General features: G+C 27.1%; 56 protein-coding genes, 1 pseudogene, 1 riboswitch and 1 other annotated feature (1 of these 59 running past the window's edge). Of the genes and pseudogenes, 43 read left to right on the forward strand and 14 right to left on the reverse strand.

From position 1 onward, the window contains the following. From KGF39_RS04630 to KGF39_RS20055, 12 genes and pseudogenes are all read left to right on the forward strand, one after another. A pseudogene (locus tag KGF39_RS04630) lies at positions 1–568 on the forward strand (hypothetical protein); the annotation flags it as partial. A 1346-nt stretch (positions 569–1914) separates the two neighbouring features. Continuing rightward, positions 1915–3273 (forward strand): solute carrier family 23 protein, encoded by a 1359-nt coding sequence (locus KGF39_RS04635; protein WP_227821389.1) that lies wholly within the window; start codon positions 1915–1917, stop codon positions 3271–3273. A 99-nt stretch (positions 3274–3372) separates the two neighbouring features. Next, complete coding sequence (locus KGF39_RS04640; protein WP_227821390.1) at positions 3373–4161, forward strand: FAD binding domain-containing protein; 789 nt, start codon at positions 3373–3375, stop codon at positions 4159–4161. After that, a complete protein-coding gene (locus KGF39_RS04645; RefSeq protein WP_227821391.1) occupies positions 4161–6467 on the forward strand; it encodes a molybdopterin cofactor-binding domain-containing protein in 2307 nt (768 codons plus the stop codon). The genes KGF39_RS04640 and KGF39_RS04645 overlap by 1 nt, the downstream gene beginning before the upstream one ends. Before the next feature lie 138 nt (positions 6468–6605). Continuing rightward, on the forward strand, positions 6606–7883 hold the full coding sequence (locus KGF39_RS04650; RefSeq protein ID WP_227821392.1) for a transposase: 1278 nt from the start codon (positions 6606–6608) through the stop codon (positions 7881–7883). A 182-nt stretch (positions 7884–8065) separates the two neighbouring features. Further along, on the forward strand, positions 8066–8788 hold the full coding sequence (gene yqeC / locus KGF39_RS04655; RefSeq protein ID WP_107595129.1) for a selenium cofactor biosynthesis protein YqeC: 723 nt from the start codon (positions 8066–8068) through the stop codon (positions 8786–8788). A gap of 106 nt (positions 8789–8894) precedes the next feature. After that, the gene (mocA, locus tag KGF39_RS04660) at positions 8895–9464 is read left to right on the forward strand and encodes a molybdenum cofactor cytidylyltransferase (protein ID WP_054274030.1); all 570 of its coding nucleotides are present in this window, start codon (positions 8895–8897) and stop codon (positions 9462–9464) included. Continuing rightward, a complete protein-coding gene (locus tag KGF39_RS04665) occupies positions 9461–10480 on the forward strand; it encodes a molybdopterin-binding protein (protein ID WP_227821393.1) in 1020 nt (339 codons plus the stop codon). Before mocA ends, KGF39_RS04665 begins: the two co-directional genes overlap by 4 nt. Positions 10481–10816: 336 nt before the next feature. Then, positions 10817–12442: an ABC-F family ATP-binding cassette domain-containing protein gene (locus KGF39_RS04670; protein ID WP_054274028.1), complete on the forward strand. Its 1626-nt coding sequence runs from the start codon at positions 10817–10819 to the stop codon at positions 12440–12442. Positions 12443–12762: 320 nt separating this feature from the next. Next, entirely contained in the window at positions 12763–13074 is a 312-nt protein-coding gene (locus KGF39_RS20045; RefSeq protein WP_306800916.1) for a hypothetical protein, read from the forward strand. Continuing rightward, a complete protein-coding gene (locus KGF39_RS20050; protein ID WP_306800917.1) occupies positions 13071–13529 on the forward strand; it encodes a hypothetical protein in 459 nt (152 codons plus the stop codon). The genes KGF39_RS20045 and KGF39_RS20050 overlap by 4 nt, the downstream gene beginning before the upstream one ends. Continuing rightward, entirely contained in the window at positions 13501–13653 is a 153-nt protein-coding gene (locus KGF39_RS20055; RefSeq protein WP_306800918.1) for a hypothetical protein, read from the forward strand. Before KGF39_RS20050 ends, KGF39_RS20055 begins: the two co-directional genes overlap by 29 nt. A 471-nt stretch (positions 13654–14124) precedes the next feature. Here KGF39_RS20055 and KGF39_RS04680 read toward each other — a convergent pair whose 3' ends face one another. Continuing rightward, on the reverse strand, positions 14125–15237 hold the full coding sequence (locus tag KGF39_RS04680) for a tyrosine-type recombinase/integrase (RefSeq protein ID WP_054274024.1): 1113 nt from the start codon (positions 15235–15237) through the stop codon (positions 14125–14127). Positions 15238–15566: 329 nt separating this feature from the next. On the opposite strand from KGF39_RS04680, the gene KGF39_RS04685 reads away from it, so the two are divergent. After that, positions 15567–15944, forward strand: coding sequence for a BlaI/MecI/CopY family transcriptional regulator (locus KGF39_RS04685; protein WP_107594176.1), 378 nt, complete (start codon positions 15567–15569; stop codon positions 15942–15944). Between the two features lie 444 nt (positions 15945–16388). On the opposite strand, the gene KGF39_RS04690 is transcribed toward KGF39_RS04685, so the two are convergent. Then, complete coding sequence (locus tag KGF39_RS04690) at positions 16389–16652, reverse strand: hypothetical protein (protein ID WP_054274022.1); 264 nt, start codon at positions 16650–16652, stop codon at positions 16389–16391. A 317-nt stretch (positions 16653–16969) separates the two neighbouring features. On the opposite strand from KGF39_RS04690, the gene KGF39_RS04695 reads away from it, so the two are divergent. The 4 genes from KGF39_RS04695 to KGF39_RS04710 all read left to right on the forward strand — a co-directional run bounded on the left by KGF39_RS04695 (position 16970) and on the right by KGF39_RS04710 (position 20537). Next, positions 16970–17545, forward strand: a complete 576-nt coding sequence (locus KGF39_RS04695) for a hypothetical protein (RefSeq protein ID WP_054274021.1) — start codon at positions 16970–16972, stop codon at positions 17543–17545. 97 nt (positions 17546–17642) lie between these two features. Then, on the forward strand, positions 17643–18641 hold the full coding sequence (locus KGF39_RS04700) for a DUF4003 domain-containing protein (protein WP_054274020.1): 999 nt from the start codon (positions 17643–17645) through the stop codon (positions 18639–18641). Between the two features lie 331 nt (positions 18642–18972). Then, positions 18973–19611, forward strand: a complete 639-nt coding sequence (locus tag KGF39_RS04705) for a lactate utilization protein (RefSeq protein WP_054274019.1) — start codon at positions 18973–18975, stop codon at positions 19609–19611. A gap of 26 nt (positions 19612–19637) precedes the next feature. After that, positions 19638–20537, forward strand: a complete 900-nt coding sequence (locus KGF39_RS04710) for a YegS/Rv2252/BmrU family lipid kinase (protein WP_107594174.1) — start codon at positions 19638–19640, stop codon at positions 20535–20537. A 106-nt stretch (positions 20538–20643) separates the two neighbouring features. Here the strand turns inward: KGF39_RS04710 and KGF39_RS04715 are convergent, their stop codons facing one another. Then, complete coding sequence (locus KGF39_RS04715; RefSeq protein ID WP_054274017.1) at positions 20644–22308, reverse strand: glutamine--tRNA ligase/YqeY domain fusion protein; 1665 nt, start codon at positions 22306–22308, stop codon at positions 20644–20646. Positions 22309–22600: 292 nt separating this feature from the next. Between KGF39_RS04715 and KGF39_RS04720 the strand changes: the two genes are divergently transcribed. The 7 genes from KGF39_RS04720 (at position 22601) to KGF39_RS04750 (ending at position 30529) form a co-directional block, all read left to right on the forward strand. Then, positions 22601–23314 (forward strand): DUF2140 domain-containing protein, encoded by a 714-nt coding sequence (locus tag KGF39_RS04720; protein ID WP_227821394.1) that lies wholly within the window; start codon positions 22601–22603, stop codon positions 23312–23314. Positions 23315–23474: 160 nt separating this feature from the next. Next, positions 23475–24038, forward strand: coding sequence for a hypothetical protein (locus KGF39_RS04725; protein ID WP_054274015.1), 564 nt, complete (start codon positions 23475–23477; stop codon positions 24036–24038). A 304-nt stretch (positions 24039–24342) separates the two neighbouring features. Then, on the forward strand, positions 24343–26043 hold the full coding sequence (locus KGF39_RS04730; RefSeq protein WP_227821395.1) for a hypothetical protein: 1701 nt from the start codon (positions 24343–24345) through the stop codon (positions 26041–26043). 169 nt (positions 26044–26212) lie between these two features. Next, a complete protein-coding gene (locus tag KGF39_RS04735) occupies positions 26213–26830 on the forward strand; it encodes a hypothetical protein (protein ID WP_054274013.1) in 618 nt (205 codons plus the stop codon). Positions 26831–26933: 103 nt separating this feature from the next. Further along, a riboswitch (Lysine riboswitch) is annotated at positions 26934–27102 on the forward strand. A gap of 81 nt (positions 27103–27183) precedes the next feature. Next, complete coding sequence (locus tag KGF39_RS04740) at positions 27184–28377, forward strand: aspartate kinase (RefSeq protein ID WP_054274011.1); 1194 nt, start codon at positions 27184–27186, stop codon at positions 28375–28377. A 17-nt stretch (positions 28378–28394) separates the two neighbouring features. Further along, positions 28395–29687: a diaminopimelate decarboxylase gene (lysA, locus tag KGF39_RS04745; RefSeq protein WP_227821396.1), complete on the forward strand. Its 1293-nt coding sequence runs from the start codon at positions 28395–28397 to the stop codon at positions 29685–29687. A gap of 209 nt (positions 29688–29896) precedes the next feature. Next, complete coding sequence (locus KGF39_RS04750) at positions 29897–30529, forward strand: tetratricopeptide repeat protein (protein ID WP_227821397.1); 633 nt, start codon at positions 29897–29899, stop codon at positions 30527–30529. A gap of 154 nt (positions 30530–30683) precedes the next feature. Here KGF39_RS04750 and KGF39_RS04755 read toward each other — a convergent pair whose 3' ends face one another. Then, a complete protein-coding gene (locus KGF39_RS04755) occupies positions 30684–31769 on the reverse strand; it encodes an AI-2E family transporter (RefSeq protein WP_227821398.1) in 1086 nt (361 codons plus the stop codon). A gap of 190 nt (positions 31770–31959) precedes the next feature. Here KGF39_RS04755 and KGF39_RS04760 point away from each other — a divergent pair, with 190 nt between their 5' ends. The 5 genes from KGF39_RS04760 to KGF39_RS19835 all read left to right on the forward strand — a co-directional run bounded on the left by KGF39_RS04760 (position 31960) and on the right by KGF39_RS19835 (position 35466). Further along, entirely contained in the window at positions 31960–32676 is a 717-nt protein-coding gene (locus tag KGF39_RS04760) for a pseudouridine synthase (protein WP_227821399.1), read from the forward strand. Between the two features lie 42 nt (positions 32677–32718). Continuing rightward, positions 32719–33300: a tRNA (mnm(5)s(2)U34)-methyltransferase gene (locus KGF39_RS04765; RefSeq protein ID WP_227821400.1), complete on the forward strand. Its 582-nt coding sequence runs from the start codon at positions 32719–32721 to the stop codon at positions 33298–33300. A 400-nt stretch (positions 33301–33700) separates the two neighbouring features. Then, entirely contained in the window at positions 33701–34573 is an 873-nt protein-coding gene (locus KGF39_RS04770) for a MurR/RpiR family transcriptional regulator (RefSeq protein ID WP_054274005.1), read from the forward strand. 211 nt (positions 34574–34784) lie between these two features. After that, positions 34785–35069: a hypothetical protein gene (locus tag KGF39_RS04775; protein ID WP_227821401.1), complete on the forward strand. Its 285-nt coding sequence runs from the start codon at positions 34785–34787 to the stop codon at positions 35067–35069. 265 nt (positions 35070–35334) lie between these two features. Continuing rightward, the gene (locus tag KGF39_RS19835) at positions 35335–35466 is read left to right on the forward strand and encodes a hypothetical protein (protein WP_255643243.1); all 132 of its coding nucleotides are present in this window, start codon (positions 35335–35337) and stop codon (positions 35464–35466) included. 48 nt (positions 35467–35514) lie between these two features. Here the strand turns inward: KGF39_RS19835 and KGF39_RS04780 are convergent, their stop codons facing one another. The 3 genes from KGF39_RS04780 to KGF39_RS04790 all read right to left on the reverse strand — a co-directional run bounded on the left by KGF39_RS04780 (position 35515) and on the right by KGF39_RS04790 (position 37103). Continuing rightward, positions 35515–35685 carry a helix-turn-helix domain-containing protein gene (locus tag KGF39_RS04780; protein ID WP_227821431.1) on the reverse strand — a complete coding sequence of 57 codons (171 nt, stop codon included), beginning with the start codon at positions 35683–35685 and terminating at the stop codon, positions 35515–35517. Positions 35686–35740: 55 nt separating this feature from the next. After that, entirely contained in the window at positions 35741–36208 is a 468-nt protein-coding gene (locus KGF39_RS04785) for a DUF2975 domain-containing protein (protein ID WP_227821402.1), read from the reverse strand. A gap of 196 nt (positions 36209–36404) precedes the next feature. Continuing rightward, positions 36405–37103, reverse strand: coding sequence for an alpha/beta hydrolase (locus tag KGF39_RS04790; RefSeq protein WP_227821403.1), 699 nt, complete (start codon positions 37101–37103; stop codon positions 36405–36407). Positions 37104–37362: 259 nt separating this feature from the next. Here KGF39_RS04790 and KGF39_RS04795 point away from each other — a divergent pair, with 259 nt between their 5' ends. Next, entirely contained in the window at positions 37363–37920 is a 558-nt protein-coding gene (locus KGF39_RS04795) for a TetR/AcrR family transcriptional regulator (protein WP_227821404.1), read from the forward strand. Between the two features lie 385 nt (positions 37921–38305). On the opposite strand, the gene KGF39_RS04800 is transcribed toward KGF39_RS04795, so the two are convergent. Further along, positions 38306–38782, reverse strand: coding sequence for a GNAT family N-acetyltransferase (locus tag KGF39_RS04800; protein WP_413927067.1), 477 nt, complete (start codon positions 38780–38782; stop codon positions 38306–38308). A 293-nt stretch (positions 38783–39075) separates the two neighbouring features. Here KGF39_RS04800 and KGF39_RS04805 point away from each other — a divergent pair, with 293 nt between their 5' ends. From KGF39_RS04805 to KGF39_RS04850, 10 genes are all read left to right on the forward strand, one after another. Beyond that, on the forward strand, positions 39076–39840 hold the full coding sequence (locus KGF39_RS04805; RefSeq protein WP_227821405.1) for a YoaP domain-containing protein: 765 nt from the start codon (positions 39076–39078) through the stop codon (positions 39838–39840). A 451-nt stretch (positions 39841–40291) separates the two neighbouring features. Further along, positions 40292–40381: an ArsR family transcriptional regulator gene (locus KGF39_RS20180; RefSeq protein WP_413927069.1), complete on the forward strand. Its 90-nt coding sequence runs from the start codon at positions 40292–40294 to the stop codon at positions 40379–40381. Positions 40382–40595: 214 nt separating this feature from the next. Beyond that, positions 40596–41501, forward strand: coding sequence for a permease (locus KGF39_RS04815; protein ID WP_227821406.1), 906 nt, complete (start codon positions 40596–40598; stop codon positions 41499–41501). Between the two features lie 312 nt (positions 41502–41813). Beyond that, positions 41814–42077, forward strand: a complete 264-nt coding sequence (locus KGF39_RS04820) for a GNAT family N-acetyltransferase (protein ID WP_227821433.1) — start codon at positions 41814–41816, stop codon at positions 42075–42077. A gap of 80 nt (positions 42078–42157) precedes the next feature. Continuing rightward, positions 42158–42371 (forward strand) — a binding site (T-box leader). Between the two features lie 256 nt (positions 42372–42627). Further along, positions 42628–43659, forward strand: coding sequence for an N-acetyl-gamma-glutamyl-phosphate reductase (gene argC / locus KGF39_RS04825; protein ID WP_227821407.1), 1032 nt, complete (start codon positions 42628–42630; stop codon positions 43657–43659). Between the two features lie 41 nt (positions 43660–43700). Beyond that, positions 43701–44918: a bifunctional glutamate N-acetyltransferase/amino-acid acetyltransferase ArgJ gene (gene argJ / locus KGF39_RS04830; RefSeq protein ID WP_227821408.1), complete on the forward strand. Its 1218-nt coding sequence runs from the start codon at positions 43701–43703 to the stop codon at positions 44916–44918. Between the two features lie 14 nt (positions 44919–44932). Next, entirely contained in the window at positions 44933–45784 is an 852-nt protein-coding gene (gene argB, locus KGF39_RS04835; protein WP_054273992.1) for an acetylglutamate kinase, read from the forward strand. Positions 45785–45839: 55 nt separating this feature from the next. Further along, on the forward strand, positions 45840–47027 hold the full coding sequence (locus KGF39_RS04840; protein WP_054273991.1) for an aspartate aminotransferase family protein: 1188 nt from the start codon (positions 45840–45842) through the stop codon (positions 47025–47027). Positions 47028–47133: 106 nt separating this feature from the next. After that, positions 47134–48156: an ornithine carbamoyltransferase gene (gene argF, locus KGF39_RS04845; RefSeq protein ID WP_054273990.1), complete on the forward strand. Its 1023-nt coding sequence runs from the start codon at positions 47134–47136 to the stop codon at positions 48154–48156. Positions 48157–48292: 136 nt separating this feature from the next. After that, positions 48293–48910, forward strand: a complete 618-nt coding sequence (locus KGF39_RS04850) for a DUF4878 domain-containing protein (protein ID WP_227821409.1) — start codon at positions 48293–48295, stop codon at positions 48908–48910. A gap of 218 nt (positions 48911–49128) precedes the next feature. Here KGF39_RS04850 and KGF39_RS04855 read toward each other — a convergent pair whose 3' ends face one another. The 6 genes from KGF39_RS04855 to KGF39_RS04880 all read right to left on the reverse strand — a co-directional run bounded on the left by KGF39_RS04855 (position 49129) and on the right by KGF39_RS04880 (position 53894). Next, a complete protein-coding gene (locus tag KGF39_RS04855) occupies positions 49129–49827 on the reverse strand; it encodes an amino acid racemase (RefSeq protein WP_227821410.1) in 699 nt (232 codons plus the stop codon). A gap of 137 nt (positions 49828–49964) precedes the next feature. Next, a complete protein-coding gene (locus KGF39_RS04860; protein ID WP_107594863.1) occupies positions 49965–51182 on the reverse strand; it encodes a M20 family metallo-hydrolase in 1218 nt (405 codons plus the stop codon). 191 nt (positions 51183–51373) lie between these two features. Beyond that, positions 51374–51787 (reverse strand): GNAT family N-acetyltransferase, encoded by a 414-nt coding sequence (locus tag KGF39_RS04865; RefSeq protein ID WP_054273986.1) that lies wholly within the window; start codon positions 51785–51787, stop codon positions 51374–51376. Positions 51788–52021: 234 nt separating this feature from the next. Beyond that, on the reverse strand, positions 52022–52660 hold the full coding sequence (locus KGF39_RS04870; protein WP_227821411.1) for an ABC-2 transporter permease: 639 nt from the start codon (positions 52658–52660) through the stop codon (positions 52022–52024). Next, on the reverse strand, positions 52660–53523 hold the full coding sequence (locus KGF39_RS04875; RefSeq protein ID WP_413927068.1) for an ABC transporter ATP-binding protein: 864 nt from the start codon (positions 53521–53523) through the stop codon (positions 52660–52662). The genes KGF39_RS04870 and KGF39_RS04875 overlap by 1 nt, the downstream gene beginning before the upstream one ends. Then, on the reverse strand, positions 53520–53894 hold the full coding sequence (locus tag KGF39_RS04880; RefSeq protein WP_227821413.1) for a GntR family transcriptional regulator: 375 nt from the start codon (positions 53892–53894) through the stop codon (positions 53520–53522). Before KGF39_RS04880 ends, KGF39_RS04875 begins: the two co-directional genes overlap by 4 nt. A 407-nt stretch (positions 53895–54301) precedes the next feature. Here KGF39_RS04880 and KGF39_RS04885 point away from each other — a divergent pair, with 407 nt between their 5' ends. The 3 genes in view from KGF39_RS04885 to clpB are tightly spaced (at most 36 nt apart) and all read left to right on the forward strand, a layout consistent with a single transcriptional unit that may run on beyond the window. Beyond that, positions 54302–54646, forward strand: a complete 345-nt coding sequence (locus KGF39_RS04885) for a replication/maintenance protein RepL (RefSeq protein WP_227821414.1) — start codon at positions 54302–54304, stop codon at positions 54644–54646. 16 nt (positions 54647–54662) lie between these two features. After that, positions 54663–55259 (forward strand): hypothetical protein, encoded by a 597-nt coding sequence (locus KGF39_RS04890; RefSeq protein WP_227821415.1) that lies wholly within the window; start codon positions 54663–54665, stop codon positions 55257–55259. A gap of 36 nt (positions 55260–55295) precedes the next feature. Next, positions 55296–57671 carry the 5' portion of an ATP-dependent chaperone ClpB gene (gene clpB / locus KGF39_RS04895; protein ID WP_227821416.1) on the forward strand. The gene runs 219 nt beyond the window's last position, so only the first 2376 of its 2595 coding nucleotides appear in the window; its start codon is at positions 55296–55298; its stop codon lies off the right edge, out of view.

The following is a 57671-nucleotide window of genomic DNA, read 5'->3' on the forward strand; positions in this document are numbered from 1 at the left end:
TGCAATGAAGGAAGATATGTCTGAAATGAAAGAGGAGATAAACACAGTTAAGGAAGATATATCTGAAGTAAAACAAGAAGTAAATACGATGAAAAAAGAAATGAATGGGGTAAAACATGAGATAGGTGTAGTAAAAGAAGATATATCTGAAGTAATGCAAGAAATAACTATAATGAAAGACAATGTTTCTGAAGTGAAATTAGAAATAAACTTTATGCAAAATAAAATAAATAATATTAGTGAAGATATTAGTGGAATTAAAGAAGAGGTAACTATAGCAAACGAAAAATTGTATGGAATTGAAGTTAAAATTGATAGTCTAGAAAGTGAAGAGAAATCAATGAAAGAGAAACAGGTAGAACAGAATAATATTTTAGGAAGTTTATTACATAATTCTGAAATAAATAAAGCCACTCATGATAATATGGAACATAATATAGCATATATAAAAGGTGATACAAACTCTATAAAAGAGGATATAGCTGAAATAAGAAGAGATTTAAATTTAGTAGAGTTAGCTACTAGTAAAAATTGGAGTGATATTGTCAAACTAAAATCAGTCAGATAACATTTTAATAATTTATCATCCACAAAATAAAAATCTTATATAAAAGAACTTATAGTCTTATTACTATTTATTATAAATTTTAGAAATGAAAATAAAAAATTGAGAAAAGACCGTTAAAAAAATATTTTTTGGTCTTTTTTTTGTGTAATTATAATGAGTTTATAAAAAGAAAACTTAAAAATTTAAATGATAAAATGTGATAGAACGCTTGAAATAAGTAAAATTTTATCAATGAAAGCATAAAAATTTTATACTATGCAAATGTATGCAAATATTGGCACTAAAATTGCTCTATAAAAATTATAAATGGTAATATGAATAAAATTTTTACTATACAAATAATATTACTATTTGACTTATAGATATTAATATATATCTATAATATAGATAGAAACTTGTATATTTTATGTTGCAGATACAAATATAGTAAAGGAGAGTACATTGGTACAACTGAGATACATAGCTTATTAAGTTTTTCTGTCTTATGAGAATTATATTATAAAATATTCATAAATATTTTGAGTTTAAATTAAAAAATTATTTTATGCTTAGATTAATTATTATTTAATTAATTTAATAACAAAAACAGTGAAAGAGTAAATAATATTATTTACAGGGGGTAAAGCAAAGTATATTAAATAAATTGTACTTTTAGCCCCGTACATAGAGAAATCTATGTAGGACACAACTTTAAAACCAGTAAATCCTAAAGCCTTGCAACTACAATAAAAGATAGAAAGAAACTTTTATGAATGTGGCGAAAACCAGAAACAATAGCAAGGATGGTATATGGTGAGAGCCTAAGTACTTAAGAATGGACATTTGGTCGCCAAGCCTAGAAATAGGAAGGTCAAACGACTATCTCGAGAGAGAGTACACTATAAGCTATTGATAGTGGAAACGGGTTGCTCTTAGCAGGTAATGCTGAAGATGAAGAAATAGTCTACGCTCATATGAAAGTATGAGGTCACTGTACTTAAAGTGACATCTATAAAGTAGCGTTTATAGGTAAATGTTTAAAACTTAAAAATATAAATACTTATGAAAACTTATAACTTATAATGATTAAGATTGAAAGATTTAAACTGAATTAAATTTATTATAAAAAATTAAAAATTCATAGCTATAATATTCTTATGTTTGTAAAGCACTGTATATAACATATACAAAATGATAGAATAGGTTTATTTGTTAATAATTAAATTTATTGTACATATTATTTAAGTTTAAAAACTTAAATGTATATTGTAGTATAATCAAGATTTATAAACTTCATTTAATTTAATATATTAGATTTTTAAGTATTTATATAATTCAATAAGTTTTATGTAACGGGAGTTTTTATTATGAAAGCAAAAAGTACATCAAAATTTGAATTAGACGGAATACCACCACTAAAGGAGTCAATACCTTTAGGGTTACAACACTTAATGGCGATGGTAATAGGAAGTTGTTTGCCAGCAATATTGGTTGCAAATGCAGCTGGACTTAATCATAAGATGTCAACATTATTGATTCAAGCTGCATTAATTTTTGCAGGATTATCAACTTTATTACAATTATATCCAATACCTCTATTTAAAGGATTTAAATTAGGAGGAGGAATACCAGTTATAATGGGAGCTACAGCTATGTTTATAGGAGCTGGAGTATCTGTTGCAGGTAAATATGGATTACCAGTATTATTTGGTTCTCAAATAATAGCTGGTGTAGTAATAATTATAATTGGCTTTGGACTAAAAAAAATACGATTTATATTTACTCCAGTCGTATCTGGGACAATAGTTGCATGTATGGGTCTTGGACTTTTTCCAATAGCTATAAAAAATTTAGCTGGAGGTATGGGAAATGAAACTTTTGGGCATCCAATTAATTTTGTAGTCGGAATATCTGTATCTCTTATGATATTAGGATTAAACAAGTATGGAAAAGGATTGTTTAAAGATGCATCAATATTAGTCAGCATAATTTTTGGATACATTCTATCATTAATTTTAGGGATAGTAAATTTTTCTTCAATTCAAGAGTTTACTTTGGTTGCACTTCCAAAACCACTTGCTTTTGGGTTAGATATAAAAATTGAAGTTGTAGTAATGTTTTCAATAATATATTTGGTTGAGATAGCTGATATTATGGGTGCTTGTACACTTTCTGCGGTAGGAGGACTTAATAGACAAGTTACAGATGAGGAACTTTCTTCTGCTGTTTTAGGAAATGGAGTCCTTTCTACAATAGGTGCTTTATTTTCTGCAACTCCAATGGGGATGTTTGGTCAAAATTCTGCAATCGTTTCTAATACAAAGGTTATAAGTAAATTTGTACTAGCTATTGGAGGAATTGGACTATTTTTGGCAGGAATATCGCCTTTGCTAGCTAATTTAATTAGAACAATCCCTCCTTGTGTAGTTGGAGGAGCAACACTTGTAATATTTTCAACTCTTACAACATCTGGGTTAAGACTTGTTAGTATGGATGGATTTAATCAAGAAAATAGTATGATACTAGGACTTTCTATGGCATCTGGTATAGGATTCATGGTAGTTCCTCAAGTTCTTGAAAAATTTCCAAAGTTTATAGAAACCTTACTTGCAGATTCAAGTGTAGTTTCAGGAGCGATGGTTGCTATAATAGTTCAGGCTTTGTATATGATTAAATTTTCAAGAAATAAGGATAATAAAATTAAGGATAAAGAGGAATATTTGTAACATACAGAGTGAATATATGTGAATTAAGTTTATAGGTATAAATTAAAAGATATATTTAAAACTTTTAGATTTTAATAAGCTTAACGTTAGGGGGATAAGATGGTTACTATAAAAGAATATTCAGTTCCACAAAGTTTAGAAGAAGCATATAAAATTTTAACTTCTAAAAAAAATAATGTTATTTTAGGTGGATGCGGATTTATAAAATTAAGCAATAAAAATATAGGAACAGCTATAGATTTAAAGGACATAAATCTAAATTATATAAAAGATGATGAAAAAAATATTTTGATAGGTGCAGATACTTCTCTTAGAAGTTTAGAAATCGATAAAACTATTAAAAATTACTGTAGTGGAATACTTTCAAAAGCTATTTCTCATATAGTTGGAGTTCAATTTAGACAAGGTGCTAGAATTGGTGCAAGTGTATTTTCAAAATATGGTTTTTCTGACTTAATCCCAGCACTTTTGGTTGTTGGGGCGAAGGTAAGATTATACAATAAAGGAATATTAGAACTAAATGAGTTTTTAGATAGTGAATCAAGTAAAGATATACTGGTTGAAGTGATACTACCAAAAAAAGATGCAATAGCTGTTTTTGATTCAATAAGAAAGTGTACAGGAGATTTTTCTGTATTAAATTCAGCTATGTTAAAAGAAAATGATACTTACAAAATAGCAATTGGAGCAAGACCTCAAAAAGCTAGATTAGCACTTAAAGCAAGTAGCATATTAAGTAAAGAAAAAGATATAGATAAAGCATCTATTATTGCAAGCAAGGAATTGACTTATGGAAGTAATATGAGAGCTAGTAAGGAGTATAGAATTGATATGGCAAGTGCGCTAGTGAAAAGGATGTATGATGCTATTGAGGGAGGGAATAGATAATGATTAATAAGGGGATAAGAAAGATAGATAGTACAGCAATTGTTACAGGAAAACCTCTATATACTGAAGACCTTATTATGCATAAAGATGTTTTGACGTTAAAATTGCTTAGAAGTTCACATGCACATGCTAAAATAAAGAATATAGATACATCAAAAGCCGAAAAAATTCCAGGAGTTGTGGCTATTTATACGTATAAAGATGTAGCACAAGTAAGATATTGTGTTCCAGGTCAGACAGAGCCAGAAGCATCTCCTTATGATAGAGTTCTGCTTGAAGATACAGTTAGATTTGTTGGGGATGAAGTAGCTTTAGTCGCAGCTGAAGATGAAAAAACAGCACTTAAAGCCTTAAAAATGATAAAGGTAGACTATGAGGTTTTAAAACCTGTATTTAATGCAAGAGAAGCAGAAGGAAATGAAGTTGTTATACATCCAGAAAAAGATATAGTAGAGCCATATCCTTTTGGATTAGATGCGAAAAATAATATAGTATCAAAAGAATTTTTTGAATTTGGTGATGTTGAAGCTAAACTTAAAGAAAGTGATTTTGTTGTTGAATCTTCATATAAAACTCAAAGTCAATCGCATTGTATGATGGAAACTCATAGGTCATACTCATACAAAGATATAAATGATAGAATTGTTGTAGTTTCATCATTACAATCACCACACAATGTAAAGAGAATACTTAGAAAAGTGTTGGGAATTCCATCTTCAAAGATAAGAGTGATAAAGCCTAGAATAGGTGGTGGATTTGGAGGAAAGAATATAGCAGCGACAGATATATTCACTGCATTTGTCACTATGAAAACTGGTAGACCAGCAAAATTTGTATTTACAAGAAACGAAACTTTTGTTGGTTCTAATAGTAGGCATGAAATGTTTTTTGATGTTAGAGTGGGTGCAGATAAAGAAGGAAATTTAAAAGCAATAGAGTTAAAATCATTAAATAATACAGGTGCTTATGGTGGTAATGGAGTTTCTGTTTCTTCAGAATCTGGGCATAATACATTGCCAATATATAATGATATTGATGCTGTTAGATTTGATGCCAGAACTGTATATACTAATAGACTACCAGCAGGAGCACTTAGAGGATATGGTGCCACACAGGGAATATTTGCAATAGATAGTGCTATTGACGAATTAGCAAATAAGATTGGAATGGACCCACTTGAATTTAGGGTTAAAAACATAATAGATAGACATACTAATGGAAAAGCAGCTGAAGAAGAAATATTAAGCTGTGAGTTGAAACAATGTATAGAAAAGGGTAAGAAATTAATTAACTGGGATGATAAATATCCATGTAAAGATATAGGAAATAACAAGGTAAGAGCAGTAGGTATGGCAGTGGCAAATCATGGTTCTGGCATACCACGTGTAGATATGGCAACAGTGACTATACGAATGGATGAAGATGGAACATATAAGTTATTATCTGGTCTTGCTGATTTAGGTCAAGGAGCTGATACAATTCAAGCACAAATTGCTGCTGAAACTTTAAATACCACTGTAGATAGAATATCTATTTATACAGGTGATTCAGATTTATGTCCATATGATACAGGAGCATTTGCTTCTTGTACTACAACGGTTACAGGAAATGCAACAATAAAGACAGCAAATAAATTAAAAGAAATATTACTTTCAGTAGCAGAATCAAAGCTAGGATTTAAAAAAGAAGATTTAGAGTTAGGAAAAGACAGAGTTTTTGTTAAAAACGATAACAGTAAGTTTGTGCTATTAGAGGAATTAGGTAGAGAATCAGTTGGAGGCATAGGATTTGCTAGTGATGATGTGCCAGTAGTTTTGGAAGCAACAGAATCTTTTGGTATGTTAAAAAGAATAAAACCATTTATAGCAGGTTTTGCAGAGATAGAACTAGATAAAAATACAGGTGAATATAAGGTAATAAACTTTGCATGTGTACCTGACTGTGGAACAGTTATAAATCCAACTCTGGCTAGAATACAAGTAGAAGGTGGAGTAATGATGGGTATAGGGTTTGCAATGTATGAAGACCCTAGATTTGATAAAGATGGAAGATTATTGACAGATAGTTTCTTACAGTATAAAGTTCCTACAAAAAAAGAAGTGGGAAATATATTGGTAGATTTTGCTGATAATTTCGACCCAGGAGGTCCTTATGGTGCTAAATCCTTAGGAGAAATAGTTATACACACACCAGCACCAGCTATAGCAAATGCAATATTTAATGCTACGGGAGTTCGTATAAGGGAGCTTCCTATGACTTTTGAAAAGGTTTATATGGGTATGAAAAATAATAACAAACAATTATAACAAGTGATATACTATATAAAAGCATATAAATTTAAATTATTTTGTAAAATAAAGTAATTAAATGGACATTATATATGGTGTTTTGTAAAAATACCGTATATAATGTCTAGTAGAGTATATTCTAAAGGAGGTGAGTTTATGACAAGTAGAATAAAAAATATACACTATGGTACTCAGAGACAACAATTAAAAAACTTAACTAAAAAAGAATATCAAGCTCTACGAGAGATGTGTTTCTTGGCAAAGAATTTATATAATGTTGGTACATATAATGTAAGACAGCATTATTTTAATAAAGGAGAACATCTTAATTATGAAGCAAATTATCATGTCTGTAAAGAAAATGAGAATTATAAACTTCTCAATAGTAATATAGCACAACAAATATTAAAAGAAGTTGATAGTTCATTTAGGTCATTTTTTGGTCTAATTAAACTAGCAAAAGAAGGTAAGTATGATTTTAGAGGGATAAAGTCACCTAAATATTTGGACAAGGAAGGCTTTTTTAGCATAATAATAGGTCAAATAAGAATTAAGGAAGATGGTATTCTAAATGTACCTATGTCTCCAGCCTTTAAAAAATTATATGGTAAAGTAAGCATAAAAGTTCCACAAAATATACTAGACAAAAAAATTAAAGAAATAAGAATAATACCTAAACATAAGGCTAGGTTCTTTGAAATTCAGTATTGTTATGAAATACCGAAATCAGAGGAAGTTTCAAATCAAAAAAATGCACTAGCAATAGACTTAGGTTTAGAAAACTTATGTACATGTGTTACCAATTTAGGTGATAGTTTTATCATAGATGGAAAAAGGCTCAAATCTGTGAATCAGTGGGCAAATAAACAGAATGATAAAATAGAGACCTTAAAATTAAAAAAGAATATAACCGCAATCACAAGAAAACAATTTAAGGTCTGGAATAAGAGGAACAATCAAGTTAAAGACTACGTAAACAAAACTTGTTTTTACATAATTGATTACTGTGTAAAAAATAATATTGGTAATTTAATTGTAGGATATAATGCTAAGTTAGAAAAAAGTGATAATATGGAGAGGAAAATATATAGAAATTTTATAAGAATTCCCTTTGGAGAGATAAAAGGGAAGTTAGAATATCTATGTAAAATAAAAAATATCAATTTTATTAGACAAGAAGAAAGTTATACTAGTAAATCTGATTTTTTTGCTGATGATTTCCTACCTAATATAAATGTGGATAATGTGAAAAAATATGACTTTAAAGGTGAAAGAATAACACGTGGTCAGTACAAATCTAGTGTTGGAGTAGTTATAAACGCAGATGTAAATGCGAGTCTTAATATATTAAAAAAATCACAAATAGTTGATTTATCTAGTTTGCAGAATAATCCTCAAATATTAAAGCAACCACAAAGAATAAGAATATCTTAATTATATTTAAAAGATAAACTGATAGCGTAAGCTTACAGCTTAGCGGCGAATTGGATCCGCCTTGTTGTTTACAACAGAATCTATTTACTTTCGAGTTTATGGAATTTCAAAAATCACTTTTACTAAAAAGGTTCAGCTATAAAAATTAAGAGATTAAAAAACTAGTTATAAGAGGTGAAAGTGTGAAATTATCAGATATAATAGAAGAGAACGAAATAATAACTGTAGTTGGAGCAGGAGGAAAAACTTCATTTATAAACTATTTTGCAGATTTTTATAGAGATAAATTAAAAGTTCTCCTTACAACAACAACTAAAATATATGTACCAAGTGATTATGACAATATAATCTTGACAATAGATGGAACTGCTATTCCATCTATTTGTCATGGAGTAACAGTATGTGGAAGCTATATAAATAATGAAAATAAAGTAGTAGGTATTAATTCATCTATTTTGGATGAGATTGTAGACAAATTTGATTTAGTTTTAATAGAGGGAGATGGTTCAAAACGAAAAAGACTTAAAGGTTGGAATGATGGAGAACCAGTAGTATACCATAAAAGTACGAAAACTATAGGTATATTGGATATAACTTCGTTCGGAATGAATATTAATGAAGAGAATATACACAGATTAGATATATTTAAAAAAATAGCAAGTGTAGATACATATAATATTAGTAGTAATTCTACAGTAAGCCTTGAAAACTTAAAAAATATAGTATTAAATCCAAATGGATTATTTAAAAATTATTCTGGAAAAAGAGTGTTATTTATTAATAAAGTTGAAAATGAAAAATATAAAAATTTAGCCATAAAATTAATAAAAAATATTAAGGAATATGAAAGCGAAATAGAAATATTTTATGGAAGTATAAAGCAAAATTTTTGTATAAGATATTGAAGTATTAAAATAGTTTATATGATATTATATATATAGATAATATCAATAACAGTATTATAAAAATCATAGAAGTATCAATACATTATAAATACCAAGGATGATATATATGATAAATGCAGTAATAATGGCATCAGGTTTTGCAAGAAGAATGGGAGCAAATAAACTTTTATTAGATTATAAAGGATGTTCGATAATAGAACATGTATTTAAAGCAGTTAGTAAAATTAGTTTTCATCAAGTTATAGTGGTAAGTCAGTATAAAGAGGTTTTATTATTGTGTAATAAATATGGTTTTAAATATATATATAATAAAAATGCGAATGTAGGTCAAAGTGAATCCATAAAATTGGGGATTTTGAACAGTTCAAAATGTGATGGTTATATGTTCTTTGTAGGAGATCAGCCATTTATTGATAATTTATATATAGATAAAATTATAAATACTTTTAAATTAGATAGAGATTTTATAGTAATTCCAAGATATAAAGATGTATATGGAAATCCAGTTATATTCCCATATAGTAAGAAAGAAGAGTTATTGGCACTTAAAGAAGATGAAAAAGGTAAAACCGTTTTAAAAAATTCATCAAAAATAAAGTATGTAGAAGTTCCTAAGGAAATGCTATTGGACATTGATACAAAAATGGATTATGAAAGAATTGGGGGTAAATTATGAAGTTAATAAAAACTATAGATGCTGTTGGACAAGTTTTATGTCATGACATAACTCAAATAATACCTGGAGAATTTAAAGGAAGAAAGTTTAAAAAAGGTCATGTAATAAAAGAAGAGGATATTCCAGTATTATTGTCTCTTGGTAAAGACAATTTGTATGTATGGGAAAAATTAGAGGGTATGATTCATGAAAATGAAGGTGCATTGTTTTTAAAAGATTTAACTGCTGGAGAAAATTTAGATTTTAGTGAAATAAAGGAAGGAAAGATAGATTTTATAGCAGCATGTGATGGACTTTTAAAAATAGATGTTGATGCACTTTTTGATTTGAATTGTGTTGGCGAGATAATGATGGCTACTCTTCATAATAATTTTATAGTAAATAAAGACTTAAAAGTAGCTGGAACAAGAGTTATACCTTTAGTTATAGATGAGAAAAAATTAGAAGAGGCAAAAAAAGTAGTTGGTAATAGAAAAATAGTAAATGTAATACCTTTTAAACCTAAGAAGGTAGGTATTGTTACTACAGGAAATGAAGTATTCTATAGCAGAATTGTTGATAAATTTGGACCAGTAATAGAAGAAAAAGTAAAGGGATTTGGCTGTGAAGTTATAGGACAGACTATATGTCCAGATGATAAAGAAGTTATAAAAAATGCAATAAAAGAATTTATAAGTCAAGGAGCAGAACTTATCTGTTGTACTGGTGGTATGAGTGTAGACCCAGATGATGTCACACCAACAGCTATAAAAGAAACTGGAGCTGATTTAGTTACATATGGGTCACCAATATTACCAGGAGCTATGTTTTTACTTGCTTATTATGGGGAAGTTCCAATTATGGGGATACCTGGGTGTGCAATGTATCACAAAACTACAGTATTTGATATAGTCTTATCTAGAGTTTTAATTGATGAAAAACTTGATAAGTATGATATAGCTAGATATGGTCATGGTGGTCTTTGTATGAACTGTGATGTATGTACTTACCCTGCATGTAATTTTGCTAAAATATAATACTATTAAAAAGAGTATTTACAAAATAAGTACTCTTTTTAAATATGAAATAAAATAAACAAATGATACTTTAGAGAAAGCATCATTTGTTTAGAAGTTATAATAACTTATTTTCAATGTGTAAAAGAAGGAATAAAGTTGCAATTTGATTTCTTTATAAGTATAATATAATAGATTGTTAATTTTTATGAATTTACAATTTTTAGTATTATTTCAATAAATATTTCACAAATTTAGTATAAAAAATATACTATTTATGTGATAATAGATAATAAAAATGTTATCAAAATTTTATGATAAAATAAATTATGGGCAAAAAGAAAGGAAAATATATTAATGTTACAAGTTACAGGTGTTGGACTTAGATTTGGTGATAAGGAACTATTTAAAGATGTCAACTTAAAATTTACTAAAGGTAATTGCTATGGAATAATAGGAGCTAATGGTGCGGGAAAATCTACTTTTTTAAAAATATTATCAGGAGAGATAGAGCCAAATACAGGTAGTATATCTATAACTGATAAAGAAAGAATGTCGGTTTTGAAACAGGACCACTTTGAATATGAAGAAGAAACTGTTTTAAATGTTGTTATAAGAGGTCATGAGAGACTTTGGAACATAATGAAAGAAAAAGATGCGTTATATATGAAGGAAGACTTTAGTGAAGAAGATGGAATAAAAGCTGCCGAACTTGAAGGAGAATTTGCGGAACTTGATGGATGGGAGGCAGAAACTAACGCTGAGAAAATACTTATGGGTCTTGGTATAACTAAAGATATGCATTACAAGCAAATGAAAGAATTAGTTGGTGGAGAAAAAGTTAAGGTATTGTTAGCACAATCACTTTTTGGTAAGCCAGAGATACTATTAATGGACGAGCCTACAAACCACTTGGATTTTAAATCAATAAACTGGTTAAATAATTTTATAATGGATTTGGAAGAGTCTATAGTTATAATAGTATCACATGATAGACATTTCCTAAATCAAATATGTACTAATATAGTTGATGTAGACTTTGGTAAAATACAAATGTATGTTGGAAACTATGATTTCTGGTATGAATCAAGTCAATTGGCATTACAACTTGCTAAGGACCAAAATAAAAAGACTGAAGAAAAAATAGCTCAATTAAAGGAATTTATAGCTAGATTTAGTTCTAATGCCTCAAAGGCTAAGCAAGCTACATCAAGAAAGAAACAATTGGAAAAATTAGAAGTTGAAGACATACAACCATCAAGAAGAAGATATCCATATGTAGGATTTACGCCTGCTAGAGAAATTGGTAATGAAGTTTTAGAAGTACACAACTTAACTAAAACTATAGATGGAGTTAAAGTTCTTGATAATGTATCCTTTAGATTGGATAGGGATGATAAAGTAGTATTTATGGGTGATGAAATAGCTACTACTGCACTTTTTAACATAGTTATGGGAGAACTTGAACCAGATAGTGGAGAGTATAAATGGGGAGTAACTACTTCTCAAGATTATCTTCCAAAGAATCATAATAAGTTTTTTGATGGAGTAGAATATTCTTTAGTTGACTGGCTTAGACAGTTTTCTGAAGAAAAAAGTGAGAGTTTTATAAGAGGGTTTTTAGGTAGAATGTTATTCTCTGGTGAAGAAGCTTTAAAAGAAGCTCAAGTTATATCTGGAGGAGAAAAGGTTAGATGTATGCTTAGTAAGCTAATGCTTTCAAATGCTAACGTACTTGTATTGGATGACCCTACCAACCATCTAGACCTAGAAAGTATAACTTCTGTAAATAAAGGACTTGAAAAGTTCCCAGGAGTGCTTTTATTTACTTCTCATGACCATGAGTTTATATCTACCATAGCAAATAGAATTATAGAGATAACTCCAAATGGACTAATGGATAGAAAAATGGACTTTGATGAGTATTTAGAAAGTAAAGAGATACAAGACCAATTAGCTAAAATGTATGGAAAAGATAAATAATTATTAGTATAAATTTAATATAGAATTCGTTTGAAAGAGGTTGTCTCAAAATAGAGATAGGCCTCTTTTTCATTGTTGAAATAATTAAAATATGTGATAGGGAAATTTTTATTAGAACTAAATATAAAAGTAGCAAGTTGAACTATATGGTTGGCTAAATAAATTGGACTAAGGAAGTATTATAATAGAAGTATTATATGTGATGATATAGACAATAATAAAAACAGTGTAGAATTATTCTTCTAAAAAGCATTTTAGAAGAGGTAATTATATTAAAGTAACTAACTCGACCGTTAACAAGAAAAGGAGAACATAGCAGTATGTCAATTAAGAAACAAGTTCCGTATGATGAAGGATTGGATAACACTCTAAATTTATTACATGAAAGGTATTTATTTATTAAAAACAGAGTTAATCAGTATCAATATGATATATTTGAGACTCACCTACTTGGACAAAAAGTAATTTGTATGACTGGAGAAGAGGCTGCAAAAATTTTTTATGATTCAGAACTTTTTATAGAAATGGTGCAACACCTAAAAGAGTACAAAAAACATTATTTGGAGTTGGAGCTATTCAATCTATGGATGGAGACGCTCACATTCATAGAAAACGTTTATTCATCTCGTTGATGACTCCATCACATCAAAATCAACTTGCTAAACTTACAATGAAGAAGCTTGAAGATTCTATTAAAATTTGGGAAAATAAAAAGCAGATTATTCTTTTTGATGAACTAAATGAAATATTATGCAGAGCAGCTTGTCAATGGGCTGGAGTTCCACTAAAAGAATCTGAAGCAAAAAAATTAGCAAAAGAATTTAGTTTAATGATTGATGCATTTGGTGCTGTTGGTATTAGGCATTGGAAAGGAAGAAGATTTAGAGCTAAATCAGAAGAATGGATAAAAGGTATCATAGAAGAGGTCCGTTCAGGCAAGATTAAAGCAGAAGAAGAAACAGCACTTCATGCTATGGCTTTTTATAGAGATTTGAATGGTAATCAGTTGGATAGTCATATGGCTGGGGTAGAACTTATTAATGTATTACGTCCTATTGTTGCTATTTCCACCTTTAGCATTACATGAGTATCCAGAATGTAAAGAAAAACTCTTAACTAGAGATAGTAATGAACTTAAAATGTTTGTACAGGAAGTTCGACGCTACTATCCATTTACACCTCTTAATATAATGTACCAAATCAGAAGTTAAGTTATAGTCTAAGTAGGATACTCACGCTTCCTGAAAGTAAATTTATAATAAATAATATTAGAAGAAAGATTTGAAATTGTAGCTAAATAATATTAATAAGTACAATTTATACTAGTGTAGACATATATAGTTCATAAAATTAGGAATAGATTTAAGATGTAATAGTATTTAGAGAATAAAAAATTATAGAAAATGAGTGTCTCCAAATCAAAATTGGTTGTCTACGTTGGGTTAACTTACAATGAGGTCTGGAGACAAAGTATTCAAAAAATATATAATATAATTATATAAATCTATCTCAGTGAACTTGTCCATTTTCATGCCAAGATGCAACTGCTATAACCATAATGTCATAAATTATTGTGTACTAGCATAATAGGATTTTATCTTCTGTGGGAAGAATGATATATTTTTAGTATTTATTTTGGATTGCAATTATAATAGTGAAAAAATATAAATTTAAATATAATATTAATTAGCGTTAAATAAACTTTCAGAAATTTTGTCAGAAGCTTCTTTATCCATTTCCTTAAGTACATGAGAATAAACGCTTAAGGTAGTATTTATATTTGAGTGTCCAACTCTTTCAGATATAACCTTTATAGGTACTTTAGAATTTATAAGTAAAGTAACATGTGAATGTCTTAAATCATGGAATCTAATATGAGGTAAGTTATTCTTTTCTAAAAATCTTTTAAATCTTTTACTCATAACATCCTCAGCAATAGGTTCACATTTTTTATTAAAAAACAATAAATTACTATTATTTCTAATAGAAGATTTTAATAAATTTTTATTCTGTTTTACTTTATATTCCTTTAATAAAGACATTAACTCTTTTGGAGCAGATATTTTTCTGATAGAGCTTTCTGTCTTTGGTTCCTTAAGAATTACAGAACCATTAATTCTGGAGGTTATCTTATTTACTGTTATTGTATTTTCTTCAAAATCAATATTATCCCAAGTTAGACCTAAAACTTCTGAAATTCTAAGTCCTAATCCAATGGCCAAATTAATAGGTAACTCCATATTTGTATTTTTTACTAAATCTAATAATTTTATCATTTGCTCTCTATCATAAATTTCATTTTTAAATTTTTTATATCTTGGCGTTTCTATATCATCCATGACATTTTCTTTTATTAATTTGAGTCTATAAGCTCTTTTTACTGCAAGTTTCAATATATTTATATGAATCTTAATTGACTGAGGATTTAGTTTATAAGATAGTTCATCTATGTAATTTTGTATGTGAATAGGATGTAAGTCTTGTATTTTATATTTTCCAATAGATGGATTAATGTAATTCTTACAAATACTAACATAATTATTGTATGTAGCTAATGATATATTTTCACTATATTTATTTAGAAAATCTAATAGAAATTCTGAAACTGTAATTTCATTTGGGACTAAGAAACCGTCCTTATATAAGCTTTCTTTTACCTCATTTAATCTTTTACTTGCTTCTCTTTTTTTGTCAAAAGTACCCATATTTTTTTGTTTTCTTTTGCCTGTATCTTCATCTGTAAATTCAAGGTAAACAACATAGTTTTTATTTCTTTTTCTAATAAATGCATTCATATATAACCCACCAATCAAAATTTTATACACTTATTATAACATATATACGAACTCAAAAATAGTTTTTGAAATAAAGTTGCATCTATTTTAATACATCATATATATTTATTATTTCAAATATTAGAATTTTGATTTAACAATCTGTTATACTTATAAATAAAAGATATTTACTTTTTATATTAATAGATTATATATTTCATTTATATTAAAAATTTAAGTTTTTTATATTAATAAAATTGGATTAGACATTTTAAATAAAACCTTTGACTCTAAAAGTCTATTAATATAGTATTTAATTATATAGAAGTTTGAGAGGAGTGTAAAATCATATGACTATTACTAAGATACCACCAGCAGAATTAAAAGTCATGAAATTTATTTGGGGTTCAGATTTTACAGTAACATCAAAAGATGTCATTGAAGCTATGGAAAAACTATATGATTGGAAGCAAACTACAACACTAACACTTTTATCAAGATTAGTAAATAAGCAATTCTTAAGTGCAAGAAAGATTGATAGGCATACACATTATACAGTTCTTATTGAAGAAGGGGAGTACTTACATTTTGAAACAAAAACTTTTTTAGATAATATGCATGGAAGTTCTATTGAGAGCTTTATGAAATCTTTGTTCAAAAAGGGGGTAAATGAGGAAGAATTGAACTCTGTTGAAAAATGGGTTAAAGACATTAAGAAAGATGAATAATTTAGTGTAGTTAATTATCATAAAATAAATAGTTTTTACAATAATTAGTCAAATGAATCCAATATAAAGTCTTATGTAAAATTTATAATTTTTTATAAGTATTTTTATCTTTTTATCATAATATTAATACAATAAATTTGATATAAAATCAAATCAATTAGAATTTAATTTATATTAGATTTGTGGTTAATATTAGTCTAACTTGATACTGAGTATTAATCTAAAAGTAAAAATTTTTGTCTATTAATCATGTAAATTAATTGTTTTAGATACATAAAAGGTATAATTTTATTTTTGTTTTGATTATTTCTAGAGCTTAAGGTCAGTATATAATAGGTTGTATTAAACATGTTTATATTTATAAACTTAAGATAAATGTTGAAATGTATATTAATAATTGTTAAAATAAAAAGGTTCCTAGTTTTTAGGAACTTTTTTATTTGCTTAATATAAAGTGTGAGTTTTTGCTTCAGCAATAGCTCTTGCTGCACTTTTAGGGCTTTCAGTATTTTCTTTTTTGTAAAATTTAATCACTTCTTCCAAGTCTTTATTTTCAATGTCATCTTTCTTATTTTCAAGAATATAATTTACAATTGACTCATTTATCAAATCTGTCAAAATTTTATCTTCATCATTAGTTATCTTAGATATTTCTTGCAATAAAATTTCATTAACTTCTACTGTAATTTGTTTTGTATTTTTTATCATATTAATCACCTCTTGAAAAAATTATATCATCTCAAAAAAATAAATTCAATATATTTTAAAATTATAGAATTTTAATTCTTAAATTCTAAAAAATAGAAAAATTAAATAAAAGTGTTTCTAGGTCTTAAAAGATTAACAAAATATATTTAATTATAAAAGCTTTATTCTATATGATTCTAAGATAGAGGATTTATAAGGGTTTAAGGTGAATTAAATATAAGACAACTTCTTAAAGCAAATGGGTATGGTATTTAAATCTAAATGTAGACATATAATATTAAATATGCTAATATATCAAAATAATAAGGGGGGAATTTATGAAGCTTAAAGAAGCATTGATTACATGTGTTGTATGTAGTGTATGTTTAACTCCATTATTGGTAAATGGAGAAACAAAAATAGATGCAGATCATTGTAAAGAATCTATAGTAAATATAGATACTATAGTACAGTCAGGTAAAAGCTTTAATTCCAAATATAATCAAGGTATGGAAGAATATAAAAATAGTGATGAGTATAAGTTAAAAGTACAAAAGGAAAAACTACAAAATCAGTTGGGGATTAAAATAAAGAAGTTAGTACCCATAACTTTTGAAGTGAGTTATTACACAAGTCTTAATCAAGAAAATGGATATGGAGCTATAACTGCTACAGGAGATGATTTAGAAGATGGTTTTGTAGCAAACAATCACTTGAGTTTTGGAACTAAGATTATTGTAGATGGAAAATTAAAAACTGTTATGGATAGGGGGTCTAGTAAGTATTTTAGCAATTCTAATGCAATAGATGTATTTGTGCCAAAATGGAATAATGAAAGTGAATCAGATTACTATGATAGAGTTAATAATATGGGAAGGCATTATAAAAAAGGCTACATTATTGTTGAAGAATAATGCTTCTTAAAGTAATATGTATTGATTGTCGTATTTAATATATATATAATGAATATAAAACTATTAATACAATTAGATATATTACTGGGAGGGCAATATGGAACAATCTTTTATAAATGGAAAAGTAAACTTATTAGTTGAAAATTATAAAGCGTTAAATGAAGTTAAAGGTTCTTGGCAAATGGGATTAATCCAACATAGTTGTGCACTTGCATTTACCCTTAAGAACAAGAGAATAAGCCCTAGAGTGGTAGAAGAACGAATAGAGCTTATTAAAAAAAATACTGGAATATTCTCTAATTTTAGAGGATATAATCTATTTTATATGGCAACACTACTTTCATTTGAATCAAATCCAGAAGGTAGTTTTAAGGTGATTTTAGATATATATAAAGAGCTTAAAAATGAAAAGTTTTGGGGCGATACATATTTACCACTTACAGCATCAATAGTTTATGAAAATAGAGAGAAAATGGATTACCTTACATGCATATCAAAAATGAAAATAATATATGAATATATGAGGAAAAAACATCCATTTTTAACTTCTAGTGATGACTATTGTAATATAGCACTTATTGCAATTCATTCAAAAAATTTAGAAGAAGATTTAGAATACATAGAAAAATGCTATGAGTTTCTAAATAAAAATGGTTTTTATAAAGGAAATGATTTACAAGCATTATCTCAAATTCTTTTATTTAGTGATGATAGAACTATGACTAAATGTAAAAAGACTATTGAACTTAAAAAAGTATTTAAAGAAAATGATTGTAAAATGAATTATTATGGATATCCAATAATAGGAGCAATTTCATTGTTAGATTATAGAGAAGATGAAATAATAGAAAAAATAAAAAATGTTTCAAATAAACTTAAAGAAGAAAAAGGCTTTGGAAATTGGTCTTTAGGAAAAAGTAATAGAGTAATGATTAGTTCTGCTATTGTGGCTTCAATTTATGCAGAGTCGATACAAAATGAGAATAATATAGGCTCTATAACTAATAATATATTTTTAAATATTGTTGTTGCTATTCAAATTGCATGTGTAATGGCAGCTACAAGTGCAGCTATAGCATCTTCTTCATCAAATTAATAAATATTGAAGTTGCATATATTAAAATAAATAATACAATTTATATGTTAAAAAGATATAATATTACATTTAAATTAGTTGTGATATTTGATAATATAAAACATATAATTAATATATAGATTTTAGAAAATATATAATACTACATACAATATAGGGAAAGTAGAAAAATACATCTGCTTTCCTTTTTTGATTAAATAGTATTGTGGAAAAATTTATGGAAAACTATTTAAGTTTTATATTGTATTTTTTTTTAGATGTACTAAAATAAACTTATAAAGAAAATAAAGCTTATAGATAATTAATACATATTAAAAATAAGGGGGAAGTTAAAATGGACCAAAATCTAAATTGGCTTAATGAAAAAAGAATAGAAAAAACGATAAAGTCGCTAGAAAATAATAATATGAAGGGGTATTTAGTAAATAATAAAGAAGAACTTTTCAAAAAAATTGAAGAAATAGTGAAAGTAGGTTCTCTAGTAGGATGTGGAGGTTCTATGACTTTATTTGAAACAGGAGTAATTGATTTTATAAGAGAAAAATACGATTTTCTTGATAGATATGCAAAAGATATCAAACCAGAAGAAATGAAAGAAATATATAGAAAATCATTTTCTGCAGATGCTTATTTTACAAGTACTAATGCAATAACAGAAAATGGAGAACTTTACAATCTAGATGGAAATGGGAATAGAGTAGCTGCTATGATATATGGACCTGATAAAGTAATAGTTATAGCAGGAGTAAACAAAATAGTTAAAGATGTAGACGAGGCTATAAAAAGAACAAAAACAATAGCAGCTCCAGCCAATTGTAAAAGATTAAATACAAATACTGGATGTAAGACTACTGGTATATGTATAGACTGTTCAAGTCCAGGAAGAATATGCTGTAGTTATACACTTATAAAAAGACAATTAACACCAGAAAGAATACATATAATTTTCTTAAACGAAGATTTTGGATACTAAAAGAATAAAATGAGTAAGGAGAAATAATGAAAAAAGTAAAACTTATATACAATCCTAATTCAGGTGAAAAAAAGATATTATCAAATTTAGACACTATTATAGAATTATATCAGGAACAAAATTATTTATTGATACCCTATAGATTGACTATTAAAGAACCTGTAAAAAATGCTTTTAAGGAAGTGGATAGCTCTTATGAGCATATACTGATAGCTGGTGGTGATGGTACTGTAGATTTAGTAGTAAATGCGATGAAAGAGTTAGACATAAGAATTCCAATTGGAATTTTGCCTACAGGAACTGCAAATGATTTTTCAAATGCTCTTCAAATTTCATTTGATATAAAAGAAGCCATAAATAAAATCATAAATTCAAAATCTAAGAAAATAGACATAGGGAAAGTCAATGATAAGTACTTTATAAATGTTGCAAGTGCAGGTATGTTTACAGATGTATCACAAAGGATAAATACAGACTTAAAAAATTCATTTGGAAGAATTTCTTATTATATAAAGGGAATAGAAGAAGCATTGTATATGAGAAAATTTAAGATAAAAGTATCTTCTGAAGAAATGTATTATGATGGAGATATGTATCTTATGCTGATTTTTAATGGCAAAACAGCAGGAAATATAAATCTAGCATATAAGGCTGAAATAGATGATGGATATTTGGATGTAATTATTTTTAAAGGAATGCCAATCCCAAAATCAATACCAGTTTTGATAAGTGTGCTTAGAGGGGATTATTTAGATCAATATAATGGAAATGAAATACTATACTTTAAAACTAAAAAGGTATATATAGAATGTGAAGATTCCCTTATAACGGATATTGATGGAGAAAAAGGGCCAGATTTTCCTCTTAGCATAGAATGTATAAAAGATGGAATAGAAGTTATGGGAGTCTATAGTGAAAAAAATTAATAATTTAAAGTAAATTATGAAGACTCAAATAAAAAATTACTTCTAACTAAAGTTATTTATAGCAGAAGTAATTTATATTTTAAGTCTTCATTTTTTTATTGTAAGATTATTTAGTTGGTTTAAAAGAGCTTTTTAGAGGAACTATTCTATTAAATACAAGTTTTTCATCAGTTGTATATTTATTATCTATACTAAAGAATCCATTTCTAACAAATTGAAATTTATCAAAAGGTTTAGCATCTTTTATCTGTGTAGGTTCAACAAAACCTTGTAATATTTCCAATGAATTAGGATTTATTTGTTCTAAGAAATGTTTGCCCTCATTTTCAGGGATATCATCAAGGATTAATGGTTCAAATAATCTGAATTCACATGGGATAGCTGATTTAGCATCAACCCAGTGTATTGTAGATTTTACTTTACGACCTGTAAAGCCAGAGCCACTCTTAGTTTCAGGGTCATAAGTACCATGTATTTCAACTACATTTCCATTTTCATCCTTAATTACATCAGTACATTTTACGAAATAAGCACCTTTTAAACGAACTTCATTTCCTGGGAAAAATCTGAAATATTTCTTAACAGGTTCTTCCATAAAATCATCCTGTTCTATATATAATTCTCTAGAGAACGGAACTAATCTCTTTCCTTGAGATTCATCCTTAGCATTATTTTCTATTTCTAGCATTTCAGTTTTATCTTCTGGGTAATTAGTTATAATCAGTTTTAAAGGTCTTAAAACTCCCATGGTAAGAGGAGCCTTTGGTTGTAAGTTTTCTCTTAGGAAATAATCAAGCATTTGGCTATCTACTGTAGAGTTAACTTTTGATACTCCTATTTCGCTACAGAAATTGCGTAATGCTTCTGCAGTATATCCCTTACGCCTGATTCCGGATATTGTAGGAACACGAGGGTCATCCCAACCATCAACAATACCTTCATCTACAAGTTGTTTTAATTTTCTTTTACTCATAACAGTATTGTTTATATTAAGCCTAGCAAATTCTATTTGTCTAGGTACATTTTCCATTTCACACTCTTTAACAAACCAATCGTAAAGAGGTCTTTGGTCTTCAAACTCTAAAGTACATATAGAGTGAGTTATTCCTTCAATTGCATCTTCAATTGGATGAGCAAAGGCATACATAGGATATATACACCATTTATCTCCTGTATTGTGGTGTGTTGAATGAGATATTCTATATATAATTGGGTCTCTAAGGTTTATATTTGGAGAAGACATATCTATTTTAGCTCTTAATGTTTTTTCACCATCTTTAAATTCACCATTTTTCATTCTTTCAAATAAATCAAGGTTTTCTTCAATAGTTCTATTTCTATGAGGACTTTCTTTTCCCGGTTCAGTTAGAGTACCACGATATTCTCTCATTTCCTCTTGTGTCAAGTCACATACATAAGCTTTACCTTTTTTTATTAGTATTAAAGCTCTTTTGTACATTTCATCAAAGTAGTTAGATGCAAAATTTAATTCGTTCCAATCAAATCCTAACCACTTGACATCTTCTTTTATAGATTCTACATATTCAACATCCTCTTTTAATGGATTTGTATCATCAAATCTTAAATTAGCCTTTCCATTAAACTCCTTAGCTAATCCAAAATTAAGACATATACTTTTTGCATGACCAATATGTAAATATCCGTTTGGTTCAGGTGGAAAACGAGTTATTATACTGTCATGTTTTCCTGTTTCTAGGTCATTTATAATAATGTTTTTTATAAAATTAGATGAGTTCGTTTCATTTGACATATTTTATACCTCCTATTTAATTTGATTATAATACAGAACACTACATTAGTATTGCATAATATTAATTTTAATCCAAGATTAGAAAAAAATAAAGGTGTAATTAAGAGTATTATGCAAAATATTAACTTTTATACCAAAAACATGTTTTTACAGTTTATTTACAAAAGATGAGATTGGTTGAATTAATCTTTAAAAGACTGTATTATAATATGTATATTGTTAAGAATATTATGTGAAGTTAGTTATCTAAATTTATTTTAAATCTGTTGACAGATTTGTAAAGGAGACGATTATGGGAAAGATTGTAAAGATTTTATTAAGTTTAATTGTTATTGTTTTAGTACTTGCAGGTATTGTTGTATATATCTTAACACCAAAAGAGAGATATGATGTTAGTTCACAAAATAATAAAATCATAGATGAAGAATATTTATCAAAAGGTTCATATATAAATTCTATGGAAATAGTAAAAAATCCGCTTAGAATGGTTGGAAAAGTATCTGTTTCAGAGGAAGAGTTTAAAAACTTAATATATACATTAATGCAAAAGCATGGCATTAAAGAACTTGAAAATAATTTTGTTGAAATGAAGGATGGTAAAATAAAGATAGCAGGACCATATAAGGTATTTGGTCTGATAAATAGTCAGTATGAACTTGAATTGAAACCTACTTTAAAGGATGAAAATTTAGTTGTGAGTCTTGAAAATGTGAAACTTGGAAAATTCAAGATAAGTGATAAAATATTAGAAAAAATACTAAGTAACTATAATAAAAAAGTTCCATTTGAGGTTAATGGAAATAAGATTACTTTAGAAAAAACATATCTTTATCCAGTGACACTTAAAAAGATATCTATAAAAAAAGGAAATGTTGACTTGGATATGGAAGTAGAAATAGATTTAAAATCACAAATAAATGGGGCATTAGGATACTTAAAGGACTCTGGAAAGGTTCAAGATATACTAAATCATATGATTAATTTAAAGAAAACATCTGTTGGTTAAAAATATAGAAAATTTATATTTATATTTTTATTATATTTTATATAATATTAAAGCACTTTAAAATCAAAATTTGTAAAACAACATTTATTATGTTAGAATATTTTATGATATTAAATTGTAAGTGTATAATATTATTTAGTTACTAGATTGGGGGGAAATGATGAATAAAGTCTATATTGTAACAACATATACAGGAACTGTATTATCTTACTTAATAAGGAATATAAGCAAAAAACTGTATACACATGTGTCAATATCACTAAATGAAAATCTAAAACCAATGTATTCTTTTGGAAGACTAAATCCAAGAAATCCATTTATTGGAGGTTTTGTTGAAGAAAATATAAATCAAGGATTATATGCTATAAGAAAAAACACTGTGTGTAGAGTATATTCATTAGAAGTAGATAATTTACAATATGAAAATCTATCTAAAAATATAAAATTGATTAGTGATTATAGAGAAGATTACTATTACGATATAATGGCATTAATATATTTGGCAATAAATATTCATAGACAGTCTGAATATAAATATGTATGCTCAAATTTTGTTGCTGATATGTTAGAAAAAAGTGAGATAGACATTTTAAATAAACCAGCATTTGAAGTAACACCAAATGATTTTTATAATTTATCTGGTTTAACCTTGGAATATGAAGGCTTATTATCAGAATATAATTCTAGACAACATTCTTATGTATCAAAAATCGCAAATATCTAAAAACTTACTTTAGAGTTTTTCATATAAAAAATATTGCTAGATAATTAGGCTGAAGATAGTAGTTTAACTTCGAGAGGATTAAGAATTTGTAAATCTTAGTTAGAATACTTTCTTCAGTTTTTAAATTTCTGTTATTATTTATATTTTTATGGTATTTTTGGATATATATATTAGATATAATTAAATAAACAGAACTATAAATATATAAAGATATCTTAACGCATAATAAATATGATAAATATTTATTTTTTGTAAATATATGGATATAATAGTAATAATAACATTTTTTAGAGAGGAGTATTAAATGAAACGATATCTTAAAACATATGGAGTTGCATTAATAGTTGTAATAATTTATGCATTTGTTAAATTACCTGTACTAAGATTAGATTTTACATCTTTATTTTCAGTAGGAATAATTTTCTTTGTTGTAGCAGGAATACTAGATATGATGCTAGATAGAAATGAAAGAACATCTAAAATTGCTAAGTATAATTTTTCAATAGCAATAGCTTTACTTGTGTATATTGTAGTGGTTCCTTTTATAACTTCTACACCTGTATTTCATGCAAAATCATATAAAGAATTATTGGGAAAAGTAACTGAGAGTAAATTTACCAATGACATTAGTCCTGTCAGTGTAAATGACATTCGTCTTGTAGATGAAGATATGGCCATGAAGTTGGGTGACAAAAAACTTGGAGAAGTTCCAGCAATAGGTAGTGTATCAAAATTAGGAAAATTTCATATACAAAATGTGGATGGAGAGTTGTACTGGGTAGCACCTCTTGTTCATAGAGACATAATTAAATGGATAACATCTTTAAGTGGTACAAGTGGTTATGTAAAAGTATCAGCTAGTAATCCTCAAGACGTTCAATTAGTTCAAGAAATAGATGGAAAGCCAATAAAGATAGTTTATCAACCAGAAGCCTACTTACATCAAGATTTACAAAGACATTTATACATACATGGTATTGTAAATGTTGGTATGACAGATTTCACTCTTGAAATAAATGACGAAGGTAAACCTTATTGGGTTGTAAGTCTATATGAACATAAAATTGGTTATGGAGGAGCAAATGCTACAGGAATAGCCACTGTTGATGCAGAAACTGGAAAGATAAATGTTTATGATGTTAAGAACACACCTAAATGGGTGGATAGAATACAGCCACAAGAATTTATAACAGACCAGATTAAAGACTGGGGTGTTTATGTTAATGGATTTTTAAATTCTGTTATATCAGAAAAGGGAGTATTAGTACCAACAGAAGGAACATCACTAGTTTATGGTAATGATAACAGGTCTTATTGGTATACAGGTATAACATCCTCAGGTGGAGATGAATCTACAATTGGATTTATATTAGTCGATTCTAGAACAAAAGAAGCCAAACTATATAAACAGCCAGGAGCTACTGAAACAGCTGCAATGAAATCAGCTGAAGGTAATGTTCAAGAAAAAAATTATGAAGCAACATTCCCTGTAATGTACAATATATTAGGTCAGCCAACATATGTATCTTCATTAAAAGATAAGGCTGGTCTTGTTAAGAGAGTTGCATTTGTATCTGTTGAAGATTATAATGTACTCGGTATAGGTGAAGATAAAAATGAAGCATTAAGAAATTACAAAGATGCATTAGAATCTAAGGGAAATGATTTAAAACTTGATAATGACTTAAAAGATGAAGTTATAGAAGGTACAGTGACAAGAATAAGTCCAGATGTACGAGGAGGAAATACTAATTATTATGTAACTTTAGATTCAAATAAAGAAATAATATTCAAGGCTACTTCAAAAGTATCTAGCGAATTACCATTGACTCAAGTTGGAGATAAAGTTAAAATATCGTATTCAAAAGAAGAATCTGGTGTAATTGAAATGTCAGAGTTTGATAACCTAAATATTGCAAATTTTAAAGATAAAAAAGTAAAAGAAGGAACAGGAACTGATGAAAATACAAATTCTCAAGATTCTGAAAATCAAGGGAATGTATAATTTAAATAAAAAAATTGTTAATAATATTTAGTATGTTAATAGCTAATTTTTATAGAAACTATTTCTATAAAAATTAGCTATTTTATTTTAATTCTTTGTAAATTTAATGTCATAAAATTAATATAATATTAGTACAACTTTGCAAATAATACTTCAAGGAGAATGTACTATGACGAATATGGAAAAAGAGATATTACTTTTAATTAGCAGGGTTAGATGTGTTACAGAAGCTCAATTTAGAAAAATTTATGGAGACCAAAAGAGATATAATAAAAAAAATTTCAAAAAAACTTTGAGAAAAATGTGTAGTGAATATACACTAAAAAAATATCCTTGTGATGTGGATTATTATAATTATAAAGACCTCTCTTATGTATACTATTTGAATGGTAGTAAACTTTTTAAGGGAGATGATTTAATAAAGGCTCTAGTAGGGTCAGAATTAGTTGTTAGAATCAATACTGCAGGTTGTGATGTAAAAAGATTCTACAGAAATGTTAGTGTAGATGATGTGAAATACGATTTATTTATTGAATATACAGACCAATTTGGTAATATAAAGCAAGTTTTAGTAGATGTTGATTTAAATAATGAAATAGATATTTCTAAATATGAAAATCTTTCTAAAAAAATAGATAAATCTACAATTCCCTTTTTTAAAGTGCCAAACGTTTTGGTAGTTACACCAGATAACTTATCTGAATTAAATGATTTAGAGAGATATGATAATGAGTATAGTATAAATTTTATAGATTTAGGATTAAATAAACTATTTAATTGTATATAAGCAAATTTTTAAAAAGAAGAATACTGATTTGCCACATTTTGTAAAATAATTGTTGCAATATTATATAGAATGTGATAAAACTATATTAATAAAAAAATAATGAGCCTAGGGTAGAGGTAGCTATATTCAATAGTATTCAATAGTAGCTGGTAAGTGTTGATAATTGATGAAAGGGTCTATAGCCGAAGAGAGTTTGTTGACGGACAAATTTTCTGGACTTATGCAGAATATGTATAAGGCTGTCACTTTTAAAGTGGTGAGCTACAAGGTTACTTGGTCTATGAAATTTACACGTCCAAAGTATACCTTTGGGCGTTTTTATTTATCAAAATTTAGTTTGAGGGGGAAAAGACATGAGTATAATTGTCCAAAAATATGGTGGAAGTTCAGTAGCAGATACTGACAAAATAAAATCAATTGCAGAAAATATAATAGAAAGAAGAAAAGAAAACCCACAAATGGTAATAGTTGTGTCTGCTATGGGCAAATCCACTGATGAATATATAAATTTAGCAAAAGAATTAAGCCATGAACCCAGTAAGAGAGAATTAGATGCTTTGATGTCTACTGGTGAAATGATTTCAGCGTCTTTATTATCAATAGCATTGAATGGGCTTGGATGTAAAGCTATAAGCTATAATGCTTACCAGTTAAATATAAAGACAAGTGGTCTTCATGGAAAATCTCAAATAGATGATATAAATGTAAATAGAATTAAAAATAGTTTAGATGAAGGAAATGTCGTAATAGTAACTGGATTTCAAGGAATCAATGAAGATGGTGATGTAACTACTCTTGGAAGAGGTGGTTCAGATACATCTGCTGTGGCTCTTGCAGTAAAATTAAATGGAAAATGTGAGATATATACAGATGTTGATGGAATTTATTTTACAGACCCAAGAAAATATTCAAAGGCTAGTAAACTTGATGAGATTGAATATGAAGAAATGCTTGAGTTAGCAAGTTTAGGAGCACAAGTAATGCATTCAAGAAGTATAGAACTTGCACAAAAATATGGTGTTGAAATTTATGTTGGACGTACATGTGGTACAGTAAAAGGAACATATATAAGAGGGGGAAAAGATATGAAATTAGAGGATAAAGTAATAACAGGATTAGCTACTAGTGATGATGATAGTTCTATAACAATAAAAGATTTTAAAGCAGAAAATATATCTAGTTTATTTGAAGATATAGCAACTATGGGAATAAGCGTAGATATGATAAGCCAAACTGCACCTATTTTGGATAAAATAAGTGTATCATTTACAGTTCCAAAAGAAGAATTAGGTGAATGTAAAAAAATAGTATCTAAATATACAGATGAAGAACATGTAGTAATTGATAATAATATTACTAAATTCTCTTTAGTAGGTCTTGGTATGAAAAATACTTCTGGAGTTGCTGCTAAAGTATTTAAGATATTCAATGAAAATGGTATAATGATAAAACTTATAACTACATCAGAAATTCGTATAACTTGTGCTATAAATTCTGATGATAAACAGGTAGCTATAGAGAAAATAGCAGAAGTATTTAATATATAAAATTTAGGGAGGATATTATGAAACTTCATGGAACTATGACCGTAAATGATAATGAATTATATATTGGAGGAGTGAGTTGTTTAGAGCTTAGTAAAAAATATCAAACTCCACTTTATGTATTTGATGAAGCTTTAGTAAGACAAAATTGTAAAGAATATGTAGAATATTTTAAAGCAAAAGATGGAAAAAATAAGGTTGCTTATGCAGGAAAGGCTTTTTTACCTCTTTACATGTGTAAGCTTATAAATGAAGAACAAATGTGCTTAGATGTAGTTTCAGGAGGCGAATTATATACAGCTTATAAATCAAATTTTCCTATGGAAAAAGTTTTCTTCCATGGAAATAATAAGACTAAAGAAGAAATAAACATGGGATTAGATTTAGGTGTGGGTAAATTTGTAGTAGATAATTTTTATGAGTTAGACTTACTTGAAGCGTTATGTGAAGAGAAAGGGAAAACTCAAGATATATATTTTAGAATAACTCCTGGTATAGAAGCTCATACACATGATTATATAAAAACTGGACAGATAGACTCTAAATTTGGATTTGCTTTAGTAAATGGAGATTTATTTAGAGCAATAGAAAAATTAAGTGAATACAAAAACATTAAACTTGTGGGTCTTCATGCTCATATAGGTTCACAAATATTTGATGTGGAACCATACATAGATACAGTAGATATAATGATGAACTTAGTAAAAGAAATAAAAGAAAAATTCAACATACAATTAACAGAGATTGACTTAGGTGGGGGTGTTGGAGTTTATTATAGTGAAGGAGATAAACCTAAAACTATAAAAGAATTCTGTGAAACTATAATCACTAAAGCAGAAAATTCATGTAAAGAGCTTGGAATAGAAGTGCCTACATTAGTAATAGAGCCAGGAAGATCAATAGTTGCAAATGCAGGAAGTACATTGTATACAGTAGGTTCAATAAAGGATATAAAAGATGTTAGAGTTTATGTAAGTGTAGATGGAGGTATGACAGATAATGTAAGACCTTCGTTGTACCAAGCTAGTTATGAATGTAGCATTGTGAATAAAATTAACCATGAAACTATGAATCATGTAACAATAGCTGGAAAATGTTGTGAAAGTGGAGATATATTAATTGGAGATATAAATATAATGGACATTAAAAGTGGAGATATACTTATAACAACATCAACTGGTGCATATGGGTATTCAATGTCTTCAAATTATAATAAAATACCAAGAGCGGCAGTAGTATCAGTATTTGATGGAAATGATAAGATAATTTGTAAGAGACAAAGCTATGAAGATTTATTAGCTTTAGAGGTATAAATAAAGAAGTAATAAAAATTAAATATTAAAATTTATTATGAGCAGATTTGCTAAGATATGTATCTTTAAATTAATTTTTAGTTTGAGATGTAATTTGTAGCATATCTGCTTGTTTTCGTTTACTAACAAATTTCCTGTAATAAATATAAAATATTTTAAAAACTTCCTAATTATGATAAAATTTAAAGTATATGACAAGGAGGGATTTAATGAGAGGAAGAGTAATTTTATTAATATCGATATTATCTATATTTCTTGTAGGATGTTCATTTAATAAAAAATATGAAATAAATTTAACAGAGCAAGGAAAAACATATTTAGAAAAGCATGACTATAAAAAAGCTATGGAATCATTATCCTCTGCATTAGAAGAAGATAATACTAATGAGAATGCAAGAGCTATGTACATGCAAGCTATGAGAATGTCAAATGTGACTGAGTTTGAAGACTTAAAAAATTATGAGGATGCAATTAAGGAACTTAAGCTTATAGAGAAAATAAAAAATGGTTCATCTGTTATTAAAGAAGAGGCAACTAAAAAGAAAGAAGAATTAACTAAATTAGAAAAAGAACAAAATGAAGCAGAAGAACAAAGAAAGAAAAAGGCAAAAGATACAGCAGGAGAAGATAGGTATAGAGTAGAATCAGATGCAAGGAAATCTTCTTATAGTACAAGTAATAAAAGTAATAAATCTAGCTCCAAAAATAGTAGTAAAAAGTCAGATGATAATAATAACAATTCTTCTCAGAATCAAGAAAAACCAAATAATAGTAATCCAACACCATCACCAACTCCACCAGATACTAGTGGTGGAAATTCTCAAAGCTCAAATAATCAATAAATATAAAATGTTTATATGCATTTAATTAACAAAATGTATATTATAAAAATAACTCTTAGCAAGTTTTTCTTGTTAAGAGCTATTTTTTTGAGAAATAATTTAACAAATAAGAGTTAATTTTTAAACTAAGAATTAAAAGTACGATAAATATAAACTATTGCAAGCGATTATCTATATATTTATCAACATAAGTTTTTACGACAGCAGCTATTGGTACTGAAAGAAAAACTCCTATAAAACCAAATAGAGATTGACCTATTAAAATAGCAGAAATTACCCATACAGCTCCTATACCAACTTGATTACCCATAACTTTTGGCTCTATAAAATTTCCATCTAATTGTTGCAATATAAATATAAATACAATGACCCATATAGTTTTTTGTGGACTATATAATATTGTCATGGCTATTGGAGGTATTGCACCAATAAAAGGGCCGAAATAAGGTATTATATTACCTAAGAATATTATTGAAGCTAAAAACAAAGAATTTTCTATACGGATAACAAATTGAAATCCTAAGAATGCAATTATACCAATAATAAGAGAGTCAAATATTCTACCAATTAAATAATCATAGAAAATATCATGAGTAGTCCTAAAAAATTCTATAATATTATCTGCTTTGTTTCTAGCAGTAGAAGAGTATAGAAATCTCTTAAATCCCAATGAAATTTTTTCTTTGTCATATATAATATATATAGATAGTATAAATCCCATTGTCATATTAAATAACATAGAAGATATGCTAAGTGTATAGATTAAGAAGTTTTTAGGAATTCTACTAATAAAATTACTTGCTTCTTTTAATACATTATCTAAACTATGTTGCATATGAGGAATTAAAGCTTTTAGAAAATCGATGTTTGACATATTTTTTTCTATAAAATTGTTTATATAATCAGTATACATAGGCATTTCATTTATCAACCTATTTAATGTATTGGCTATTGAGGGAATTAACAACCTAATGGCAAAAGCTAAAATAAGACCTATAAATATATAAGATAAAAAAATGGCTAAAAGCCTCTGTGTTTTGAATTTTATCTCAAAAATCATTACAAGTGGATTTAAAAGTAAAGCAAGTAAAATAGCTAGCAAAAATGGGCTAAAAAACTTTAAGAATCCTTCAATGCTAGATATGAAATCTGATGGAGTATTAATAAATTTAAAAAATAAAATTCCAATAAATACGACTATTAAATAATATTTTATATTTTCTTTTGAAATAATAATCACTTCCTTAAAATAGTGTTTAGTCAGCTATTACATATTAATAGTATGTGAAAAGAAATTACAATTATTTAGGAAAATTAAATAATTTTTTAGCTTGTTTTTAATTAAGGTCTAGTATAGTATAATAATGTAGCAAAATTAACATTGATAAAATATTAAATAACATATAATTTAGGATAAGGAAGGATTATGTATGAGAATTAATAAGTATATAGCTTCTTGTGGAATTGCATCTAGAAGAAAAGCAGAAGAAATAATTATTGAAGGAAGAATAAAAGTAAATGGAAGTGTAGTAAAAGAGTTATCTTTTAATATTGATGAAGAAAAAGATATAGTAGAATTTGATAATAAAAAAGTAAAACCAAGTGAAAATTATATCTATATAGTATTAAATAAACCAGAGGGATATATAACTACAGTAAAGGACCAGTTTGACAGACCAAGTGTAATAGATATACTTAAAGATGTAAAGGAAAGAGTATATCCAATAGGAAGACTAGATTATGAAACTAGTGGACTTTTGATACTTACTAATGATGGCGATTTGACATACAAACTTACTCATCCAAAACATGAGATTGATAAAACGTATGTGGCAAGTGTGAAGGGAATTGTAAGTAATGATGAAATAAGAAGATTCGAGACAGGATTAAAAATAGAAGATTACACAACAGCACCTGCCAAAATAAGAGTAACTAAAGAAAATAAAGAAAAAAATTATTCTGTATGTGAAATAACCATACATGAGGGCAGAAATAGACAAGTAAGAAAAATGTGTAAAGCTATAAATCATCCAGTTTTAAATTTAAGAAGAATTTCTGTAGGGAAAATAATATTAAAAGATATAAAAATTGGAGAATATAGATACTTAACAGAAGATGAAATAAAATATTTAAAATCAATAAAATAAGATAAAAATGACACAAAGTTAATAGTAGGGAGAAATGATATTATGGCATATGCAAAATATTTAACTAAAATTACGGATATAAATAAATTTTATTTAGAAAATATTATACATGAAGGTGATATAGTAATTGATGCTACTATGGGAAATGGCTATGATACAAGGTATCTAGCTGATAAGGTCGGAGAAAAAGGCTTTGTGTATGCTTTTGATATACAAGAGGAAGCAATAAAGTCTACAAGAAAAAAATTAGAAAAAGAAGGATATATAGACAGAGTAAAATTGATTTTTGATGGGCATGAAAATATGAATAAGTATATAAAAGAAGAAGTTTCATGTGTTTTATTTAATTTAGGGTATCTTCCAAGAGCAAAACATTCAATTATAACCAAACCAGAAACAACTTTAAAAGCCATTAAATTGAGTTTAGGAATGTTAAAAGAAAATGGAATAATAAGTATTGCTATATATACAGGGCATGATGGAGGGCAAGAAGAAAAAGATTGTATATATAACCTTGTCAATAATTTAAATCAAGATGAATTTAATGTTTTAGAATCTAAGTTTTTAAATCAAGTCAATAACCCACCACAATTGATTTTAATTGAAAAGAAAAAATCACAGTAAATACTAAAAAAACTTGACAAGATTCTATTAAGAGTTAATATATATATTGTGACATATTAAAATTACTTTAAATAATAAGCATATGATAGTTTGCTTTCAAAATAAAATATACACTTAAATATGCAAAATAAGATGGATAACTTTTAAATGAGTAAAAATTGAAAAATTTAAAAGAAATATTGGATAAATATTAAAAAATGCAAGGAAAGATGGTATAATAAATTTAATCGAAAATACTATGTGAAGTATAAGGTATAGAAAAGTTAGAATTTTATGAGTTTAAGAAGTTATGATAAAAACTAAGATGAAATTGAGATAAAAAATAAAGTAATAAAATTTTTAGAGAAAAAGACAGTGTTAACAAAAACAAAATAGTTTATATAACTAAAAGGAGAAAAAAATGGAAGAAACAAATGAAATGAAGGACAGCAAACATTTGATATCAAATATACAATCTCAGTACACTAGATTGAGTAAAGGTCAAAAACTTATAGCACAATACATTTTAAATAATTATGATAAAGTTGCATTTATGACTGCATGCAAATTGGGTGAAACTGTAGGAGTAAGTGAGTCTACAGTTGTAAGATTTGCAAATGCCTTAGGTTATAGTGGATATCCTAAATTACAAGCTGCACTTCAAGAACTCATAAAAAATAAACTAACTACAGTACAAAGAGTTGAAATGGCACATGATTATTCCGATGATTTCGCAATACTGAATAAAGTTTTAAAGAGTGACATAGATAATATAAGATCTACTTTAGAAGAAATTGACGAAAGAGCATTTAAAGAAGCTTCTAATAAACTTTTAAAAGCTAGAAAAATATATATACTTGGAATGAGAAGCTCTTTTGTAGTAGCTCAATATTTAGGTTTTTACTTAGATATAATACTTGACAATGTTCATATAATTAGAATGGATATGGGAGATGCTTTTGAGCAGATTGTAAGAATAAATGAAGAAGATGTTATAGTTGCGATTAGTTTCCCTCGTTATTCAAAGAAATCTTATCAAATTGTCAATTATGCTAAGGAAAAAGGAGCACATGTAATATCATTAACAGATAGTTTATTTGCACCAGTAGCAGCACTTGCAGACAACACTCTCTTAGTTAAAAGTAATATGGCTTCGTTTGTAGATTCTCTAGTTCCAGCGCTTAGTATTTCAAATGCTCTTGCTATATCTGTTGGAATGAAGGAAAAAGAAGATATTAAACAACACTTTGATGATTTGGAGCAAATTTGGAAAAGATATTCTGTGTATGAGTAAAGTTTCCATATTAATAAGCATTATTAGTTATTAAAAGGTTCAAATATAGTGATGTTTGGACAAAATATTATAAAAAACTGACTGGCATTTAACTGTCAGTCAGTTTTTTTATTTTTATATAAGGAAATTTGGAATACATGGAAAAATATGTTTAATATATTATTAATCAGGGTATAAAATATTATAAATAGAATGATAAGAGGTGGATGAAATGCTTATACATAATAAAAGTTTCTATCCAAATGATATATTTTCAAGATTAGATTTTTCAAGAATAAAAAGTCAGTTAAAATTGATAGACAATGACTTATCAGACTTTGGAAGCATATGTGTAATCGAAAAAGAACATTATACAATAAGCGTAAATAGTATAGGTGAGATAAATGTGTATTATGATTTAGAGTATGAAAATAATGTAAAAAGAATAGTTGATGAAATTGAAAAGCTATTTAAATCTCAAGTTAGAACGTTTAGTATATCTACATACAGAAATTGATAATTGAAAGATAGAAACTAAAAATAATCACTACTATCTTTTTTTAACTAGAAAATCTAATACTAAAGATGTAGGTAGATTACAAATATTAGATAGAATCAGTAATAATATAATCTATAACATGTATGGATAAACTAATGTAATAATATAAACAGAGGTATAAGCAGATGAAAAGTTAGATATTTTGCTAACAGTGCAAATAAACATTGGGTAGAAAAGAATGTACAAAGATTGGGGTATGTGGTAAAATTATCAATCGAAAAGTATGAATTGCTATGCTAAAGTTCTTATAGGTAGTGGAGAGCAAATATATAAAGGAACAGTTTCTTTTTTAGAAGATAGTTTGTTTATTACTTTAATCAATGTTAATTTTAATGGTGATGTTATAGTAAAATAATAAGAAACATATATTGTAATAAAAAAGAGTGCTTTTAAACACTCTTTTTTAATCATCTTCATCTTCTACATATTCAAGTATGTCGCCTGGTTGGCAGTCTAAAGCTTTACAAATTTCGTTTAGAGTAGTAAATCGAATAGCCTTTGCTTTTCCAGTTTTTAAAATTGATAGGTTTGCATTTGTGATATCTATTTTTTCTGCCAAATCTTTAAGTGATATCTATTTTTTTGCCATCATTACATCTAGGTTAACTACAATTGCCATAACATCACCTCTATATCGTCAAGTCATTATCTTCTTTTATTTTTATAGCTTTATCAAATATTTCAGAAATTACAAAGCACATTAGTGCAAATACAAAAGAAATAACCATAAGTGGTGAAATACCTCCACTATTGTCCCAAAATATCATTATAGGACCAGTATTTGAGCCATAACCAATTATACATTCAATTGTAGTATTTACTAATAAACAACATCCCATTGTTTTGAATCTTTTTACATTTTCAAGTATGAATGGGGAGTATTTAGTACTATTAATTATAAATATCAAGAATAAAATGACTATAAAGTAGTCAGAAAAATATAGTATTCTTGCAATTAAAGTAATTACTTTGTCAGAACTAAAATCATATAAAAACATAGGTATCATACATAAGAATATTATACCAGCAACACCTAAAAGTGATAACAGAAAATATAGAAATACTGATAATATATTACTAAAAAATTTTGTACTCATAAAATATCATCTCTTTAATATAAACTATATTATTGATTATAATATATAATTTATTGTTTTTAAATAATAAATTGTTGGTATAACATATAAAGCCATTATAATATATATTAAAAAGAAGAATATATAATGTAGTGAGTTTATATTAAAAAGATTATGCAAACTAGTGTTAATCAATAGAAGATTGTAGTATTATTTTTTATTTAACTAAAGTATTTAACCATTTGTATAATGTATTTAATTCTTCTGGTGTGTTAAACCAATGTTTACCATTTTCCATAATAGCAAGGTTACAATTAAACTTTTCTACAAATCTCTCTACAACACTGATTTCAGTAAGTTCATCGTACTTACCATATAATATGTTTGTTGGTACATTCCATTGAGTAATAGGATGTTGTTTTACATATTGTAGATATTCCCATGAAAGAGTATGCCCAAATGAAGTTGGGATAATTAGTTCATGTTTAAGTTGTTCTTCTGATACATTTGCCCAAAGCATCATATTTGAAATAAGCTGTTGCATATCAAGAATTGGAGATACAAAAATACACTCCTTTAAGTTCTCTTTTTCAAAGCTTAGCATACTAAACCATGCTCCAATGCTATTTGCATATAACGAAATTTGATTCCAGTGGCATTTTGCATATTCCATAATGGATACTAGCTCTGGAACAACATGCCATGGGTCAAATGAATTCTTTTCTTCTTTACGTTCTCCATGTTCAGGCAAATCAATACTTAAAACTTGCCATCCATGACGAACAGCAATATTAGCAAAAGCTTCAGCCTCCTCTTTATAACCACATTGACCATGTATATAAATATATAATTTACTTGAAGGATTTCCCAAAAGGATTGAAGGAATTCCATTAATTTGAAAATGTTTTTTTTTCATAAAAATCTCCTCTCAGTTTGATATATTAGTTATTGTTATGTTAATCAAACTATAAAATGATGTTGTGTAGTATCTAATTCAATATAATACTAATTAACTTAGCTATAAAACTAATTTAATTAGTATTATATTGAATTAGAATTAAATTGTCAAGATTTTATGATACGATAAAGCATTTTGTAAGTTTCAATTATTGACTAAACTAATTAGATTAGTTAAACTAATAAAGTAATTAATTTTAAATGAAAGAGGGAGAATCATGCGTGTTAGTAGAGAAATGGTTATACAAGTTGCATCAGATATAGCTAATAAAGATGGGCTTAACAAGGTTTCTTTAAAAGTTATTGCAGAAAATCTAGGTATACGTACACCATCTTTATACAATCATATAGAAAGTCTGGATGACTTGTTACTTGAAGTAGCTCATAAAGGTATGAGAGAGATGAATAATCAGATGACAAAGGCGGTTATTGGCAGTTTGGGAGATACAGCTATAAAATATATAAGTATTACATATTTTAATTTTATAATTTCTAATCCTGGTGTTTATGAAACAATTCAGTGGGCTACTTGGCATGGAAATAATGAAACATTAGAAATCTTTAATGAATATAAATCCTTATTAGAAAAACTTATTCTTTCTTGTAATCTAAAAATAAAGAATACAGGTGAAGTATTAAATCTAATAATGAGTGTACTTCATGGTTACTCGACTTTGCAACTTGGGAAATCACTTTTGAATAAAGAAGAAGCTATAAAAGGTTTAACTGATTCTATTGATACTGTATTATTAGGTATCCATAAAAAATATGATTAAGTAGGTAAATCAACTAGTTTAACGTACTTATTGAACACGTCTTCATAAGGCATACAAATTAAAATTCCATGATAAAAATTTCATCATTTGTATCAAATGAAAAACTGTAGGACAGCAGTGTATTGCAAGAATGCTTATTTTCTAATGAACAATCGTGCTTACAAATAGGAGATATAAAGAGAAACAGTATGGGTTAAGCTTAATAATGGAGTTGATTTATATATTGGTCAAAAAAGATAACAAAAAATAAATCAGAGCTCCATATTAGTAAAGTTTTTAAAGTATGTTATTAAAAAAATAAAAAAGATAGTTCTATTTTTAAAGCGTAATTTAAAAGCAAAGCCACTATAAAAGATTTAAGAGACTTTGCTTTTTATTTGGTTTATTATATTAACAATTTCATAGGGGTAAAACGTATACCATCAGAAATTTGTTCAACTGCAGTATCTTTAAATCCTAATTTGTGATAAACTTCAACAGCATAAGGTGATGAATTTACAGTTATTCCAGTTAAATTAGTTTTATTAAAAGTACAATATTCTATACCGGTAGCCATTAATTTTTTTGCAACTCCACGTTTATGATAATTTTTATCTACAAATAGCATACATATATGATTTAAGTCTCTAATAGCTAAGACTCCAATCAATTTTTCACAATCGAAACAACCCCAAAAGAAGAGTGATTTTTCTTTGACTTTTTCAATAATAGAGTTATATTCTATAAATTCATGAAATGACTTAATTCCTTCATCACAATAATCTGGAGATTCAAATTCTTCAAATACGTTCCAGATTAGGTCTAATGCATTTTTAATATCATCTTCATTTAATTCTCTTATTAAATATTCTTTTAACATCATAAACAACACCTCTATTATTAAAATTTTTAATTATAATTATATACCTTAAATATATTTAATTCAATATAATTTATTTTATAAATTTAGAATATTATAATAATATATAATTTATATAGTATAGTTAGACTATAAAAAGTATTTAATCATATACAATTTAATAAATCAAATAAGCTTAAAACAATATTATGTAGAATAAAAATATATATGATACAATAGTGTTATATTCAAAATGTTAAAATAAAAATATATACAATATATTTAAAACTATTATGTAATTAGAAAAGGAGATAAGTATGCAGATTATTGATATAAATATAAATAATATTGACAATGAACATATATGTTGTGCAATTTCTGAAAAAAAAGGAGAAAATTGTGTTTCTTCTAAAAAACTTTGGATGAAAAGCAATTTTGATAAAGGTCTTGTATTTAAACGATTAGATGTAAGGGGGAAAGCTTTTATAGAATATATTCCAGCAGAAAATGCATGGTGTCCTGTAATTGCAGACAATTATATGTTTATTAACTGTTTTTGGTTATCTGGAAAATTTAAGGGGCAAGGATATTCTAATCTATTGTTACAGGAATGTATTGATGATGCAAAATCAAAAGGAAAATATGGATTAGTTGTGCTTTCATCTAGTAAAAAAATTCCCTTTTTATCTGATGCCAAGTATCTAAAATATAAGGGATTTTGTTTAGCAGATACATCAGAACCAAATTATGAGTTATTGTATTTTCCATTTACTGATAATGTTCCTATTCCGTGCTTTAAGGATTGTGTGAAAAAAAGAAAGTTAAACGAGAATGGTATAGTTTTATATTATAGTAATCAGTGTCCACATACAGAAAAATATGCTCCTATTTTGAATAAAATTGCAAATTCTAGAGGTATTGATGTAAATCTTATAAAATTTGAAACAGCAAAAGAAGCACAAAATGCTCCTGCACCATTTACTACATATAGTCTTTTTTTTAATGGTGAATTTGTAACTAACGAGATACTTTCTGAAAAAAAGATTGAAAAATTTTTAGATAGTAAAGTTAAAAAAATTTAACTAAAAATAGATATAAATATCGTATTTTAAAAACATATTATTTTATAATTTAATATATTTTGAAATTTTATTAAATTTACAAAAGATAAATTATAAAATTATTTGATAAGAGATTCTTAAGTGGTGATAGTTAAATTCTATCACCATTTTTACCAACAATTATTTGGTGCTTATAAAATATATTTTAATTTCTAAATTATTTTAAAGAAATTTTCTACTATGTCATAACTATTGTAATGAAATTTATTATTAATTATTATATAGTTAGAGATAATAAAATATTATAATTAAGATGAATTATAATATGTTTAAAATGTATTAGTTATTAAATAAAATCTATACTATAAAAAGAGGTGAAATAAAAGAGAAATTATAATAATATAAAGAGCTGTGAATTTGGTATTTAGTGCATTATCAGACAGTATAAGATTAAGTATATTATCAGAATTGAATAAAAAAGAAACTATATGTGTGTGACTTAGTTGAATACTTTAATGTGCCTCAATCAAAATTATCATATCATTATGTTATTAGATGCTAATTTAGTACTAAAAGAGAGGCAAGGTAAATGAAATTATTATAGTATTAACATGAGTGAATTAGAAAACTTTTTATCAAAAGAACTAATTCTTAAAATTTTTAAAAAAATATACTTGAACACATCAATTTTTTTTGATACAATTCTAATCAACATATCAAAAAAAATTGATGTGTTGTAGTAATTTTATTATTTTTTAGAATAGGAAGGTGAATCTATGATAGAGATTTTTAATAAGTTTATATATTTGTTTACAGAATTAACTATTTTATTTTTAGGAATAAGTTTTTTAATTGGGATTATACAACAAACTATTTCAGAAGAAAAGATAAGAAGTATGTTGAGTACAAAAAATAAATTTTTAGGTTATGTAAATGCATTGATATTAGGGACATTTACACCCTTTTGCTCATGTTCTACAGTACCAGTATTAGTTGGACTGACAAAAGTAAAAGCTCCATTTGGTCCAACTATGACATTTTTATTTACATCACCATTTTTAGACCCAGCTGTAGTAGTTCTTATGTTAGCTCTGTTTGGAGTAAAAATAACAGTCGTATATTCGGCTATAGTATTAATGTTAACATTGATAATAGGAATTTTGCTTGAAAAACTAGGTTTTGAAAAGTATGTAAAAAATGTAGATGTAAAAAAGAGTCAAGAAATAAATTTATATGATGTAAGTTTAAATCTTTCAAGAAAAGAACTAATAAAAAAGTATCTAATTGATTCAGCAAAAGATGCTTTGAAGCTGTATATATCAGTATTACCTTATTTAATAATAGGAGTACTGATTGGTTCTTTAATGTATAATGTTGTGCCACAGGATGTCATAGCTAAATATGTAGGAGACGATAATTTATGGGCTGTTCCAATAGCTGCTATATTAGGTATTCCTCTATATTTAAACTCAACAACAATTTTACCAATAGGAGTAGCACTTTCAAGTACAGGTATAGGGTTAGGTCCTATAATAGCTTTAATTATAGGAGGAACAGGTGCTAGCATACCAGAAATAATTTTATTAAATAAGTTATTCAAAAAACAACTTATAATAACATTTATAGTAGCTACATTTGTAATAGCTATTAGTGCAGGATATTTAGTTCAATTTATTATGTAGTTTAACTAAAAAAGATATTTGTAGGTTTTACTATATACTTTACAAATATCTTTTTTAGGCGTATCATACGATTAAAAGTGAATATGATTATATATAGAAAATAAAAAATAAAATTTTTTGGTTTATATGTTCCTTAATACTTGGTTGTGAATTTGATTTTTATTTTACTATTAAAGATACAAATGAAAAAGTATAATAGGAGGAAATTATTATATGAAAGTAACTTTGTATACAGGAGAGATTAATTTTTTTAAGAGATTTTTAAGATGATGAGCTTGCAAAAAATTATATAGGAGATTTATACTATCTTATATAGGTTTAGTTGATTTTAAAAATGTACTAAATTTTTATGGTGAAATTGAGATTGCTTATGGTTTAGGTTATAATTATAAAAGGCAAGGATATATGACAGAAGCTGTTGAAAAAACATGTGATTGGGGATTAAGTCAACCAAATGTTTCTTCTGTAATAGCTGAAACTGATATTGAAAATATTGCTTCACAAAATGTTTTATTGAGATGTGGATTTAAATTATATCGCAATTTGAATACAAAATGGTGGAAATTAACTATATAGAAAATATTTCCAAAAATTTATAAATTATATTGACAAAGTAAAAAAAATAAACTATTATATAATACAACAAGAAAAGAAATCAAAATCCTGTGAAAAAGAGAGTAGCATAAAAGTAATTGATAGAGAGCTGGGGATGGTGGAAGCCTAGCAATGAACTTTATTGTGAATAGAGCTTTGGAGGAGATTACCAGAATTAATAGTATGGTAATTGGTGAATCTCGCCTTAAGAGATTAGAGTGGGTAAGATTATCTTATCAATTAGAGTGGTAACGCGGGTGTATATTCGTCTCTTGGTCTTTGACCAAGAGGCTTTTTTAATTTTAAATATGCATTTGTAGATACTTTTTAATTTGATTTGCAAGGATTATTATAATTTTGCCAATAAGAGTGGTACCGCGGAAATTCGCCTCTTAGCATTTATAATGCTAAGGGGCTTTTTGTTTTAGTTAGAAGATTTTAATCTATGTATTATCAAATGATTATTATATGAAAAAAAGAGTGAAAAAATATAATTTTGATATTATTTGAATATAAAAATGGAGGGAATAAAATGAGTAAAATAAAAGCTGGGATTATTGGAGCAACTGGATATGTGGGAGTAGAATTGCTGAGATTATTAATAAATCATGATAAAGTCGAAGTGACAGCAATAGGGTCGAATTCATATGTGGGAAAAGATATAGTTGATATATACCCGAGTATAGGCTATAAAAATAGCATGATATGTATAGAAAATGAAAAAGTTATTGATATGTGTGATGTTGTGTTTACTGCTCTTCCACATGGAGTTAGCGAAAAGCTTGCAATAAAAGCAATTGAATCAAAAAAGAAAGTTATAGATTTAGGTGCTGATTTTAGAATAAAAGATGAAGAAACATATAATAAATGGTATGGAGTATCTTTTATAGATGAAATCTTACACAAAAAAGCTGTATATGGATTAAGTGAAATATACAAAGATGATATAAAAGATGCAGATATAATTGCAAATCCTGGGTGTTATCCTACTAGTATTTCTTTACCATTGATACCATTATTAAGTTCTAAATTAATAAAAAATAATATAATAATTGACTCTAAATCAGGGCTTACAGGAGCTGGTAGAGAATTATCAATTAGTAGTCACTTTACTGAAGTTAATGAAAATATAACTGCATATAAGATAGGAAAACATAGACATACTCCAGAAATAGAACAAAATTTAAGTGAAGCCTATAAAGAAAAAGTAAAGGTAGTTTTTACACCAAATCTAATTCCAGTAAATAGAGGAATATTATCAACTATATATTGTATGAAAGAAGATAATATTTCTATAGATTGTATACATAAAAAATTAACTGATTATTATGAAAATAAAGAATTTATAGAAGTTCTTCCATTAGACAAAGTAGCTTCCTTAAAGAATGTTAAGTTCTCAAATAAATGTGTAATATCATTGCATGAGAATGAAGATACATTAATAATCTGTTCAGCTATAGATAATATGATTAAGGGAGCAGCAGGACAAGCTATACAAAACATGAATATAATGTTTGGTATTGGTGAAACTACAGGTTTAAAAAATATTGCACCGTCATTTTAGGAATGAAAAAATACTAAACTCATATAAGTAGGAGGAGAAAGATGGAAATTATAAAGGGTGGAGTTACAGTTTCAGAAGGATTTTTTGCCTCAGGAATTCACTGTGGCTTGAGAAAAAATAAAGAAAAAAGAGATTTAGCTTTGGTTTATTCGGATGTTTTGTGTGATGCAGCAGCAGTAGTTACTCAAAATAAAGTAAAAGGAAATCCTGTTTATGTAACACAAGAACATATTAAAAATGGAAAAGCACAAGCTATCATAGTAAATAGTGCTAATGCTAATACCTTTAATGGAAAAGAAGGGCTTATAAATGCTTATAAAATGGCTAAATTCACCAGTGAGAAATTAAATATCAAAGAAAATGATGTTTTAGTTGCATCTACAGGTGTTATAGGAAAGCCACTAAATATAGGTTTAATAGAAGAAAATATGGATGAGTTGGTAAATAATTTAAGTAAACAAGGTCATATTGGGGCAAGAGAAGCGATTATGACAACTGATATTATAAAAAAAGAAATAGCAGTAGCAATAATGTATGGAGATAAAAAAATAACTATCGGAGGTATGGCAAAAGGTTCGGGTATGATACATCCTAACATGGCAACAACTTTAGGATTTATAACTACAGATGCAAATATTGATGGAACTTTGTTAAAAGAGTCTTTAAAGATTGCTGTAGATAAAAGTTTTAATAGAGTTAGTGTAGATGGAGACACAAGTACTAATGATATGGTCATGATTCTAGCAAATGGAAAAGCAAAAAATGAAAGAATTAACAAAAAAGATGAACATTATCAAGTATTCTTAAGTGCACTTACATATGTTTGCATAGAACTTGCTAAACTTGTTGCTAAAGATGGAGAAGGATGTACAAAACTAATTGAATGTTATATAAATGGAGCATTAAGTGAAGAACATGCAGTAAAATTGGCAAAAACAGTTATATCGTCTTCGTTAGTAAAGACAGCTGTATTTGGAGCTGATGCAAACTGGGGAAGAATACTGTGTGCTTTAGGTTATGCAGGTGAAGAAATAGAGATGGAAAAAGTGGATATTATTTTTGAGAGCATGAAGGGATATATTGAAGTATGTAAAAATGGAAATGGACTAGACTTTAATGAAGAAAAAGCAAAAAAAATTATTGAAGATGATGAAATAAGCATATTAGTAGATTTAAATATGGGAAATGCTCGAGGAAATGCATGGGGATGTGATTTAAGCTATGATTATGTAAGAATAAATGGAAGTTATAGAAATTAGGAGGAAATACTTTAATGATTAATATAGAAAAAGCAAATACACTTATAGAGGCTTTACCATATATAGAAAAGCATCAAGGTAAGACTATTGTAGTTAAATATGGTGGAAGTGCAATGAAAAAAGATGGTTTAAAAGAGTCTGTTATGGAAGACCTTGTACTAATGAGTTATGTTGGAATTAATATAGTTTTAGTACATGGTGGAGGCGCAGAGATTAATAAAATGCTTGCTAAAGTAGACATAGAAAGTAAATTTGTAAATGGTCTTAGATATACAGATGAGGAGACTATGGAAATTGTAAAAATGGTACTTGCTGGAAAAGTGAATAAAGACTTGGTGAATAAAATAAATACAAAAGGTGGGAAAGCAGTAGGGCTTTGTGGAATAGATAACAACATGCTTTTATGTGACCCATATAAAAATTATGAACTAGGATTTGTTGGAGAAATAAAAAAAGTAAATGTTGAACTTATAGAATCTTGCCTAAAGTCAGGGTATATTTCAGTAATTGCGACTATAGGTGTTGGAGACGATGGAGAAACTTATAATATAAATGGAGATACAGCTGCTTCTGCTATAGCTAAAGAGTTAAATGCAGATAAATTGATACTTCTTACAGATGTGCCAGGTTTATTAAGAGAACCAGATGAAGAAAAATCATTAATAACAGAAGTTATATTAGAAGATGTCGACAAATTATTTGAGGAAGGGATAATTACTGGAGGTATGATACCTAAAATACAGGGGTGTGTAGATGCTTTAAATAATGGAGTAAATAGGGTACATATTTTGGATGGAAGAGTTCCACATTCCATAATAACAGAGTTATTTACTGATAGTGGAATAGGTACATTGATAAGAAAATAAAATTAATAATAAGCAAAATACAATAAAATCATAAGTTTAAGAGGGGATAATAAAAATGAATAATAATAGTACAAGTTCAAAGTGGGATGAATATTTTATAGATACATATAACCAGCCTAATTTTGTTATAGATTATGGTGAAGGAAGTTGTTTTTTTGATACTGATGGCAATAAATATATAGATTTTACGAGTGGATATGGGGTATCTTCTCTTGGATATAGCAATAATATTCTAAAAAATACTCTAAAGGAGCAAGTGGATAAGTTACTGCATACTTCAAATCTATATTTTAATGAGCCAGTATTGTATGCAGGAGAGAAAATAATTAATGCAAGTGGGATGGATAAAGTATATTTTTGTAATTCTGGAACAGAAGCAAATGAAACAGCATTCAAAATAGCAAGAAAGTATAGTAGTGATAAATATGGTGAAGATAGAGGAACAATCATAAGTTTGAAAGATTCTTTTCATGGTAGAACAATGATGTCTTTGATGGCAACTGGTATGGATAAATATCATAAGTATTTTTATCCACTTCCCAAAGGTTTTAAATACATAGAAAGAAATAATATTGAAGATTTTAAAAATAATATTGATTCAACAGTTTGTGCGATAATTCTTGAAGCAATTCAAGGTGAAGGTGGAGTTAATGTTCTTGAAAAGGATTATGTTTTGGAACTAGTAAAAATATGTAAAGAAAAAGACATAGTAGTAATTTTTGATGAAGTTCAATGCGGTATAGGAAGAACTGGTAAACTTTTTGGATATGAATATTTTGATGTAAAACCAGATATAGTTACCATAGCAAAAGGACTGGGAGCAGGAATACCAGTAGGCGGAGTATTAGTAAATAAAAAACTTTCAAAAGTACTAGGAAAAGGAGACCAAGGTACAACTTTTGGTGGTAATTTATTAGCTATGGTGGCAGCTTCAGTTGTATTAGATGAGATATCTAAAGACGGTTTTTATAATGAAGTATTAGAAAAAGGAAATTATATAAGAAAATCTATTGAAGATTTTAATAGTAAAGTTGTACTAAAGACAAAAGGTATTGGTTTAATGATAGGAATTGAAACTAATATCGAATCTAGTATTATAGAAGAGAAAGCTAGAAAAAAAGGATTGCTTATTTTGACTGCTGGTAAAAATGTATTGAGATTTTTACCACCATTAACAATCAGCTATAAAGAAATAGATGAGGCTCTTGAAATCCTAAAAGATATATTACTAGAAATTAATTAAATATTCAAAAAGTAATCGATTAAAGATAAGAATCAAAGTAAATAAAAAGTAAAGTGATAACAAGTTTAATTGAATTTAAAAAGTTTATAAAAAGGGGCGAATTAATATGAATAATATAAGTTTAAAAGGAAAGAGTTTTTTGACATTAAAGGATTTTACAAAAGAGGAGATTAGATATTTATTAACTTTATCTAGTTATTTAAAAACTAAGAAAAAGGTGGGGATAAAGGGCGATTTGTTACAAGGTAAAAATATAGCTTTATTATTTGAGAAAACATCAACAAGAACTAGATGTTCATTTGAAGTAGCTGCTCATGATGAAGGGGCACACGTAACTTATCTAGGTCCTAATGATTGTCATATGGGCAAAAAAGAGTCTGTATCAGATACAGCAAAAGTTCTAGGAAGATTCTATGATGGGATAGAATTTAGAGGATTTAAACAAGAAACAGTTGAAAGTTTGGCAAAATATTCTGGTGTACCTGTTTGGAATGGGCTAACAGATGAATATCATCCAACACAAATACTTGCAGACTTTTTAACAGTAATTGAAAATGTAGATAAAGATTTGAATAAAGTTAAATTTGTATATGTTGGTGATGCTAGAAACAACATGGGAAACTCATTGATGATAGGATGTGCTAAAATGGGAATTCATTTTATAGCTCTTGCACCTAAGGAGCTTTGGCCAAATGAAAAATTAGTTAAAGAAATGAAAGAAATAGCTAAGAAGTCTAAGGGAGATATAATGCTGACTGAAAATATTGATGATGTTAAAGGTGCAGATGTTATATATACAGATGTATGGGTTTCTATGGGAGAAGAAGAGCAATATGAAACAAGAATAAATCAACTTAAGGATTATCAAGTAAATATGGATATGATAAAGAAAACTGAAAATGAAAATGTTATATTTTTACACTGTCTTCCAGCATTTCACGATTTAGAAACTAAAGTTGCTCAGGAGATTTATGAAAAATTTGGATTATCAGAATTAGAGGTTACAGATGAAGTATTTAATTCAAAACATTCAAAGGTATTTGAAGAAGCTGAAAATAGAATGCATACTATAAAAGCTGTTATGGTTTCTACAATGACTGATGTAAATATGAACAATAATTTAGTATAAATATTCATAGATATTTCTTAGTTTAGGTTTTTCTTTAATAAAAATTCATAAAATATTTTAAATATATCATTCAAAAACTCTTATTATATGTTAAAATAACTTATGTATCAACAAATTAAGAGGGAGGATTTGAGATATGAAAAAAATTATATTAGCTTTAACAACTTTTTTCTTAGTAATATCTTTAACAGCATGTTCAAGTGCAAAGCCAGAAGATACAATTGATAGTTTTTTTAACAGTGCAAAGAAGTTTGATTTTGAAGGCATGAATAAGGTGATGGAAAATAATGACGAAAAATATAAAGATATATTAAAAGAATTAGAGACAGAAGACCCAAATACACAATATGTTTTAGATTATCTAAAACAGAATGCATCTAAAATCACATATACAATAAAAGACAGTGAGGTTAAAGGTGATAAGGCAACAATCAAAGTAGAATGTAAATTTATAGATTCAACACCATTACTTCAAGAGATAGTAGCTGAGGCATTTACAAAGATGATTGGTATGAGTTTTTCAGGACAAGACCTAACTGATGAGAAAACAACTGAAATGCTAGTATCTATTATGAAAGAAAAACAAAAAAGTGTTAAAGAGACTTATGTAACAAAAACTGTGGAGTTTGAATGTTCTAAAAAAGATAATAAATGGATAATAAGTTCAGTAAATGATACAGTAGCTGATGTATTGTTATCTAATCTTGTTACAGCAGGACAAGAATTTTCTAACTCTATGAATGCCCTTGAATAATATTAGCTTAGGTGTAGTAAAGCAATAAATATATGACTATTTTTATAAATAAACATATAAATATTTACGAAGGATACCATTTCTGGTATCCTTTTTATTAATATACTGAAATACATGGTTAATTTCTATATTATTAAGAAACTATGATATATGTTATAAGCTTATACTATTTGATATAAACTTATAACATATATTTTTTATAATATAGTACATGAAATTTATTTAACTAATTTTAGATATTTATTGATAACTGATTCAGCTAAACATTTTGATGAATCAACAATATTTATTGAAGAATATGATTTTTCTAAAACTACATTTAAATCAGTACAAGCTATTACTATATTTTCTATAGATTCGCTTTTAACATCTTCGATAAGTTTATTCCAAATATCGATATTATGTGGATTTTCTTTATCTATTTTTATATTTTGAATAAGAGTGTTTAATTGTGTTTGCCATTCATCTTTAAATATAAATTCATGCCCATTATATATTATACCATTTTGGTAAATTGTAGATTCAAAGGTTGAACTAGTCGAAAAAAGAGTTACTTTTTGCGAGATAGTAGGTAATTTCTTAACTGTTTCTTCTACAATATTTAACAGTGGTATATTAATTGATTCTTTTAATTCTTTAAAATATATGTGTGCTGAATTGCATGGCATTGCAATAAAATTTACACCAGTTGCTTCAAGTTTTTGTAATCCATCAATTATAGTTTCTTTCATAAGTTCATGGTTTATTGGACGGTCAAGATAAAATGGAGTAGGTAATGAATATATCATCATCTTTGGAAATTCATCATCATATTTTGCTCCATATTGAGATTGACATTCATCGATAACTAAATCAATAAAGGGTGCTGTTGACCTTGGACCCATTCCAGTTAAAATACCGATTAATTTTTCATTCATAAAAATTATCCCCTTATATATAAATATATTTATGTATAAAATTACGTTTTATAATAGATTATATTATATAATTATATAATATAAATATAAAGTAAATCTTTAGATTATATATTTTAGTATACTTTCTTATATAAAAATTATTTTAAATCAAGATTATCTAGTATTTTTAAAAATATTTTTACAGCAGTATCTAAATCCTCTACAGAAACACTTTCATTAGGATTATGACTCACGCCTCCAGCACATCTTATAAATACCATACCAATATCAGTTATATTATCCATTTCCTGAGCATCATGGCCAGCACCACTATAAATATAAAAAGGATTAAGATTTAAATCTATAAAACTTTTTTCTATGATTTTTGTTATTTTATTGGAACATGGTACAGGGACATTTTCAAAAGCAAGTTCACTTGTATAATTAAGTTTTCTATTTTCACATATATGAGATATTTCATTAAATATCTTTTCTACTGAATTATCAAGAATTTCTTGAGAACAAGAACGTACATCAAGAGTAAATTCAGCTCTTTCAGGTACTACATTTGATGAAGACGGATAGAAATTCATCTTTCCGACAGTAGCAACCAAATCATTAGTCGTTTTAGCTAGATTTTCAATTGATAATACACATTCACAAGCACCACATCCAGCATCAAATCTCATATTCATTGGCAGTGTACCAGCATGTCCAGATTTACCATTTACTGATATCTTAAAACTTTTAAATCCTGTAATACTTGATACAATTCCAGCAGGAAGAGCTTCATTTTCTAAGACAGGTCCTTGTTCAATATGAAATTCTAAATATGCATCTATATCTTTTCTAGGATGTAAATTTATTAAGTTTTTAGTATTAAATCCAAATTTTGTTACAGCTTCTTCAAGTGTAATCCCATTTTCATCAACAGATTTAAGCAGTTTTTCTTTAAAAGTACCAGCAAAAACTTTGCTTCCCATTAAAGAAGTTTCAAATCGAGTTCCTTCCTCCTCAGCGAAAGCAACCAGCTTAATATTGAAAGGGTAAGACTTATTATTGTGTTTTGCTTCCTCAAGTCCAATTAGAGGAACTATTATTCCTAGCATACCATCAAATATACCTCCACATTTTACACTATCTTGATGAGATGCAACTACTAATGTAGGAGCATTTGGAAAACTTGATTTATATGTACCTATAACATTTCCAATGTCATCAATTTCAATATCAAGATTCAAATCTCTCATCCATGAACTAATTAAATCAATAGATTTTTTATGTTCTTCAGTTAAGATGAGTCTTGTAAGACCATTTGTTGTTGAACTTATTTTTCCTAATGTTTGTAGATATTCCATACATTTTTTTCCTAGCATATTTACCTCCTAAAGATATAATTTTTTATTTGAGCTAATATTAGCTTTTAAACTTATAATTTATAAACTTTCAAATAGTTTTGTATTTATAATAAAACACTATTTTAGCATTAACAATAATATAAGAATATAAAAGATGTAGAAGAAGAACAGAAGTTTTAAGTTAAAAATATTAAATATGATTTTTATTACTATAGTGTTTTTTTAAAGTAATATCTCTTTCCAGTTATAGGATAATTTTCAAGTGAAAATACCTTATGGTATCCAAATTTCTCATAAAATTTAGGTGCTTGAAAACTGAATGTATCTAAAAAAGCATATTTACAACCTCGTTCTTTAGCAATTTTTTCCGCATTATATAAAAGTTGACTTCCAGTACCTTTATATCTAAGCTTCTCACTAACCCATAAGTATTTTATAGAAAGCCAATTACCATGAGTAACACCTATAAAACCCGCAATAATTTGGCCTGTTTTATCTCGAATATATATTCCTAAATCTACTGGATTTTTATCTTCAAGTCTAGCAAGATTATATTTTAATAATCCTTGAAAAATAGTATCTTCATCTTGTTTTTCTATTTTTTCTGTAATTTCTAATTCCATATTTGAATTGTCTCCTTGTATAATCTTTTGTATATTGGTATTTTTAACAAAATCAGTTGAAAGAATATAGTTTAACATTATTCTAATAGGCATTTATGCTGATGTCAAACTAAGAATAGTAATAAAATTATAAATACCTAGTAGAGATTAACAACAAAAAATAAAATACTACCAAAATAAATTCGATAGTATTTCATTTAAATCACTCAAATAGAGAAACATATGTAGCATATTTTATACTTCTTTTTTACTATAGATTTTTGATGATATAAAATATGAAACCACAAATAGAAAAGTAGCAATAAATGGAAGAGAATATGTTAGTGTATTAAATATAATTTCTATAGAAATAGGTGAACTAATATTTTCTAAAATACTTTTAAAAACCAATAAAGCTAGTGTTGGAACTAAAAAGCATAAAATCATTAACAAACGAGCTCTTTCTGTACCAAATTTATAAATAAGTGGTAAAATAAGGCTACCAAAACATACAGAAACTGATAAGGTTAATGCATTGATAAGTAGTGTTTCACTTAATACAAGTGTATTTTTAAAATAACCGATAATGATACTAACTATAAGTGAAACAAGGACACCTATAAAGCTAAATATTAACATAGTTAAATATTTACTTAATACAATATCATTACGTTTAATAGGCATTGTAAGTACATAACTATCCCATTTATTTAAATCATCATATGAAAATGTTGAAACAATCATTGTGGTACATAAAACTATAATAACACCTATAAAGTTATTAACATTTCCATCTCCCAAAGAAGACATAAAGCCAAACATAATGATGAATAAAAGTATAAACTTTACATTTCCTTTCAAATTAAGTAAATCTTTTAAAATTAGACCTTTCATTATTTATCACCTCTCACATAAAATAACATAATTTCTTCTATAGACGTATTATCAACAATACAGTTTGGATGTTTTGATATAAATCTATGTTTATCTTTAAGAAGTACATCATATCCAAATTGGCTTTTACGATAATATGAATAATCTTCTTTTGTAAGGTTACCAAAGTCACTAGGTTTACATTTTAAAATTCCCATAGTATCAATTAATTCATCCTTATTTTCACTAAATACAATTTTTCCTTTATGTATAAATGTAATATAGTCTGCTATTTTATCTAAATCGCTTGTAATATGTGAAGATAAAATAATAGAGTGTTCTTCATCTTGTATAAAATCTAAAAATATATCTAGTATTTCTTCACGAACGATAGGGTCAAGTGAACTAGTTGCTTCATCTAGTATTAATAGTTTTGGTTTATGTGATAGGGCTACAGCAATACTAAGTTTCATCTTATTACCCTTTGAAAACTCCTTAATTAGTTTATTGTCTGGTACTCTCAGCTTTTTTAAGTAGTCTTTGAATAATGTGTGACTCCAATTTTTATAGATTTTACTCATGATTTTTGAAACATGGTCAGTATTTAAGTTTTCATGAAAGTTACTTCCCTCAAATACAACACCAATTTGTTCCTTAATTTCTTTTTCATTTTTTTTATTATCAAGACCAAAGATTTCTATATTTCCACTATCATAAGAAATTAAATTTAAAATTGCTTTTAATGTAGTTGTTTTTCCTGCACCATTTTCACCTACAAATCCCATTACACTCCCTTTTGGTACTGAAAAAGATATATCTTGTAGGCCAAAATCCTTATAAGTTTTGTTTAAATTTTTTATAGTTATTGCGTCCATACTTATCATTCTCCTTTATATAATAAAAATAAAATATCTTTTAATTCGTCATATGTAATATCACTACTTTTTGCTGTATCAACTGCTTTTTGTAGGTACTCTTCAATTAAACGAAATTGTTCTTCTTTGACAAAATCCATGTTTTTACTAGATACAAAACTGCCTTTACCAGTAACTGTCTCAATAAATCCGTCTCGTTCTAAATCGCTATATGCTCGTTTTGTAGTAATTACACTTATTCTAAGTTCCTTTGCCAATAGTCTCATACTTGGAAGAGCTGATCCTTCTGATAACTCTCCACTTATAATCATACTTTTAATTTGTGTAGTAATCTGTTCATATATTGGCTTTCCACTCGAATTACTAATAACTATATTCAACAAAGCACCTCCTTAAAGCGTGTATATAGTATATATACATTATATAAATATATATATACTATGTCAATTAGTTTTAGAAAAAAAGTAATTGGAAACTTTATACATTTGATAAAAGACTAATTTATTAAATAGATTAAAGTTTTAAAAAAAATTTATAAATATTATTCAAAATACTACCAATAAATTGGAAATGCTAACTTAAAAAAGTATTAAAGTTTAGTTTATAGCTAAATAAAAGTTTAGTTCAATGGTAAACTTTCTGTATTTTCAGTTTTGACATACATATTTTTTTGTAATATATTTATATTATCAATTAGAGATAAGGAGAGTGAGAAGAGATATTTAATTTAGATAAGACATTAAAAAAAGATTTAAATCAGGAATACACAGAAAGTAAAAGTTTAGTTATGAATAAAAGTAAATACATGAATGTTTGCTTTAAGAATTATATTAAAGTAGTAGAAGGAATGTATACTAAGAGAGACTTAATTCCATTAAAATTAATAAACTCTATGGATAAAAATAATAAGATTAGAAAGACGTTACATGAATTATCTTGTGAATTTGAATATCCAAAAACTTCTTTATCTTCATTGTTTACAGAACTTAAAAAAATGGATTTTCTACAAAGAGTGAAAAATGGTGAATATATGATAAATCCACATATAGCATATAAAGGTAGTAGAGCTGATAAAGAAAGTTTATTAGAAGAATATAATCAGATAAAAAGACCTAGTAAGGTTAGTAAATAAGGAAGAAGGTTTTTATATGAGTTTAAAACTTGATAGAAATGTTCTACAGTGGTTTGATTATGTATTTGAGAATGAAAAAACTAGTTTGAGACACTACAATTTTAACTGTATACTAAAAGAAATTAGTTCTGCTAGTTTAAATAAAGTAGCTTTTATATTAGAAAAAAATAACTCTAGGTATTGGAAGCTTTATTTTGAAATACCAGCTGAAGTTACTTTAAAACTTAAACAAAACATTCATCCTTTATTTAGGGAGTATATATACGAACAAGTATCACTGTATAATAATAATCAAATTTACAATTTTGTAAATTCAAGCATATTAAAAGTGTTTAATAATATTGCTATTTATCAATATAATGTTTTAGAAAATATATATACTATTGATTTTAGAAAGAACTTTATAGATAAATGCCAGTATTTATTAATAGGTGAAAAAAGACTTATAGATGAGGATTTATATTTAAGAGCAAAATCAAAAGAAGTATTCGATTTTTTTAACTCAGATGGAACATTTAATTTAACACTGAGTTTCGATATACAAAAAAATGAAAATTTACTTGATAGTCTTTTAGAGCTTAGAAAATCAATAATTATAAATGAGAGAATTTAATTTATTTGGATATAATATTAAAATGGAGGGATTTATATGGACGTAGAAAAAATGACTTTAAGAGTTCAAAAAAGTTTAAATGAGGCTTATAATGAAGCAGTAAAAAATCATAACCAACAAGTAGATGTAATTCATCTTTTCTCAGCACTTATTAATCAAGAGGATGGATTAATACCAAATATAATCGAAAAAATGAATATATCAATTGATTCTTTGAGAAATACTGTAAACTTTGAAATTGATAAGCTACCAAAAGTGTATGGAGAAGGTGCTGACTCACAAGGCGTATCAGCTACTAGAAAAATAAATGAGGTGCTTATAAAGGCAGAGAGCATTTCTAAAGAATTTAAAGATTCATATATAAGTGTAGAGCATGTTATGCTTGCAATGATGGAAACAGAATCAAAATCAGTTGTTGGTAAAATATTAAAGCAATATAATATAAATAAAAATGATTTTTTAAGTGTTTTATCACAAGTGAGAGGTAGTCAAAGAGTAGAAACACAAGACCCAGAAGGAACATATGATGCACTTGCTAGATATGGAACAAACTTAGTAGATTTGGCTAAGAAAAATAAATTAGACCCTGTAATTGGAAGAGATGAAGAAATAAGAAGAATTATAAGAATTTTATCAAGAAGAACTAAAAATAATCCTGTATTAATTGGTGAGCCAGGTGTAGGTAAAACTGCAATTGTTGAAGGATTAGCAGAGAGAATCGTAAGAGGAGATGTACCAGAAGGGTTAAAAGATAAAATTGTATTCTCACTTGATATGGGTGCTTTAATTGCTGGTGCAAAATATAGAGGTGAATTTGAAGAAAGATTAAAGGCAGTATTAAAAGAAGTTCAAAGCTCTGATGGAAAAATAATACTATTTATAGATGAGATTCATACTATAGTTGGAGCTGGTAAAACAGAAGGTTCAATGGATGCAGGTAATCTTATCAAGCCTATGCTTGCAAGAGGCGAATTAAACTGTATTGGTGCAACTACTTTTGATGAATACAGAAAGTATATCGAAAAAGATAAAGCACTTGAAAGACGTTTTCAACCTGTAATTGCAGAGGAACCTACTGTTGAAGATACAATATCTATACTTAGAGGTTTGAAAGAAAGATTTGAGATACATCATGGAGTAAGGATTCATGATAATGCTATTGTAGCAGCAGCAAAGCTTTCTCATAGATATATACAAGATAGATTTTTACCAGATAAAGCAATTGATTTAATTGATGAAGCTGGATCTATGATTCGTAGTGAAATAGATTCATTGCCAACAGAACTAGATGTTGTCAGAAGAAAGTTATTTACATTAGAAACTGAAAGAGAAGCTTTACTTAAAGAAAATGATGATAAAAGTAAATCAAGATTGGATGATATTCAAAAAGAAATAGCAGAGTTAAAATCTAAAAATGATGAAATGACAGCAAAATATGAAAAAGAAAAGAGTCAAATATTAGATATTAAAAACTTAAAAGCTCAATTAGATGAAGCTAAAGGTAAAGCTGAAAAGTATGAGAGAGAATATGATTTTAACAAAGCAGCAGAGGTTAAATATGGTGAAATACCTAAATTAGAAGAACAAATAAAACAATACGAAGAAAATATGAAAGATGGTTCTGAAAATTCACTTTTAAAAGAAGAAGTTACTGAAGAAGAAATATCTAGTATTGTATCAAAGTGGACAGGTATACCAGTAACTAAACTAGTTGAAGGAGAAAGAGAAAAATTACTTAAACTAGAAGATGAACTTCATAAAAGAGTTATTGGACAAGATGAAGCAGTTACAGCTGTTTCAAATGCAGTAATACGTGCAAGAGCAGGGTTAAAAGATGAAAGAAAACCAATTGGTTCATTCATTTTCCTAGGACCTACAGGTGTTGGTAAAACTGAACTTGCAAAAACTCTTGCTAGAAATTTATTTGATAGTGAAGATAATATAATTAGAATTGATATGTCTGAATATATGGAAAAACATGCTGTATCAAGATTGGTTGGACCTCCTCCAGGATATGTGGGATATGAAGAAGGTGGTCAACTTACAGAAGCAGTTAGACGTGCTCCTTATTCTGTAATATTATTTGATGAGATAGAAAAAGCACATGAGGATGTATTTAATATGTTCTTACAGATATTGGATGATGGTAGACTTACTGATAATAAAGGTAAGACTGTAGATTTCAAAAATACTCTTATAATAATGACTTCTAATATAGGAAGTAATTATCTATTAGATGCAGGAGGTAATATAACAGAGACTACTAACAATTTAGTAATGAATGAAATGAAGCATAGATTTAAACCTGAGTTTTTAAATAGAGTAGATGATATTATAATGTTTAAGCCTCTAGACCAAGAAGATATCAAGAAAATTATAGACATATTTATGAAAGATTTAAAAAATAGGTTA

This window comes from Clostridioides sp. ZZV14-6345, assembly GCF_020657775.1.
GTDB lineage: Bacteria > Bacillota > Clostridia > Peptostreptococcales > Peptostreptococcaceae > Clostridioides > Clostridioides difficile_D.

Excerpts from the sequence above, each read along its gene's own strand:
- KGF39_RS20045 (WP_306800916.1), top strand. The coding sequence starts at position 12,763 with ATGTCAATTAAGAAACAAGTTCCGTATGATGAAGGATTGGATAACACT.
- KGF39_RS19835 (WP_255643243.1), top strand. The coding sequence starts at position 35,335 with ATGAATTGCTATGCTAAAGTTCTTATAGGTAGTGGAGAGCAAATATAT.
- argC (WP_227821407.1), top strand. The coding sequence starts at position 42,628 with ATGAGTAAAATAAAAGCTGGGATTATTGGAGCAACTGGATATGTGGGA.
- KGF39_RS04665 (WP_227821393.1), top strand. The coding sequence starts at position 9,461 with ATGAAGTTAATAAAAACTATAGATGCTGTTGGACAAGTTTTATGTCAT.
- mocA (WP_054274030.1), top strand. The coding sequence starts at position 8,895 with ATGATAAATGCAGTAATAATGGCATCAGGTTTTGCAAGAAGAATGGGA.
- KGF39_RS04700 (WP_054274020.1), top strand. The coding sequence starts at position 17,643 with ATGGAACAATCTTTTATAAATGGAAAAGTAAACTTATTAGTTGAAAAT.
- argF (WP_054273990.1), top strand. The coding sequence starts at position 47,134 with ATGAATAATATAAGTTTAAAAGGAAAGAGTTTTTTGACATTAAAGGAT.
- KGF39_RS04785 (WP_227821402.1), bottom strand. The coding sequence starts at position 36,208 with ATGAGTACAAAATTTTTTAGTAATATATTATCAGTATTTCTATATTTT.
- KGF39_RS04705 (WP_054274019.1), top strand. The coding sequence starts at position 18,973 with ATGGACCAAAATCTAAATTGGCTTAATGAAAAAAGAATAGAAAAAACG.
- KGF39_RS04725 (WP_054274015.1), top strand. The coding sequence starts at position 23,475 with ATGAATAAAGTCTATATTGTAACAACATATACAGGAACTGTATTATCT.
- KGF39_RS04815 (WP_227821406.1), top strand. The coding sequence starts at position 40,596 with ATGATAGAGATTTTTAATAAGTTTATATATTTGTTTACAGAATTAACT.
- KGF39_RS04790 (WP_227821403.1), bottom strand. The coding sequence starts at position 37,103 with ATGAAAAAAAAACATTTTCAAATTAATGGAATTCCTTCAATCCTTTTG.
- KGF39_RS04875 (WP_413927068.1), bottom strand. The coding sequence starts at position 53,523 with ATGATAAGTATGGACGCAATAACTATAAAAAATTTAAACAAAACTTAT.
- KGF39_RS04715 (WP_054274017.1), bottom strand. The coding sequence starts at position 22,308 with ATGTCAAATGAAACGAACTCATCTAATTTTATAAAAAACATTATTATA.
- KGF39_RS04760 (WP_227821399.1), top strand. The coding sequence starts at position 31,960 with ATGAGAATTAATAAGTATATAGCTTCTTGTGGAATTGCATCTAGAAGA.
- KGF39_RS04865 (WP_054273986.1), bottom strand. The coding sequence starts at position 51,787 with ATGGAATTAGAAATTACAGAAAAAATAGAAAAACAAGATGAAGATACT.
- KGF39_RS04800 (WP_413927067.1), bottom strand. The coding sequence starts at position 38,782 with ATGATGTTAAAAGAATATTTAATAAGAGAATTAAATGAAGATGATATT.
- KGF39_RS04640 (WP_227821390.1), top strand. The coding sequence starts at position 3,373 with ATGGTTACTATAAAAGAATATTCAGTTCCACAAAGTTTAGAAGAAGCA.
- KGF39_RS04840 (WP_054273991.1), top strand. The coding sequence starts at position 45,840 with ATGAATAATAATAGTACAAGTTCAAAGTGGGATGAATATTTTATAGAT.
- KGF39_RS04890 (WP_227821415.1), top strand. The coding sequence starts at position 54,663 with ATGAGTTTAAAACTTGATAGAAATGTTCTACAGTGGTTTGATTATGTA.
- argB (WP_054273992.1), top strand. The coding sequence starts at position 44,933 with ATGATTAATATAGAAAAAGCAAATACACTTATAGAGGCTTTACCATAT.
- KGF39_RS04860 (WP_107594863.1), bottom strand. The coding sequence starts at position 51,182 with ATGCTAGGAAAAAAATGTATGGAATATCTACAAACATTAGGAAAAATA.
- KGF39_RS04885 (WP_227821414.1), top strand. The coding sequence starts at position 54,302 with ATGAATAAAAGTAAATACATGAATGTTTGCTTTAAGAATTATATTAAA.
- KGF39_RS04765 (WP_227821400.1), top strand. The coding sequence starts at position 32,719 with ATGGCATATGCAAAATATTTAACTAAAATTACGGATATAAATAAATTT.
- KGF39_RS04690 (WP_054274022.1), bottom strand. The coding sequence starts at position 16,652 with ATGATAAAAAATACAAAACAAATTACAGTAGAAGTTAATGAAATTTTA.
- KGF39_RS04670 (WP_054274028.1), top strand. The coding sequence starts at position 10,817 with ATGTTACAAGTTACAGGTGTTGGACTTAGATTTGGTGATAAGGAACTA.
- KGF39_RS04635 (WP_227821389.1), top strand. The coding sequence starts at position 1,915 with ATGAAAGCAAAAAGTACATCAAAATTTGAATTAGACGGAATACCACCA.
- KGF39_RS04870 (WP_227821411.1), bottom strand. The coding sequence starts at position 52,660 with ATGAAAGGTCTAATTTTAAAAGATTTACTTAATTTGAAAGGAAATGTA.
- KGF39_RS04805 (WP_227821405.1), top strand. The coding sequence starts at position 39,076 with ATGCAGATTATTGATATAAATATAAATAATATTGACAATGAACATATA.
- KGF39_RS04680 (WP_054274024.1), bottom strand. The coding sequence starts at position 15,237 with ATGAATGCATTTATTAGAAAAAGAAATAAAAACTATGTTGTTTACCTT.
- argJ (WP_227821408.1), top strand. The coding sequence starts at position 43,701 with ATGGAAATTATAAAGGGTGGAGTTACAGTTTCAGAAGGATTTTTTGCC.
- KGF39_RS04695 (WP_054274021.1), top strand. The coding sequence starts at position 16,970 with ATGAAGCTTAAAGAAGCATTGATTACATGTGTTGTATGTAGTGTATGT.
- KGF39_RS04720 (WP_227821394.1), top strand. The coding sequence starts at position 22,601 with ATGGGAAAGATTGTAAAGATTTTATTAAGTTTAATTGTTATTGTTTTA.
- KGF39_RS04650 (WP_227821392.1), top strand. The coding sequence starts at position 6,606 with ATGACAAGTAGAATAAAAAATATACACTATGGTACTCAGAGACAACAA.
- KGF39_RS04730 (WP_227821395.1), top strand. The coding sequence starts at position 24,343 with ATGAAACGATATCTTAAAACATATGGAGTTGCATTAATAGTTGTAATA.
- KGF39_RS04795 (WP_227821404.1), top strand. The coding sequence starts at position 37,363 with ATGCGTGTTAGTAGAGAAATGGTTATACAAGTTGCATCAGATATAGCT.
- KGF39_RS04710 (WP_107594174.1), top strand. The coding sequence starts at position 19,638 with ATGAAAAAAGTAAAACTTATATACAATCCTAATTCAGGTGAAAAAAAG.
- KGF39_RS04740 (WP_054274011.1), top strand. The coding sequence starts at position 27,184 with ATGAGTATAATTGTCCAAAAATATGGTGGAAGTTCAGTAGCAGATACT.
- KGF39_RS04850 (WP_227821409.1), top strand. The coding sequence starts at position 48,293 with ATGAAAAAAATTATATTAGCTTTAACAACTTTTTTCTTAGTAATATCT.
- KGF39_RS04855 (WP_227821410.1), bottom strand. The coding sequence starts at position 49,827 with ATGAATGAAAAATTAATCGGTATTTTAACTGGAATGGGTCCAAGGTCA.
- KGF39_RS04750 (WP_227821397.1), top strand. The coding sequence starts at position 29,897 with ATGAGAGGAAGAGTAATTTTATTAATATCGATATTATCTATATTTCTT.
- KGF39_RS04770 (WP_054274005.1), top strand. The coding sequence starts at position 33,701 with ATGGAAGAAACAAATGAAATGAAGGACAGCAAACATTTGATATCAAAT.
- lysA (WP_227821396.1), top strand. The coding sequence starts at position 28,395 with ATGAAACTTCATGGAACTATGACCGTAAATGATAATGAATTATATATT.
- KGF39_RS04775 (WP_227821401.1), top strand. The coding sequence starts at position 34,785 with ATGCTTATACATAATAAAAGTTTCTATCCAAATGATATATTTTCAAGA.
- KGF39_RS04645 (WP_227821391.1), top strand. The coding sequence starts at position 4,161 with ATGATTAATAAGGGGATAAGAAAGATAGATAGTACAGCAATTGTTACA.
- KGF39_RS04735 (WP_054274013.1), top strand. The coding sequence starts at position 26,213 with ATGACGAATATGGAAAAAGAGATATTACTTTTAATTAGCAGGGTTAGA.
- KGF39_RS04685 (WP_107594176.1), top strand. The coding sequence starts at position 15,567 with ATGACTATTACTAAGATACCACCAGCAGAATTAAAAGTCATGAAATTT.